Origin of the sequence: Peribacillus sp. Aquil_B1, from assembly GCF_022603275.1 — a bacterium.
Lineage (GTDB): Bacteria > Bacillota > Bacilli > Bacillales > DSM-1321 > Peribacillus.
Genome location: NZ_JAKXEE010000001.1, coordinates 1,496,462 through 1,554,132, shown reverse-complemented (window position 1 = coordinate 1,554,132; position 57,671 = coordinate 1,496,462). Strand labels below are relative to the sequence as shown.

The window sequence follows — 57,671 nt, the reverse complement described above, 5'->3', positions numbered from 1 at the left end:
AAAGTCAATTTCATTTCCACTTCACGGTTGAAAAATGGCATTGTTCCATATAATTCGACTTCATCCGTTAAATACACTTCGTAGTGAATGGATCCCGTCAATCCCTCTTTATCCAGATACTGGTTGATTAATCTTGTCAAATCTTCCCGATTCGTATGAATTTGAAATTGGATATCTTCTTCATGGCTTACTTTGGGTATCAAATCTTTATCTTTAGTCGGCAGATTAACTAAAATCGTTACAAACAAGATGACCAGGATGTTTAGGGCTAATAGGGAAATAAACAAAGTCTTCCATTTGACATTTGTCATTCTTGGTCATCATCTCCTTTGGCACTCGCTTCCAATGTGTCCTTTCCGATAGTGGTAATATCCATATCATTATAGATTCTTGTCGCGATTAATTCATATCCGCGATCATTTGGGTGAAAATAATCCTCGGCATACAGCAAATCTTCTTCGGAATTCTCAAAAATATCTGCTATTTCAATAAAATAGGCTGAATCATATTCTTCAATGATCTCTTTTCCGCTTTCATTCCAATCATTCATGATCATATCAAGTTCATAAAAATCTCCGAACCATTTGGAAAATGGATTATAGACGCCTACAAGGTAAATTTGCGCAGAATCATTTTCGGAACGAACCTTATCAAGTATCTGCCTTAATCTTTTTTCATACCCTATTTTTGCCGAATCAAACTGATTCAGTTCCAAGTTGGAGAAGTTCTGTTTAAAGACCTTCATGATATCATTTCCACCGATTGTGACGACAATCGAGTCAGCTTGCTTTATGTCTTCTTTAATCCTAGTCTTATCCAGTCTTTTCAATAGTTGGTCGGTCCTATTTCCACGTATGCCATGATTAATCATCTCAACTGAAGTAATCGATGGTTCTTTTTCCAGCTTATTTTGTAAATATGGCAGATACCCGCCATTATCTTTACTATCACCGACCCCTTGAGTCAAGGAGTCGCCAATCGATACGATTTTCACAGGGTCCGGAAAAAAGCTGGCAGGAATGGTTTCCTTTTTGCTCAGCTCAACTATGCTTTTCTGCTGAACAGATGGCTGATTTGAGGCTGTTTCACTTTGACTGCAGCCTGAAATCCAAACTAGGCATATGAAAAGACAGGTGATTTTGTACCTCATGACCCTCACCTTCCTACCCATATATTATATCATGCAGAAAACGAAAGATTGCAAACAATATACCTTCATTGCACTTCCAGAATTGAGCATTCCTTACTATACAATATGAAAAATGCAGTGAATTAAAGCTAGTCCTATAAAAATTAGCATGTTACTTAGCATGTAAAATCATTCTTCACTACCGCTGTTTCTTCAAAAACTTATTGCTCATTTTCAGTATCGTTAAAGCTCTATTGAAATCCTTATAAAGGATGGATGAAAACAGAAAGAACAGGTCATTTAACCTGTTCAATAATTCTGTAAAATTTTAATATGCTTAATGATTTCATCAAAGGGAATATCCTGCAGGCCTGTATAATCCATGATGATTTTTCCTTCTTGATCAATCAGAAAAAAGCTGGTACCATGAATCACCTGATCTTCCGCTTCTGGTTTTTTGACGATCGTTTTAAAGTTATCCAATGCAAACTGCTCGATTTCTTCCTGTCCATAACCGGTCAGAAAGTGCCAGTTGCCGTAATCCACATTAAATTGGTCACCAAACTTTTTCAAAACATCAGGTTTGTCAATTTCCGGGTCCACGGAAAATGAAACGAACTCTACATCCTTAATACCTTCATCCTTCAATTGCTGCTGCAGCTTCGTCATATTCGAAGTCATGGGGAGACAGACCGTCTCACAGCTTGTGAATATAAAATCCGCTACCCAAACCTTTCCTTTAAGATCGCTTTTTGAGAAAGGTTTACCCTCCTGATCGATGTAACTGAAATCTTCAAGGTCCCAATTTTTAGCATCAGGTACACCATTGGAACCACATGCTGTCAACAGCAATAAAATCGATGCTCCCATAGCTGCCATAAGCAATTGCAGCTTTCTCATCCCTACCCCGTCCTTTATGTATAAAATATTCTGTTACTTCATTTATTCTAACAGACCCATCGTAATGAGAACAGTAACTATTTCTACGAATTAAAGACAATTGTAAAAGTGACAAAACCGCCGCAAAACGCAGTTTCATATGGTTTATTCATATCAATCCCAATAATACATGATGGCCATTGCGCCTTCACCCGTATGGGTACTGACAACAGCAGTCGTTGCTTCTATCTTTATGTCTTGGTATCCTGTTAAGTCTGCAATGGCGTGGCGGACTTTATCCGCTATTTCAAGACCATTCGCATGTACAAAACCAATGCCCCTAATTTTTTTGCCTTGAGTATCTTCTTTGAATTTCTTGATGATGAACTTCACGACCTGTGACTGGCTCCTAGCTTTGGATACGGGATTCAGTACACCATCATCAAGAAGTGCAATCGGCTTTATGTGCAGCAATGAACCGATAAAGGCAGAAACTTTGCCAATCCTTCCACCCTTAACAAGGTTATCAAGTGTCTCTATGACAATGATTAAACTTGACTGCTTTTTAATATGTTCCAGTCGATCAATTATCTCCGCTGCGGATTTCCCTTCCTTCGCCATCTTCGCTGCCTCGATCACCTGGAACGACATCGCTTTTGAAATGAATTTCGAGTCAAGCACAGTAACCTTCGCTTCAGACATGCTTGCTGCGCTTTCCGCTGAGCGAACTGTGCCGCTCATGCCACCAGTCATATGTATGGAAATAATCTCGCTGCCGTCCTTTCCTAGTTCATCATATACCTCCACAAAGGTACCTGCGGCTGGCTGTGAGCTTTTTGGCAATTCTTTAGACTGGTTCATCCTTTTCAGGAATTCCTCTTGTTCGATTTCAACCTTATCCAAAAAAGTCTCCCCATCTATAAAAATCGATAACGGGACCATTGTTATATCATAAAATTCCAGTTCCTCTGGTGTCATATCTACTGTCGAGTCTGTTACTATCTTTACTTTATTCATCATTACACATCCCTAAGTTAACATATCTATTGTATTATACCTATTCAAGGTACGCATTCAAACCAAAGATCTTCTTTTTTCAAGTGAAGTGATACTTATCTTTTGAAATGATTACACAAAAAAAGACCGTTCCATGGAGCTAACCTGAACACATGCCGATTTATTCGTAATTTCATGGCATTCGTGTCATCTCTTTTAACGGAGAAGTTAGCTATGGAACAGTCCGCATTAAGCATTATTTAGTAAACTTCCAAAAAAAAGCTTGTTATAAACGGGCCATTTGAGTACGGATGCTAAATAATGCTTAAATGAGTAATTTTCTTTATGATCTTTATTGGCAAAAACCTTCTTTACAAATACTTCCAAACGCACGGTCAACATAAAAAAATTCGGATCACTAGGCAGTAAGACAGGTATTTCTGAAATTGTGACCTTATGTCCAAAACAATCTTTGAATTCCAAGCATTTGAACATCAATATATCAATCCTCATTTTTCACCGATTGCTTACATTATACACAATAAAACCAAAAGTATAAATATTCAAATGTGTAAAAAAACAGACAAATCAGATTGACTTTCACAAAAAAAAAGACCCATAAAGGCAAAATGCCTTTATGGACCTCTTTTTATAAACCTTCCTCGTATGTGCCTTCCCGCAAGCTTTCACGTTTCACCCTTCGTTTATAGACGACTTTAGATAAAGAAATACTGATTTCATATAATAAAAGCAGCGGAACCATCACCATAAAGTCTGACATAAAGTCAGGCGGCGTAATCGATATCGCTATGACAACCAATACAAAGTATGCATACTTCCTTAACTTTTGAAGTACATAAGGATTAATTATGCCAAGGGAGGTCAAAAACATCGTAACGACAGGAAGCTCGAATAAAACAGCAAAAGGTATTGTCATATTAAATACGAATGAAAAGTACTTATCCGCTGTAAAACTGGTTATGAACATCCCATCTCCCAATTCAATCAAAAATTGAAGAATGGTCGGGAAGATGACAAAATAACCGAAAGCAAGCCCTCCGATAAATAGCAGGAAAAGTGCCGGAATATAGGCAAGGGTCGCCCTTACTTCATTTGGCATCAAAGCGGGTTTAACGAATAACCAGATCTGCAGGGCAATTACCGGTATCGTTGCCGCAATGGCTACGACTCCTGCAAGCATAAAGTAAATCCAGATTATATCGCTCGGTCCCAATACCATCAGTTCAAAATCGAGATCTTTCACGAACCAATTATAAATCTCCTCAACATAAATAAAACTGGCGATAAAAAAGATGACAAAAGCAACAGCTGTAATGATGAGCCGTTTTCTCAATTCATCGAGATGATCGATGATATTTAAATCTTTATCTTCCAAAGTTGATCACGCCTTCATCTGAAAATCCGTATCTTGTTCCAGCATAAAGGCGCAAGACGATTCCATCTTACGCCCAGCATTCAATCATTCATGATTTTTTTGTTGCAGCTTCTTATCTTCTTCATAATCACCTTTTGTTAAATCACTCGTGGATTTTTTAAACTCACGAAGCGTTTGTCCAAAAGCACGGCCAATTTCTGGAAGTTTCTTCGGACCAAAGATAATTAATGCCAAAATTAAGATGAGAATTAGACCAGGTACTCCAATGTTCGACATGGATACATCCCCTTTGGTGTTGTAATTTGACCTACCCCGATTATAATACCATTTCCAACCAATTGAAAGGGAACTGGCAATTCGTCATAGAATGGTAACAATTATCGACAGTATGCCCTTATACGACTGGGCAGGCAGAATAAAATGTAAAAACATAGGTATTATTCTATCCTAATTTAACATTTTGTCCATGATTAAATCAATAAGTGAAATAAATTACTGTCTTTATTGACCTCTACAAAAGAAAATCCTTTCTTGTTCATCCTTTGAATGAGCCCCTCATAATCATTTTTATCTTTTAGCTCAATACCAACCAGGGCCGGCCCGCTTTCTTTATTATTTTTCTTCGTATATTCAAAACGGCTTATATCGTCATTCGGTCCTAACACCTCATCAAGGAATTCCCTTAAAGCTCCAGCACGTTGCGGAAAATTCACGATGAAGTAATAAAGCAGGCCTTCATATAATAAGGATTTCTCCTTAATTTCCTGCATACGCCCAATGTCGTTATTCCCTCCGCTGACCATGCAAACGACCGTTTTGCCTTTGATTTGTTCTTTGTATAAATCCAACGCGGCCACAGATATAGCCCCTGCCGGTTCAGCTACGATCGCATGCTGATTATATAAATCGAGAATCGTCGTACAGATTTGGCCTGGAGGGACGACAATGATATCTTCCAGGTTTTCTTTACAAAGCTGATATGTCAACTGTCCCACACACTTGACAGCTGCTCCGTCAACGAATGTATCTATGTTTTCAAGTTCAGAAACTTTTCCTTCCTTGAAGGAGTATTCCATCGAAGCAGCACCTTGCGGCTCCACTCCAATGCATTTCGTTTTTGGGGAAACCGATTTAAAATAACTTGATACTCCAGCCATTAATCCGCCTCCGCCCATAGCGGCAAATACATAGTCGATTCCATCTTCACAATCATTCAGGATTTCTACTGCGGTTGTTCCCTGCCCGGCGATTACCTTTTCATCGTCAAATGGGTGGATAAAGGAACGACCTTCTTTTTCACAGCATTCCATCGCCATGGCAAATGCATCATCGAATGTATCCCCGATAAGGATGATTTCCACATTATCCCTGCCGAATAGCTGAACTTGATCGACTTTTTGCCTTGGAGTGGTAGCAGGCATATAAATTTTCCCGTGGATACCCAATTGGCTGCAGGAAAAAGCTACTCCCTGTGCGTGGTTTCCTGCACTGGCACAAACCACTCCATTCTTCGTCTCTTCAGCGGTCAGGCTTTTCATTTTATAGTAAGCCCCTCTTAATTTAAAAGAACGTACGTGTTGTAAGTCCTCACGTTTTAAATAAACATTACAATCATATTTTTCAGAGAGTCTCTGATTTTTTTGTAAAGGAGTATGCAAAACGATTTCTTTCAGTTCTCTATAGGCAATTAGAATATCTTCCAATTGAATCCCCCTATTCTTAGATGCAGTCTGATTCATAACAATCCCTCATTTCCTTCCTAATGAATTCAATCATTATAGCACTTTACTGTTATTAATGTAATTGATTTTTCTAAAAATTCTTTCTTTTGTTTGTTTCATACCAAAAAAAACCGATTATGGTCATTTCCCCATAATCGGTTTAGCACTTTATTTTTTTTGCAGAATAATAAAATCATGTGCATATCGATTTTTTTCATCGATGCTGCCTGGGTTTGAAGAGATTTTATCCCATTCATTTTCATTAATCATGGGAAAGAAAGTATCACCTTCAAAGGTTTCATGGATTTCCGTTATATACAAGCGGTCGGTAAAAGGAAGGATTTCCTTGAAGATTTCAGCTCCGCCAATCACGAAGACTTCCTCATCTCGGTTATCTGCAAACGTTTTGATTTCTGCTATATCATGTAAAACTACGCAGCCTTCCGCTTTAAAATCCTGATTGCGGGTAACGATGACATTTTCGCGGCCAGGCAGGACCCTGCCGATCGATTCAAATGTTTTTCGGCCCATGACAATCGGGTGGCCCATCGTCACTTTTTTAAAATACTGCAAATCTGCCGGTAAATGCCACGGCAGTTTATTGTTATTACCTATCACACGATTTTGATCCATAGCCACTATCAATGATATCATATACTAACCTCACCTTTTATATGGGGATGGGCTTCGTAATTTTCCAAAACGAAGTCCTCGAAGCTAAAGTCAAAGATATTTTTCACATCCGGATTGATTTTCATGATTGGCAATGGTTTGGGATCACGAGTCAACTGCAGTTCCACTTGTTCAAGGTGGTTAGAGTAGATGTGGACATCCCCGAAAGTATGTACAAATTCGCCAACTTCCAAATCACACACTTGGGCGATCATCATCGTTAATAGCGCATATGAAGCTATATTAAAAGGAACACCTAAAAAGACGTCCGCCGAACGTTGGTATAGCTGGCAAGAAAGCTTACCATCAGCGACATAGAATTGAAAGAAAGCATGGCAAGGCGGCAAGGCCATTTCGTCCAGTTCCCCAACATTCCAAGCACTGACTATCAGCCTTCTTGAATTTGGATTCGTTTTGATTTGTTCGATCAATTCACTGATTTGGTCGATTTGCCTTCCATCAGCCGTTCCCCAAGAACGCCATTGATGACCATAAATCGGACCTAATTCTCCTTTTTCATCAGCCCATTCATTCCAGATGCGCACGCTATTTTCCTGAAGGTAGCCAACGTTCGTATCACCCTTCAAAAACCACAATAGTTCATGGATAATCGCTTTTAAACTAACCTTTTTCGTTGTAAGTACAGGGAATCCATCTTTTAAATTGAATCTCATTTGATATCCAAAGGTACTGATCGTTCCTGTTCCCGTTCGATCACCCTTTTGCGTTCCATTTTCGAGTACATGCTTACATAAATCTAAGTATTGCTTCATGATAAACCACCTTTTCTACTTTCATTCTCCTTATTTTAACGTATTATTGCCCAATGTTTAATCTAATTGTTTAATAAAATTATAAGTCTTGGGTGCTTTTTGTCTAAGCAATTGATTTTGTCCATCGTTCACATAAAACATGGCAAACGTTTCTGCAAAGTATTCCTCTGGGTAATTGGAAAAATACGTAATCCCAGGAAACAGCCCATCGACTTCCTTACCCCAAATCTTCAAATAATCCATGTCTTCACGGATTCCATCAAACACTATATTATCTATTGAATGCCCCAGCTCATGCAGTTCCAAATTAACGGAGCCATGCCCGTTGCCCTTGTCACTTGCCCCGATTTTAACCAATACCGTATGTGATCCGCCCATACCAGGCACATCATCCCAAGTTGTTTCTTTATTCAAATAACCACGCGGGGTTTTCCCCTTTAATTTAGCCGCGGATTGATTTTCTGTTAAATCACCATCGAATAGTTTGATCCTCACACCACTTTCAGCAGTTTTCACCAAAAGGGAATGAGGCAGTTTATTAATGGTACCCGCAATTTTAAGTGCTTCCCTTTCATCGTACTCCTCTTCTGGAAATAAAAATATTCGTTGCAAATCTTTATTGCCTTTAAAAAGTTCAGCTTGTCTTAAAAGATTATCTTTGGGTAAATTCCGCCATTTCACCCCTTCATCCTTCGCCAATGAATAGGAGAGCATGGAGAATAAAAAGACGAATAATGCAAGTATGGATAACCATTTCTTCCTTTTCACACGCTTCCCCCCTTCTTCATTATGTTAAGAAATATATGTTATTTAAAAACTCTAAACCTTTCATACTATTATATTAGTATAGCATATTAACCTAATGTAAAAGCTCTATGTTTTTTTGGTAATTTCGGTTGCACTTTCATCATGATAAGAACCATTGATCTGCACTTTTCATATATCAACAATATATAATCGTAAAAGGTGTAAGGTGATCGCATGGAAATCAATAATAAAAAAGCCATCGTGAATGAGCACCGTGAACTTGCTGAAGAAGTGCTTGATATTTACAGTTTAAGAGTGTTCATCATTCTCGACCTTTTTCTTTTCTCCATCTTATTTGGCATACTGCTGCATCCGCTACTGTCTTCACTTTGGCTTAGCTTTTTATTGCCATTGCTTTTCTTCACAACATTTACAGCCCTTCTTCTAATACTTGATATTTTCCAAAATAAAAGCTGACATCATTTTTGATGTCAGCTTTAGACTGTAGGCACGCGCTATCCGCGCGGGGTCTCCCCTTGACTCGCTTTCCCCGCAGGAGTCTTGTACACCCGCTCCAATCAACTCTGTTTTAACTTTTAAATAAAACCCTAGATTTATAAAACTTGAGGTAATGACGATGCTTTCTGGACATGATTCTATTCAGCAAAATCAACTTGAAATGATTTTCAAACGGGGTTCGGAATTTTTTAATTCCGAACCCCGTTTGCCTACTAACTAAAGCACAGTTCCTTAAACTGTGCTCTACCTCATTAGCTTTATTCATTTATTGCACTAAAGCTCACCGTTAATTATATAAATAAACATCCATTAATTTTTCGAACGAACGGGTTTCAGTAAAAAATGTAGTTGAAATAGTAAAAATCTTTCCCTACTGATGATGAAAATTATTTTTTAATATAATGAAGCATAGCAAGTTGACCTAATTTTTCTACTTTGGTTAATGTGAATTTTACAGTAATATCCTCTCGGATATAAAGAGAGATCCCTCTCCCTAAAATAATGGGTGCAATGGCTAGCTGAAATTCATCAATTAAATGTTCTTTAAAAAATTCACGAGCTAGTTTTCTTCCACCAATTAACCATATATCTTTACCAGGCTTATGTTTTATATTTTTAATGAAAGTTTTGACATCTTCATCAATAAATGTAGCATGTTCATCTGAGCCACTAACAGATTTAGAAAATACATAATTTTTATATTCACTATAACGATAATTCATATCAAATCCACGAATGACATTATAAGTTCCTTTTCCCATTATAACAGTGTCAATTCTTTTCAGTAGTGATTTGTAGCCAGAATCTCCTTCTACTTCTGTTGATTCTAACCACTCTAATGTACCATCAGCATTTGCAATATAGCCATCAATTGAAGTACCAATGTATAAAATAATGCTACGCTGATTTTTCATCAACAACAGATCCCCCCCGGAACATAAGCTTTATATTTCTTTCATATACACCTAGTAATTCCATTGATACTTCCTCCAGGTAAAATAAGATTCTTAACGAGATTAATTCTTCACTACATTTGATATCCCTTTTTCACCTAGTCGTTAGTTGTAGAAGATTAAGGAATTCAAACGATAACACAAGGAGCTTTTTTATGGAAAGAACGAGAAATGGTAATAATCGTAATTGGCAAGTCGAATTAAGAACAAATAATCGTAAAAGGGCTTCGGATGATACCATTTAGAAACTTTTGGCGACAAAAAAGCTGCCATCATTTCAGATGACAGCTTTATTAAATAGTGCTCAACCATGTTCCTTGAGCTTTTTCCCTTTCTTCAAATGGAATACGATCGTGGTGCCGAAAATCAACAAAATAAAGGAAAAAAAGATCGCAGGCGGGATTTCTATCCTTGCAACGGCCAATAACATTTTTATAGCAATGAATCCGATAAGAACATATGCAGCAGTTTCCAATTCAGGAACCTTATCTATCAATTTTAGAAATAATCCCGCCACTCCCCGCATCATTAAGACACCAATCATACCACCTGTCAAAAGCACCCAGACTTTTTCACTCACCCCGAATGCGGCCAAGACACTATCGACGGAAAATGCTATATCCATCAATTCCACTGCCGCAACCGTTCCCCATAAGGTACCAAACATACGGATCAGTATACTGTTTTTACTCATTCCCTGAATATCTTCATCAGCTTGTTTTTTTCTTTTATCTCTAAAGTATTTAAATGAGAGCCAACCAAGATAGGCGGCTCCAATCACCTTCACCCACCAAAGCTTAATGAGGAAAACACCGATTCCAATCGCTATAAATCTAAAAGCGTAAGCACCTAATAAACCGTAAAAAAGTGCTTTTTTCCGTTGTTTTTCCGGAAGGTGCCTGACCATTACAGCTAATACCAAAGCGTTGTCCGCTGATAGCAACCCTTCCATTAATACGAGCGTTCCAATCAATCCCCAGCTCACCGGGTCGGACAAAACCTCCACCCACATATGCCAGTCAAAAAACTGTGCATACGTTTGCATGATGTTATTTAACAACTCTGACATGATAAAGACTCCTCTGCTACTATAACAGCAAAATTAGAAAACCTTTTAAAATAACATTGTTCCCCGTTATGATAAAAACTCTACTTTTATTTCAACACAAAATAAATACGTTGCATGACAACGTATCATTTCGATGCTATTAGAAATTCATTTCATTTTCATCATACTCTTACACTTACATAAAATCAACGAAACCGACCGCTAGGAGATCCTTTGTTTACTCGTCCACTCTGGCGGCGTATTTTTATCCCAATATATTTTCCCTATATTATAATGGGTGGCAAATGAATCATGATGGGTATGATAATGAAAATCGAACCAATAGCCTTCCAGTGGAGGGTTTTCCTGCCTGACATGGAATCTGATGATATCCTTCCCGCTGATTGAATCATAAATATGAAATATTTTCTCGGCCCTGCCTGCACTCGGCTGCTCAGTGATGGTTAATTGCTGTAATTTTTCATCTGGAAATTGTGCAGCCATTTCTGTGATGGCTTCTTCCATTTTTGGTAATATGGCCATTTTGAACTCATCGCCAATTTTAGGATTGATCTTTTCGCCAAATTTCATAAATGCGTTTTCCTCTGCCTTATTCAGGATGACCGATAAAAATTCTTCCCGGTTGAATTCTTCCTCAAGTTCAGTTGAATTCTGCGAAGGAAGATAGGCTAATCCCTCTTCTTCCACTAATCCCTTTTTAGTATCCTTTAACGAATCGGCTTCCGCTAGCCACGCCAGATCTGAAGGAGTGACAAGACCAAACGTCAAAACGGATACTAAAATAACGAGACTTTTCCTGAACCAAACTGCTGCTTTCAACTCACACTCCCCCTCCTTTTTTGTATTGTCTTTATATTTAGTATACTTTTATTTTTTGGTAATTACGAATATATAGTTACCCATGTTTTAAAAATCAAAAAAAAGGATAAATACCTATATAAACTTTATGAACCAGAACTTTATTAGTAAATATCAACAATTTTACATTTTAATGAAGGATTTTGACGATTATTGGAGAAATTAATTAGATTCAAGTCTTTTTAAGGAGGGGTCTTATATGGCTTCGACTGCCATGGTAGCTTTATGTCTTGTAACATTAGCATTTTTCGTATATTTATCATTTGCTGATTAAGAATAAATGAATACCTACGAAAAATCTCCTTGTCATTTTTCTACAATGACAAGGTTTTCTTTTCACTCAAACATAAGCCTAACCTTTTGGCAGATAAAAGGACTGAATAATGGAGGAATTATTTTGGAAAACAACAAGGAAATTATTAAAGATAAGGATTACAAGAGGGAAACAGATAAAGGGAACGCCGGAATGGTCGTTACAGCTCATCCCATAGCCACTTCCATTGGGGAAAAAATATTACGTGAAGGTGGAAATGCTGTCGATGCAGCGGTCGCCATCCAATTTGCCCTGAATATTGTGGAACCCATGATGACCGGTATCGGCGGAAGTGGTTTCCTTATGGTATATAACGCTAAAGATAAGGAAACGAAAATTTACGATGGCCATGTAAGAGCACCTAAAGCCGCACATCGAGACATGTTTCTTGATGAAAAAGGGAAAGTCATCCCTTTTAAAGAAAGATCGATCAAAGCCACAGCGGTAGGCATCCCCGGAATACTGAAAGCTATGGATGAAGCACTCGCTGAAAATGGCAGTAAGCCATTAGCGGACCTCATCGAGCCATCCATTGAATTTGCAGAAAAAGGAGTTCCCGTCAATTGGGTTCTTTGCGACGCTCTTAAAAATTTTGAATATCGATTGGGTGATGAAGCCCGTAAGTTCTTCATGCCAAATGGAAAAGCGTATCAAGATGGCGATTTGCTCATAAAGGAAAAACTGGCGAACACCTATCGGATATTACAACGTCAAGGAATTTCCGCTTTTTATGAAGGTGAAATCGGAGAAGGCATCATTTCCTGTATACAGGAGCTTGGAGGGTTCATGGAGCTTTCTGATTTAAAGGACTATAAAGCTACAATCGATGTACCAATGTATGGTACTTATAAGGATTATCTAATTGCATCATCAAATGCCCCAAGTGCTGGCGGATTCACGGTCATCCAAATTCTGAAAATATTGGAGAGCTTCCATATAGAACAATATGACGTCCGTTCTTGGGAAAAATATTATTTAATTGCAGAAGCGATGCGTCTGGCATTTACAGACAAAAAGGCATTTCTCGCTGATCCCGAATTTGCCGAATTGCCATTGACGGGTCTCATGCATGATGAGTATATAGCTAAACGCCGTTCCTTCATTAATTTCAAAACAAGAAATAATGCCATTGACTTCGGAAACCCTTGGATTTATGATTCCGTGAAGCAAAGGGAAGTCATTTCTCAGCCTAATGAAGAGGATATCAGTGAAACGACACACTTCACCGTCCGTGACAGATGGGGGAATATCGCAGCATGCACGTCTACAGTGGAACATCCATTCGGATCAGGCATCATGGTTTCCGACTATGGTTTCATGCTGAATAACGAACTGACTGATTTCGATTCCATTCCAGGCGGCATGAATGAAGTGCAGCCCAATAAACGCCCAGTCAGCTGTAAAAGTCCGACCATCATCTTTAAAGACGGCGAGCCAATATTGACGCTGGGTTCACCTGGAGGACCAACCATCATCAGTTCAGTCGTGCAAACGATCATCAATGTACTCGATATGAAAATGGATTTGAAAGCAGCCATCGAAGAACCTAGAATTTTCACTCCAATGGGCCCTCATATTGAATGGGAACCAGGAATGGATATGACCAGCAAAGGCCAATTGGAAGCAATGGGCTTCGCCTTTAATGAAGTTCCCCACTCCATAGGGAATGTCCAAGCGATTCAGATCAACCCTGATGGCTCTAATTATGGTGCTGCCGATTCAAGTCGAGAAGGCTGTGCCATTGGCCTGGAAGAAACAGATTATAAATCTTGATCACTGAATGGAAATGAAGCCAAAATGAAATTTGGATGTTTTTCTCTTTATTACCTCAAATCCAAATTCCTCAAAGCGGGAGCTGCGAAAATGGTCTTTCAACACGACCCTCTTTCGCGCAACCCGCTTGGCTTCTTTCATTATTTCCCCAGATAAATCCTTACCTTCCGCAAAATGAGTCAGTCCCCTGATCCCGTTCGATTCCTGAATCGTTTCTTCAAACATGGGATCGAAATATACGACATCAAAATGATTATCCGGCAATGTTTTCAACATTTCGTAATGATCACCTTGCAATACCTCTATTCTTCTCATCGCAGAAATCATCGTTTCTTCTGCATCCTCCCATGTCTTCATCCCATGGTCCACGAGCAAGGCCAAATATTGATTTCCCTCCAATGCGACAACCTGTCCCTGTTCACCCACTTTGAAACTTGCGACAATCGCATCAGAGCCCAAACCCAAGGTACAATCAAGCACAGAGTTCCCTTCATTTATATTTCCGGCAAGGAGAAAGGGATCACTCTCTCCGCGCATCATTCTTTTAATACGGATCATCGCTAGGTTCGGGTGGAAGAAGAACGGTTCTTTTTCCTGGTATCGATATAACTCCATCCGCTTTTTACCGAAAACAAGGCAATCATCATTCTGTTCCGCTTGGATATCTCTCACCGAACGTTTTCTTCGGGCTATAAAAGGGATATGTAATTCTTCAGCTAACCTTTTTGCTAATAGCATCGTTTCTTTATCGGCTCTTCCTACTGTTGTGACAAACATGGATTCTACCCCTTCATACTCTCTTAAATTTGAAAAGAATGCCCTGTTTCCAGGACATTCCGCTTTATCACTTATTTTACTTGACTGAACGCTGCCAATAAATTTTCCATGATAGCTTCCATTGGCTGTCCTTCTATATCATGGCGTGGAATGAAATGTACGACCTCTTTGCCCTTTAAAAGAGCCATTGATGGCGATGAAGGTTCAATTCCATCGAAGTATTCCCGCATTTTAGCTGTCGCTTCCTTATCTTGGCCAGCAAATACAGTTATCAAATGATCTGGCTTATTGTCTGCTTGCAGTACGGCTTGAGTAGCAGCTGGACGGGCTAACCCGGCAGCACAGCCGCAAACGGAATTCACGACCACAAGTGTTGTACCTTCTACCGATTCCATAAAGTTTTCAACCGCTTCAGCGGATACCAACTCATCAAAACCTGCTTGCACCAGTTCCGCTCGCATTGGTTTCACCATTTGTTTCATATATTCATCATATGCCATCGACATAAAAAAACCCCCTTGATTACATTTCTTCAATTAGAATAATCATACTATATTGTTATGTGCATATGCAAAAATGACGCTTAAGCTTTGTAAAATTGATTGTTTCTCACAAAGAAACATGGTGACAGAATCCACTTTCATTCTGTCACCATGTTTTAGTCTTCCTTTTAACTTAAACTTTCATCACTCCGCCTGAGCTGGCATTCGTTACAAGTTTGGAATAACGTGCTAAATAGCCTGTCCTGACTTTGGACTCGAAGCCTTTCCAATTCGCTTTGCGTTTTTCGAATTCTTCATCGGATATTTCCAATTGGATTTTACGATTATTCAAATCCAGTTCGATGATATCACCATCTTCAACAAAGGCAATCGGGCCTCCCTCAGCCGCTTCAGGGGATATATGACCAATGCTGATGCCTCTAGATGCGCCTGAAAAGCGGCCATCAGTGATCAAACCGACTTTCGCTCCAAGTCCCCTCCCGACGATTTGGGAAGTTGGTGCCAACATTTCCGGCATACCCGGCCCACCTTTAGGTCCTTCATAACGAATGACCACTACATCCCCTTCTTTAACCTTTCCGGTAATGATTCCGGAAAGTGCATCTTCCTGGGAATCGAAACAAATAGCAGGACCCCTGTGGTAGCCACCAACCGATGCGTCGACGGCGCCCACTTTCACGATGGAACCTTGAGGAGCAAGATTACCGAACAATACCGCAAGCCCGCCACGCTCAGAATGCGGATTATCCAATGGATGGATTACATCCTTGTCCAATATTTCACAACCGGCAACATTTTCGCGGAGCGTTTTACCTGAGACAGAAAGGCAATCTCCATTAAAGGCATCTGGTTTTTTGAGTAACTCATTAATGACGGCACTTACACCACCGGCATTATGTACATCTTCAATATGATAATCGGATGCCGGTGCGATTTTCGCTAGATGCGGTACGCGGTTAGCTATTTCATTTATGCGTTCCATCGGATATTCAAAACCTGCTTCATGTGCCAATGCAAGTGTATGAAGAACGGTGTTGGTCGAACCGCCCATCGCCATATCCAAGGCAAATGCGTTATCAATTGCTTCAATCGTTACGATATCACGAGGCTTGATATCCTGTTTGATTATCTCCATCAACTGTTTAGCGGATTTCTTTACGAATTCCTTACGTTCTTCGGCTACTGCCAAAATCGTTCCATTTCCCGGAAGCGCAAGTCCCAATCCTTCAGCCAGGCAGTTCATGGAGTTTGCTGTGAACATTCCTGAACAAGAACCGCAAGTAGGGCATGCAACTTGCTCGATTTCCTGCAAATCCTCTTCATTGATATTACCTGCTTGATAAGCACCCACCCCTTCAAAAACGGATGTTAATGAAAGAGATTTACCATTTTTATCTTTACCTGCTTTCATGGGTCCGCCGCTTACGAATATTGTTGGAATATTAACACGAAGTGCTCCCATCATCATTCCCGGCGTTATCTTGTCACAGTTTGGAATGCAGACCATACCGTCAAACCAATGTGCTGATACAACAGTCTCCACGGAATCGGCGATGATTTCACGACTTGGCAAAGAATAGCGCATACCAATATGACCCATCGCAATTCCATCGTCTACCCCGATCGTATTAAATTCGAAAGGAACACCGCCCGCTTCGCGAATCGCTTCCTTCACTATTTTTCCAAATTCCTGAAGGTGGACATGACCTGGAACGATATCGATGTATGAATTACAAACCGCGATGAACGGTTTACCGAAATCTTCTTCTTTAACCCCTGCTGCCCGCAGCAAACTTCTATGTGGAGCTCGATCGACTCCTTTTGTAATCATGTCACTTCTCATATTTGATGTAGACATTTGTTGTACCCCCAATTTCCACTAAATGTTTAATGATTCAATATAATATAATTTTTAGTATACTCTAAAAATTCTAACATATTTACATACAAATGCAACCATTCAATTCTAAATATCTGCAAAAATCATTTTACTAAAATAATAGAGATCAATTTATATAATTGAAACTAATGTTTTGGGATTAGACCAGAGGGGAACTTATGTCAAACGACTGGAAACGACCCTCAAAATTAAAAAGGCATGCGGATTAAATCATCCGCATGCCCTTTGCCTGGGTTATTCCAAATCACTTGTCATTCGCTTGTCTTGATTCTGTCATTTGCTTCCAAACCGAACCTTTTGCTTCTTCCCCATTTTCTATACGGTCAATGGCCATCTTGACTTGAAGGGCCACTTCGAATTCAGGATCCTGTTCCGCTTGCTTAAGATAAGGGAGGGTCGTTTCATTTCCCACTTCGTATAAGAACATCGCCGCCCTCCATCTAACCAATTTATTTTTATCCGAAAGTGATTGAGACATTTCTCCCATCGCTTCTTCAAAGCCTAGATCGGATAAACAATCACCAGCCGTTCGTCTTACGGCCGCACTTTTATCTTTCAATGCTTTATATAGGCTCGGGAGCACTTTTCTATCCTCGATCATACCCAAGTATACGACCGCGAGCCTTCGAATGGAGACCTTACTGTCGGAGAGTGCCATGTCCAATACTGGTATATCATCAACCGTTGGATCTTCCATTTGTTCTAAAGCCTGATAACGCTTTTCCCAGCTTTCGTCATTCAGCATTTCTGCAGTCAGTTTAATTTTGGGTCGTTTCAAGAATGCTTCCTTCGTATCCACCATTTCATTTGCAGCGTCTACTAGCCGATTAATTCGTTCTTCCGGATAAGCTGCAATCAGCTCATCCGATACTTCCTTCACGATATCTTCCATATCACCATATCTTACGCCATAATCCTTCCATTTTCGAAGCAGGACTACATTGTCATCTTCTTTTTGGGCAGCGGCAATGCCCTTTATGAAATAATCCGGTAGGGCAAAACGTTTTTCATGTTGGCTATCGCTTGCTTTAATTTGCATCGGAATGCCCTTGAATTGCTGTATGGCAACAGTTACTTCTCCGTAATGTTCATTTAGCGTTGTTTGTTGATTTTGTTCTTCGGTTTTTTCCCCGAAAACCTGACGGATTTGGACCAAAATATCTTTCCAATCAAATTTCGCATTCCGCTCAACGGCTAAGAAGTCCGCAACATGATATACCCCTTTCACTCCCTCGATCGTAAATAAATCTTTGATCAGCTGGGGTGCCTGGTCAGCTTGATCTTTCTTATAATTATTGCTTTTACCAGCTAATAGCTCTTCAGTTAAATTGATTTTCATCGTATTCGGACTTGGTGTAGGTTCTATCGACTTAATTTTCAATGCATTTCTCTCCTTTTACAAGACGTTTCCATGTACTAGATATTATCACATCGGCAACAGATTCTCATGCAATTGAGATTGGCAAAAAAAAGACCGATCCAAGTTCGCTCGCTTGGACCAGTCTCCCCACTCATTCTTCTTCCAATTTTTCCGCTAAATACGTCCATCTTTCCATCAAATGCTCTAATTTATCCGTTAGTTCCTTTTCTTCTTCAAGCAGCAGGCGGACTTTTTCAAAATCGCTTCCCGCCGCTGACATTTCTGATGTTATGTCTTTCAGGCGCAGCTCGGCCCGTTCCATGTTCCCTTCGATTCCTTCCCATTCCTTACTTTCCGCATAGGTCAGTTTTTTCTTTTTCTTTTCGGTCCGGTTCATCTGAGGTTCCGGTGCTTTTACCGGCACGGCCTCTTCCGTCTTTTCTTCCAAGAACTCCGAATAATTGCCATAATAGAAATCAATATCACCTTTATTCTTGAAAACAAGAAGCTGATGGCACGTCTTATCCAGGAAATACCTATCATGTGATACGGTAATGACTACACCTGAAAACGTTTCTAAATAATCCTCCAGAACGGTCAAGGTTTGCGTGTCCAAATCATTCGTCGGTTCATCCAAAAGCAGGACATTAGGTGCCGACATCAATATGTTAAGGAGATATAAACGCCTTTTCTCCCCTCCTGACAGCTTGCGGATTGGCGTTCCATGCGATCCCATTGGAAACAAGAACCTTTCAAGCATTTGCGCAGCCGATATGAAACTGCCATCTTTAAGGGCGATGGAATCCGCCGTTTCACGAATATACTCTATCATGCGCAAATTCTCATCCATATCGACGCTTTCTTGCGTATAGTAGCCAATTTTCACGGTTTGCCCTTTTTCCAGGTTACCTTCATCTATGGATTCCCGTCCGGCCAGGATATTTAACAAGGTTGACTTTCCACTGCCATTATTACCGACGATTCCAATCCGATCACCCGGCTTGAAGAGGAAGGAGAAATGGCTGATGATGGTTCGATCACCGAAGGATTTAGAAACATCCTGCATCTCAAGCACCTTTTTCCCAAGACGGGCACCGCTTAATTCCATTTCCAGGTTCTCGGTTTTCTGCTTATCCTTTACGCCTGATTCCAATGTTTCGAAGCGTTGGATCCTGGCCTTTTGTTTCGTTGTACGGGCTTTGGCTCCTTTGCGGATCCAGGCCAGTTCCTTTTTGAATAGACTTTCCTTTTTCGTTCTTTCAGCTGACTCGTTCTCTTCACGTATGGCCTTTGACTCTAAATAATCCGCATAGTTTCCTTTGTATTCGAAAAGCTGTGTTTGGGCAATTTCCCAAATCTTATTGGATACACGATCAAGGAAATATCGATCATGGGTTACAAATAAAACGGACTTTTGATATTTCCCCAAATATTCTTCAAGCCAAGTGATGCTTTCAAAATCGAGATGGTTGGTAGGCTCATCCAAAATCAGTAAATCAGGGGTCTCAATCAAGGTTTTTGCCAAGGCCGCACGTTTTTTTTGGCCACCTGACAGTTCCCCCAATTTCCTTGAGTGATCAGGAAGTCCAAGCTTGGTCAGAATCGTTCTGGCATTGGCACTTGTATCCCAGGCGCCAAGCGTGTCCATATCCTGCTGCTGTTTTAACAAACGGTCCTGTACTGCGCCATTCTGCGGATCTACCTGGAGTTGAACGAGTGTTTTTTCATATTCTTTAATCAATGAAAATACAGGAGTTGAACTTTCATACATATATTCCATGATCGTCAATTTCTCATCAAAATGAGGGTCTTGGGATAGATAGGATATCGTGTAATCATTCGGGTGATCCTTCGTTCCTAAATCACTGTCTTCCAATCCTGCGATAATATTCAATAATGTCGATTTACCGGTGCCGTTTATACCGACAATCCCGATTTTCTCCCCTTCGGTAATGGAAAAAGAGACATCTTTAAAAAGCAGCTTTTCCCCTTGGGTTTTCATTACATGTTCCATGCTAAAAACTTTCATAATCGTACATCCCATTCCTTATTAAATTCCTTTAAAAATCCAATCATATATTCATGCCTTTCGCTTGCAATCTTCTTGGCTGTACAAGTATTGAGCATATCTTGCAAACGCAATAATTTTTCATGAAAATGATGAATGGATGAGCTTTTGCCATTCCTGTATTCCTTCTTGGTCATGTTTTTCCTTATGGGCAATGAAGGATCATACATAGGCTGTCCCTTTTTTCCGCCAAATGCAAATGTCCTGGCTATGCCGATGGCACCAATTGCATCCAAGCGGTCCGCATCCTGAACAATTTCAGCCTCAATCGAGGGAAGCTTCAACTGCCCTGCACTATATGAAATTGTATGGATGATCTGTTTGATGGCATCCACACTATCATTATCCAACTTTATTTCCTCAAACCAAGCATCAAGCTTTTTCCAGCCTCCATCGGCTTCCTGGTTTAGTTTATCATCCGGGATATCATGAAGCAGAGCAGCCAATTCAATGATGAACTCATTTCCTTTTCGTTCTTCTTTTGCAATATGTAAAGCCAGCTTACGAACACGATCGATATGGAACCAATCATGGCCGCTGGCATCAGAAATCAATTGGTCATATACATACTTCTCCGTTAATTCAATCATCGTTTGTTTCATTTCACCACTCCATGTCCTATCTATTTTACCATGGTTCTCAATAATGGTGTGCTTTAATCTTCATTGAACCAACTGATCCCAATCGTCTGTTCACCTGTATGCACACCGATGGCACTGCCCAGTGGGGATACATGGGTCAACACATGAGGGAATTCTTCGGAAATCATCTTTTTCCATCTTTGCGCCTGCTCCGACACTGCACCATATAATATGGTGCATTCTTTTACTTTTCCCGCTTCGACTGATCTGCGAAAATCAGTGAAGATCTGTTTTTCCGCTTTTTTAAGGTTCCGGGGTTTAGATTTAGTATGAAGCACACCGTTTTCGATTGAAATGATGGGTTTAAAGCTCAATAGGCTTCCTAGAATATACTGCGCGTTTGTTAGTCTGCCGCTGCGATGCAGCTGATCTAAAGAACCTATTAGTACATAGGTTTCATGGTTATCCGCATACATTCTCGTTTTGACGAAAGCCTCATTGATTGTATCGCCATTATCCATATGATGCATAAGCCGTTTCAAGATTAATAGCATTGGAAAGGAAATAAGTAAAGTGTCAAAAACGTCAACGGGGATTGTAACCATTTGTGCAGCTTGCCTGCTGGCGGAAACGGTGCCGCTCAATTCGCTTGAAAGGTGTACGGCTATGATTCGATCATAGCGCTCTTCAAGCTCCTTATATAACTCCTGGAATCTGCCGACCGAGGGCTGTGACGTAGTGGCGGTGATTTTATCCTCACTCATCCGCCGGTATAATTCCTCAGGTAATAGATCGACGCCATCTTCATATTCCTTCCCATCGATGATGACGACCATCGGAACGACGTATACATGTTCATTCAATGATAATTCTTCATCTAAAGTTCCCGTACTGTCTGTTACCCAAGCAATTCGTTCCATGTTTTCCCCCCTCATTTGTGTCTTCTATTATATTCAACATCCCAACCATCTGTCCCCTCTAAAAACGGATGCATCCATTAAATTTCTTACCTCAAAAAAAGAGCCCAACTGAAGCTTCCGTTGGACTCGATATCATTCCTCATATTAATTTTTTTATATCCTCTTCCATTTCCAGAGGTTTTGTTTTAGGTGCATACCTGCTGATGATATTTCCATTTCGGTCAATCAAGAACTTTGTAAAATTCCATTTTATTGATTTGGATCCCATCACTCCTGGAGCATTTTCAGTCAAATAGCTGAATAAGGGATGGGCTTCCTTTCCTTTTACATTCACTTTTGCAAACATCGGGAATGTTACACCATGATTCAATTTGCAGTATGAATCGATTTCCAGATCATCACCAGGCTCCTGATTCAAAAACTGATTACATGGAAAACCAAGTACGACAACCCCATCCTCTTTATATTGCACATACAGGCTTTGCAAATCATCATACTGTGGCGAAAAACCGCATTTGCTTGCTGTATTCACTATGATCATCACTTTCCCTCTATATTCCTCAAGCGAGATGGTTTCGCCATTAATTTTTTTGACTTCAAATTCGTAAATGGACATATATGATCTCTCCCTTTAGTATGATGATTCATTTTACCGTATTTAAAGGTACGTTTACCAACTTTTATCCTTTGCCATCATCCAGGAATCTTCACGGCTTGGATGGATTGAATCAAATACTCTACCATGTCTTCCAAATCATCCATTTGCTCTTCTTTTACAAGCCTCCCAAATGATACTTTATATATAGATGAAGTAACGGGTTGCATTTTTTTACTGACCGTATCGCTGGTCGTCACCGTTATGATTCTTTGATCTCCCCAAATTTTTTCCAGGTCGTTCAACAATTGTTCAGCATTCACTTCATCAAGCTTTTTGGGAAATGAAATGAAAATATTGACCGTGCAGCCCGTATGCGTATCATCTATATCTGCATCGAGTAACTCCGAACTTAGGTTCTTGAGTGAAGCGTGTAACTCGATGGCACCGCTAATCGAAATAGGCGCCATTGTTTTTTTCATTTCCATCTCAACCTTATATGATCTGGACATGGTTGAGAGATTCACTATATCATCACGGTTTATGACCAATATATCTCCAATGAAGTCACGATCGTAAACCGCTCCTTCCAATACCACTTTCATGTTCTCAAATGCTGTAGGATCAAACAATCTCCAAACACCTCTCCGACTTATAAGTTTATGTATTCATGATCTTCCCATTTTACCATTCCCGGGCCATTTCCTTCGGGATTTTCAAGAAATTATTAAAATAGCTTTTCTATTCAATAATTTTCTATATAATTAAAATATTATGATTTTTGAAGAAGGAGGCTAATCATGCCAATCAGAATTCCGGAACAACTGCCAGCAAAGGAAATTTTAGAACAGGAAAATATCTTCGTTATGGATGAGGAAAGAGCTACCAATCAGGAAATCCGTCCATTGAATATATTAATTTTAAACTTAATGCCAGAGAAAGAAAAAACGGAGGCCCAATTACTGCGCTTTCTTGGCAATACTCCCATTCAAGTAAATATTTCATTCCTGCGCTTGAGCACACATGAATCAAAAAACACAAGTAAATTTCATTTAGATCAATTTTACAAATCATTTAATGAAATTCGCACGAAGAAATTTGACGGCTTGATCATTACAGGTGCTCCAGTAGAAAAGCTGGAATTTTCAGACGTTAATTATTGGGAAGAACTGCAGAATATCATGAATTGGTCAAGCGAAAATGTCACATCCACCCTACATATCTGTTGGGGGGCACAAGCTGCCCTGTACCATCATTATGGAATAGGCAAACACGAACTTCCAGAGAAATGCTTCGGCGTATACACCCATGAGGTCCTTGAACCGAATGAAAATCTAGTCCGTGGATTCGATGATTATTTTATGGCCCCTCATTCACGCCATACGGATATTGATTATCAAAAATTAGTTAACCATCCTGAATTGAAGGTTCTCGCGCAGTCCGATCAAGCTGGTGTATTGATCGCTGCTTCAGTTGATGGAAAAAGGATCATGGTTACGGGCCATTTCGAGTATGATGCCGATACCCTAGGTGAAGAATACAGGCGCGATAGGGAGCGTGGGATCAATACGCAGCTCCCTGAAAATTACTTTCCAGATGACGATCCGACCAGGATACCACTTCACCGCTGGAAAAGCCATTGCAGCTTGATGTTCTCGAATTGGCTGAACTATTATGTCTACCAATCAACTCCATATGAGTGGGATTGAAAGGGTAAGAAAAAAGAAGCTTACACTTTTAAATGAATCGTTTTCTTGGGCAGCCACTTCCGATTATCATGGGAAACAACCTGAGTTTCTGACTCAGGTTGTTCGTCTCATGATTCTTTATTAGCAAAGTATACCTCTTCAAAAGGTTGGACGACCACAAATCCTTGACCCTCGAATTTCATTTGGACGGATTCACCGCTTCCCCTTCCAAAAAACGATTTCAATGAAACATCCGTTACGAATTCAGGCTGCAATTCCCCTGACCAAGCTACCGTGGCATTCGGGTCCGTATAGACCGGATTCCCAGGTTCCACCATTAAAGTAAGCGGCTCATAATGAGAAGTGAATGCGACCATGCCTTTCCCCTCGAGCCTTACGTTGAACAATCCCCCTGCCAATAAACCGGCAATGCGCCGCATCATTTTTATATCCCATGAAATGCCCGGCTCAAATGCAAGTAAGTCATTTCCGTTAACACAGATCGATTCACCATTTAACTGTAAAATAGAAATCTTCTTCCCTTGATCCGCGACGTATAGCTTGCCGCTTCCGGTCGCTTTCATTAAGGATGCACCCTCACCAGTTAAGGCTTTTTTAAAGAGTTTACCAAGACCATGCTCCAAGATGCCTTCCCGCTCGAATTTTATATGACCGCGATAAGAAACCATCGTCCCCATTTTTGCCCAGATTTGCTTTTCCAAATTAATCTCCAGGATTCGTTCCGTTTCAAGTTCGAATAATCCTTGCCCTTTTTCCTGCTGCTTCGTCTTTTCAACGAATTGATCGATTTGATACTTCTCCATCACTGACTCACCTCTTTTTGCATGAGGAACAGCCACATGAACGAGACAGCTTGCTTTAATTCCTTTGAAAAATGTCCCAGCTTTGTGTAGTCCACCCCTCTCTTGGCAACGCCGGTATCCGCCACTGCCTTCCATCCCGTTTCTAAAGCCATTTTTTCAAATTCCCAAGGCTGCATTGTATTCATGATGACTTGGTCTCCTAATAGCCGTTGAAAACTGAATTTTTTTCGTGGTTCAGCTGTTGGACCAAGTATTCCAAAACAGGCATAACCGCCAGGCTTTATGACCCGTTGGATTTCCTTCATCACCGTTAATGGCTCACCCGTATATTCCAATGAATTAATGACCATTGCTCCATCCATTTCTTCATCTTTGAATGGAAGATTATAAAAATCTCCTTGCAGGAAAGAAAGTCCTGGTTGTTGAACGGTTTTTCCCTTAGCAAATTCAATCATTACATTGGATAAATCAACTCCGGTTACTTCATATCCCGCTTCGGACAATTTTAAGGATCCAACTCCATCTCCACAGCCTATGTCAGCCACCTTCACTCCCAAAGGTACAAATTCAGAAAAGAAAGGTATAATATTTTTCCGGCTCCCCGTTTCCCACATTTCTTGCGAATTCTTCACCCACATTGGTGCAAAAACATCCCATTCCTTTTTCGACTCTTTATGCCATGTATGTATATTCATCAGAAATTCACCCTCCTATTTAACCCCTAATTAAATGAGTTCCTGTAAAATATTTACCCGAATCAAAATACCGGGGCTTCCCTATAGCTATTCTGCTCTTAATTCAAAAATCCTCTTTTAAAACGTCTCCCGCTAAGTGATCTTCAAATACAAAAAAAAACTGCCAGAGGCAGCTTATTTTGAATTTTCTTCATTTCTTTTTTGTATCTTTCGTAAATCCCCGACACGATCAGGAGCTTCTTCAAAGAATTCAACCAGGTCGCCAATCCTATCGATGGCATTCCAACTAAGGTGGTGTTCAATCCCCTCTACATCATGATAAATATTTTCTTCCTTGACCCCAATCAACCTCAGCATCTGTTCTAAAAGTTCATGACGGTATACGAGCCTTTTACCAACTTTTTTCCCATTTGCAGTTAAAACGAGACCCCGGTACTTTTCATATATCAAATATTTTTCCTGATCCAGTTTTTGTACCATTTTTGTAACAGAAGATGGGTGGACGGAAAGATTTTCGGCAATATCGGAAACTCTTGCATATCCTTTTTCTTCAATAAGTAAATAAATTTGTTCTATGTAATCCTCCATGCTCGGTGTAGGCATTCGGAATCCTCCCATTCAAACGCATATCTAAAAATTTTACTATATAAACGACCCCGAAACAAGAAGATATAAGTCTCAGGGCGCCTTTAATGATGTTTCTTCTCAAGTTTGCTTGACGTTTTGTTCTGTTGGGAATGTAAAACTGATTTTCTTTTCAGAATCGGACCACGATAAAATGGCATCAAAGGTTTTTTCGCCTTTTTTAAAACCGCTTATCAAATCCGTTTCACCGCTCGCCAACAGCTTTTTTATATTTGCTTGACTGATTTTCTTATTAAGGATTTTTTTGGAGATCGTGAAGTTACACTTTGTTTTTTGATAATTTACACATCCATAGAATTCCCCTTTATCGACTATCTTAGAACCGCATAGTTTACAGCTGCCCACAGATGCCGAGCTTCTTTTTTTAGGGCCGCTCCGTTGAATCGACTCGGTGTCCAGCCCTTGAAAATCCCAGCTTTCCGATGATTCCACGGCATCACTGATGATTTTTGCTGACATCTTTTTAACTGCTTCCATAAAGCCGCCAGCTGAAGCTTTTCCTTCACCGATTTCCCTTAAACGCTGTTCCCATTTGGCTGTCATTTCAGGTGAAGCCAGAATCTTCTCCCCGATGGCAGTAATCAGTACTTTCCCTTTATCTGTCGCAAAAACCTGATTTTTTTTGACATTGATGTATTTACGGTCTTTGAGCATGGTAATGATGCCAGCCCGAGTTGCTTCGGTCCCGAGACCCTCGGTTTTCATCAGCACTTTTTCTAATTCTTCATTATCCAGATGCTTTCCGGCCGTTTTCATCAAAGTGATCAGCTGACCTTCTGTATAACGCTTAGGAGGCTGGGTTTTTCCTTCTTTCACCTTTATATTGGCGACCTTTCCAGTATCCCCTTTGGAAACGGACGGCAAAATGATATCATCATCATCCTTGTCATTTTGGAAAATCACTTTGCGCCATCCCTCTTGAATTTGCTGCTTGCCTTTAGAAATGAATTCCGCACGCTTATCGACAAGCGTTTTAATGGTGGTGTAATCGAAAATGGCTTTCTCATAATGGGCCGCAATCAACCGGCGTACCACCAAGTCGTATATATTCCGTTCTTCGGCGGAAAGCCGCTTCGGATCGGTTACCTGCTCCGTCGGGATAATTGCATAGTGATCAGTCACTTTTTTTTCATTTACAAACCTTTTATTATTCATGATGTTCGGTTGCGGCAAAGGAAACAGGGATTCATATTCTGAAAATCCGCTTAGTTTTTGCAAGATATCGGGAAATGTTTCGGCTTCTCCTTCCGTTACATAATTGGAATCCGAACGTGGATAAGAAACGATTCCTTTTTGATATAAACTTTGTACGATATCAAGCGTCTGTTTCGGTGAGTATTTATAAATCTTGTTCACTGTCGCTTGCAATGACGATAGATTAAATAACAATGGCGGCTGAAATTCTTTTCTTTCAGTATCCATTTCAGCTATTTCAGCTTCCTTACCCTTGCAAAAGGCGGCAATTTTATCAGCCATTTCTTTTGTCTTTATTCTCGGATCATTGTTCTGCTGCCATTTTCCCTGATATTTCTTTCCATCCATCTTGAAGTCAGCGAACACTTCCCAGAATGGCTCAGACTTGAATTGCTCAATTTCCATTTCCCGCTTCACTATCAAAGCAAGAGTCGGAGTCTGAACCCTTCCAGCTGAAAACACATCCGAAACGCCCCTTTGTTTCAATAAAATACTATACGCTCTCGACGCATTCATTCCCACAACCCAGTCCGCGCAAGCTCTCGTATACGCTTCATAATAGAGCGGCCTGGTTTTTTCCTCACTCTTAAGATTTTGGAATCCCTCATAAATCGCTTTAGGGGTCAAAGAGGAAATCCATAAACGTTTCATCGGTTTATTGACATTGCATAGATTAACGATATTGCGTACAATCAATTCTCCTTCACGACCGGCATCACCTGCATGAATGATTTCATCGACTTCCGGTTTCCTAAGCAAGGTCTTCACAACATTGAATTGCTTTGCCTTTTGTCGGGTCACTTCATATTGAAATTTCTCAGGAATCATCGGCAACGTTTCCATCGACCATTTTTTCCATTTTGAATGATAGGTTTCCGGTGAAACAAGTTGACATAAATGCCCGACGGCCCAAGTTACATAAGCTCCATCGGGAAAAACTTCATTCGGCATGATTTCTATATAGCCTTGCTGTTTCTTCGTTTTAAATTGAGCCGCTAGCGTTGAACCTTGATCTGGTTTCTCCGCAATGATTAGCTTCATGATCATCTTCACCTAATCCGTTACAAAATATCTTTCCCCTATCATTATACCTTAATTATCACAATCGGCTAGATATGACTTTGTTTTTACTGAACGGATAGTAGAAAGCATGAATAAAAGAATGAGCAGCATAAAGATATTTGATTGGTAATCTAAAAGGTGCTAGTTTTAAACTTTTAGCTGAAGACAATAGTGCATCTTTAGAAAAATTATTCTTGGATTCCCCTTTTTCACATATTAAAATGGCCGAAAAATCAAATTGATTTTCGGCCATTCTTATTCCTTTCTTTGGAGGGAACTTTCCAGCTTTGTTCATTATATGTATTGTGCTAAAGCACCTGTTAAAAAAAGAATCAACTGTAGCTTTGAAATAAAGATTGATCAAAAGGTCCTCCTGAACCCTCATATTCGTAAATAAATACAATCCATTTTGAAAAGAGATTGATCAAAATGGGTTCTTTCCAGTGATTTAGTATACAATTTTTATAAAATAGTTGATTATTTTTATAGTGATCATTATAGAACTAAGGCATCTGTTACTTTAAGTACAATACTTCACAATCTCATCGTACTATGAAACAACCTCAAATTTCAGGGTGTTTCGTTTTACTATGATATATTCACCTGTTGATTTATTCATTACTTGAGACACTTCCTTCGTATGCGTTATCTCAAACCAATCATTTTGTATATCCACCAGTAATTTTACTTCCACATCTCTTTCCCCATATTTTAAACCACTATAAGATAATTTTTTCATCGTAATCATCCCTTTCTTCATGAATAATATTCGTCTATGAGACATAAGACATATTCTTCTTATTATATTATCCTGCACCGTTAGTTCTATAATAAATAAGGCTCGCTGCACCGATACCCGTTCTTTCACTATCGCCCCCATTAGTTGAAGAAGGACGATCACCATTTATGTGGAAATCGTCCTTTTTTATTTCCTGCTTAACAGTATCGTTGTACTGTGCAGCTGGAAAGTGGTTCTTCTTAAAGATAAGCGCCCTACAGACCAAAAAGAGATAGTGGGTTAATCCTTTACAGCTTCCTTGCATATTTCACTAACTAGCTGCCATAACGCGTTGTTTTCTTTATTTTTCGGTCCAAGCCTATTACAATTTTCATATTGAGGCTTTGAATTCCTTTATTTTTTGCATTAAACCCTAATAAATTTTTCAGAGGTTACTAATTACTATGTCGTTTGTTAACTTCAATTGTAATGAACTCCGGCAAATAGCTGGAAGTACATCCTTTTGCCACTATTTCATCTTTGTAAAGACCCGTTTTCTCACCAAGTTTAATACAACGAGCACGATTCTTTTCATCATAAACGCCTATCCAGCCTGCGGTGAAATTCATAGCCCATTGAACTTCCGGTTCTTCCTGCGTAATATTAGCTTCTAATGCAGATAGCAAGTATGCGGTGTTATCAGGCGGTGTTTGTCCAGTCCATCTCAATCGCCCTTGATAATACCAGAAAGCTCGCCTTTGAAGAGCAGAAGGACTATTTTCCCATGACTCCATCAATGCAATTTTCTTCTTGTCTTTGGTTAGCTGATTAGCCATTAACCAATCCATTAAGTTATTTCGCTCATCAAAAGAGTGAGTCTGCATATCATTATCAAGCATATTTAGCACATCTTGTGAAAGAAGTTTTTTGTCCATAATTAAGATTGCCAATAGTCTGGGCAAAAACTCTTCGGTTGACCAAAGTTCCATAGCTAGTTCGTGATCTTTTTTAATGTCCTTCGCGATTTTTCGTAAGTCGCCTAGCTTAGTTTTACTATTGATCTGAGATAGAATGTTTTCTGCTTTACCTTCTATTTCTGTACCTTTATTTTCATTCATTTTATACACCTCCTTTATTAAAGCACTGTTTCATAATGTCCTTGACGGGATATATCAAGAACTTAATTTCGTTATAAGTCTTATTGCAGTTGTGTGCCTCCAAAGTTAATATTGTAGTATATATCGTATTAAAGCTTTCTCCACCTATAATAGAAGAGAAACCATCTTTAATATAATAATAACATTTACTTCCTTTTAATTGGATACGAAAAGAGCATTCCTTTTTTAAAGAAACGCTACCCTTTAGTTTAACAAGCATTTATATCAAATCATGGTATTTAAAAATAAAAAGCCCTAAAATTGCTCTGAAGGGCTTACTCTCAATCACTGTTATTGACAATATAATATCTCTTGCCTTGTTTATTTTATAACAATTCTAGTGTTCGGTGTATGTAATGTTTCTAAAAGATTAATCAGTTTTATTTAACTTTCTCTAATAATTACCATCTATATTTAACTAACCTGCCCCGTTACTTGAATAAGAAAAAGGCTTCACTCCATAATGAAGTAAAGCACCCGTTAGTTGAAGTGTACTATTTCACAAATTTGATCCTATCACACTTCATTTATTACAGGAATGCTGCCCTATCCGTTATATAAGATCTGTCAGTAAATGTTTCTGGTTAATTTAAACCGTCTAAAAAGGGGGGGTGCTTATTGATGCATTCCTGAATAAAAGGTCGTTTGTTGATATGCTATTTCACTATCCGTTTTATTTTCAAAGCTATGGTAGACATTAGCAGCGTAACGTATTCCATCCCCATAGAAAGAGTGAAATTTTGTTTACCAACTGTTATTTCAACTTCGCCTTTAATTACTGTTATAAATTCCTCAATCCCTTCACTATGCGGTTTTGATTCATGTTTTATGCCAGGATCCAATTCAATTCATTTTAGTTTCCTTAATAGCTCATCTTTCATCACTCTTTTGCAACTTGTGAAATAGCATTTTATCAGAATTATCTTTCTTAAATAACTGAATCCGTTCCCTTCGCTACAATAAAGTCAATGAAATATCGACTTGTTATCGGTAAAATACTTTTCTCTTTAAAAGCTATACTTATAGTTCGCATTACTTGAGGTTCAATCGATTTTGTCACAATATTATATTGTAAACGTTCTAATATTAATGAAGGCAAAATTGAGAGACCTAGTCCCTGCTCAATCATGGACATGATGGCATAATCATCTTGTACACGATATTCGATTTTCGGTTCAAATAGGTGTCGGTGAAATACATTAAGAGGTTCACTAACAGCCCCTTCATCTAATAGGATATAAGGCTCCTCTAATAATTCCTGTAATAGGACTTTATCACGCATTGCCAAATGATGATTTGATGGTAAACACGCAAGCATTTCATCTTGTTGAATAGGAATCATTTCGAGTTGTGTCACTGCATCCGGATTCACAAAGCCAAAATCTACTACCCCATCTTTAATTAAGTTTTCAATATCCGTATAATCACCTAAGTTAATTTCAAATTGGACATTAGGATACAGTATTTTAAATTCCTTCATCCATTGTGGTAACCAGTGGCATGCCACACTCGAAAATGTTCCAATTCGAATAGTCCCTCGTTCTAACCCTTGCATTTCCTTTTTCTTTTCATGCAATTCTCTATTTGCATTACAAATACTTTTAATAAACGGTAAATATTGCTCTCCATCTGGTGTCAGTGTTACTCCTGTCCGTGAACGAATGATAAGCTGCGTTTCCAAGTCAGCTTCTACTGTATGAACAAGCTGGCTGACAGCTGATTGCGTATAACCAAGTTGTTTTGCTGCACTTGTAAAACTACCCGTATCAAGTACCGCAAGAAGTGCGAAATATGCATTCATGTTTAATCACCTCTATATTAGTAAATCTAATAGTTTTATTAAAAACATTCGTTTCCCTAATAACAAAAGGGATGCTACGATTATACCACTTATATAGAGAGGGAGATTAACATGACACAAAAACAAGCTAATATTCTATTAGTCTTCGTTACAATGGGTTGGGGTTCATCTTATATATTTACGAAGTTCAGCATAGGTGAAGTTCAGCCATTTATGCTTGTCGCATTTCGATTTATTATTGCATTCATTGTAATGGCTCTATTGTTTTTTCAAAAAATACGGCATGTCCATCGGCAAACGATCCAAGCGAGTGCAGTTTTAGGTATTATATTATGTGGTGTGTTTGCTACATTTGGCTTTGCAATGCAAACCACCAGTGCCTCAACAGCTGGCTTTTTAATTACGACCACCGTTATTTTCGTTCCTTTGATTATGATTGTCATTAAAAGGAAATTACCAGTACGCAAAGTTATGTTGGGCACTCTCATTACGTTCACAGGACTCACAATGCTTTCATTGAAAGATTCATTCACTTTTGAAATCGGGATACTTTACTGTTTATTAACAGCCTTCTTATATGCCATCCATATTGTAGCGAATAATTATTTTGCACGAACGGTAGATGCCTTTCAGCTTGGAATTTTTCAGCTCGGGTTTACGGGGATACTGGGGCTAATTGCATCATTACTTTTTGAGCCATTTTCATGGCCGATAGGTGCTGTTAGTTGGGCAGCCATTGTCAGTTTAGCAATCATTTGCTCTGCTTTTGGATTTGTCGTTCAATCAATAGCGCAAAACTACACTACACCAGAAAATACTGGCTTTATCTTTTCGTTAGAACCCATTACTGCCGCAATTTTTGCCTTTCTATTCCTTGGTGAAAAGATGGTCATGCAAGAATATATTGGTGCAACGATTATTTTAATCGGAATTTTTGTTGCCAATCATACTCCGAAGAAAAGGATAGTATATGGTATGAATTAAACATCTCAATAAATAAGAGATAGTTGAATACGGTTAGTAAACTAATTCTGTGTAAAATTAAGTAACCTTCAATCAGAATTTGAGATAGAAGGTTACTAATTGTGCTTCTGTTAATAAATTTCTTTTAATAACATCCCTTACGAAAAACGTTTAGCAATTGGTTTTACAAGGAGACAAAGGACATGTAGCTTTTCTTATATACATTGAATTTACCCCTTATGAAAATATAATGATCAAATATATATTCCATTTAATTACAAATAATCCCCTTCTTATTCAACTAAACTGCCCCTATAGTGCCATAAGATAAGAGCTGCCTTAAAGACAGCTCCGATCTTCAGCTAACGTACCTTGTTAGCTGAAGAACTAGGATATTTCAGTTTTTCTTTTGTAAGAAGACAGAATCCCAAAACCAATAAATAGCAGCAGCTGCAAAACTAAAACCGTAATATATTTGGGTTTTAACTAAATATGTAGGTTCAACTCTAAATAACATTACATTAAATAAAAATACTGCCACAAAAGAAAGTACCGTGTAAATTAAAAGATAAAACACATTAAATTTTCTCGGGCGTTTATTAATTATAATTTGCAATGGTACTGCAAAAAGTAAATAAGGTATAACAACATAAAAAGAATAAATAATAACAGGCAATAACTACAACCAAGAGGGTTCTCCACTAAATACAATTATAAAAACAGAAAAAGAGATACAAGACAAGAATAGACTAAAAAAATAATAAGGTATTACATCGCTAATTTCCGATACTTTTTCACTTAATTTCCAAATCTCCAATTTTGCTCAACCTTCCCGAATGTCATGTTAATTTAATCCATAATAATATCATTTCTTCAACTATTCTGCCTCTATAGTTCCGTAAGAAAAAGGTTGCCGCAGCAACCTCCTTTATTGAAGTAAAGCACCCGTTAGTTTATTAAGACAAGTTTACTTTATTCAAGAATCGCGCCCTAATGTTGAATATTGTCCCGGAACGCCATCACTGAAAGGATATTAAGATAAGTACACGAAGTAGATAATTTCCTAAAATACCCTTTTTTCAGGAGACTGTTTGTTTTTAATCCGAAGCTGGAACGACAGAGTCGCAATTTTTTGAGCTAACTCACCCGTTAGCTCAGTAGCAAAAGAATGACAACTCGTTATTTCTCCCAAAGCTCGATCAGTCGACCTTCAGGATCTTCAATCCAAACAAACTTTCCAAATTCACTAATCTCTTTTTTCTTTGCAAGAGGTACACCAATATGTTCAAGATGCTTAATAGTCTCGTTTAAATCATGTACTTGGAAATTTAACATCACTTGTTGTTCTGTTGGAAAATACCTGTCATTCTCAGTAAAGAAAGAAAAGATAGTCTCATTTCCTAATTGGGGTTTTATCACAGTCCCATTCCAATTTTCTATTTCAATCTCCAATACTTCACTATACCATTTTTTTATAACTTCAAGATTCTTGGTTCTCCAAAATATTCCTCCGAAACCTTTTATCATCGTATCTAACTCCTGTCTGTCATCAAATTTTCAGCTATCCGATTACATTAAATATTCGAGATTTACATTTTAGTTCCTTCTTCAACTATATTGCCCCTTTAGTTCATTAAGGGGTAGAGTCAGGAAAATGCGGATTTACAACGTTAAGGAAGTTTCAATATTAAAAAACCTAATTTCTCAGCATTAAATGAGAAATTAGGTTTTTTCATTAATAGAAAAAGACTTATAAGTATTTATCACTAATCACTTTCATATGGTGTAACTCGTGCCCGACAATGCCATATGCAAAGGTACCTATCGAAACTGGGCTGTTCATTACAGTTCCATTACGATCCCACGCTGCATCATCAATGGTTGAAATAAGACTTAACGTGTTGGAGCGTACCGTGTCTAAACCAGCTAGTAGCTGCTCCCAGGATAATTTGTTGAAGTTTGCCGCAGAAACGTATTGATCCTGATCCATTGCTGGGAGTGGTGCACTTTCATTTCTTGCAATGGCAAGCATTCGATACGACATCACACGTTCCACGTCGGCCAAATGCCCAATCACTTCTTTTAAAGTCCATTTCCCTGGTGCGTACGCCTTCCTTGCTGACTCCTCTGATATGCCGCTCAAGAAGGTAATGGTCTTAGTTCGTTGCTTACTAAGTATTTCTTCAATATCTCCATCTGGCACAAGACTAACATACCTATCATACTCTGGATTTTCAATAGATAATGGTCGTGGACGCACAAGAATCCTCCTCATCGGAATAGTTAATTATGGTTCTAGGCTAATATTCGACTGTCAAGAAGATATTTCCTTTATTTGATATTTAATTTCATTACCGCAAAATAATTGCAAATTAAACAACTTTATTATCTCTGTACAACTGATTTATGCAGTTAGCATAATACAGATAATAATGGATTAATTCACTTTTTATTCCACTATCCTGCCCCGTTAGTTCCATAAGAAAAAGAGCTGCCAAAGCAACCCTCTTATTGAAGTAAAGCACCCGTTATGAATACACTACGCTTCTTAGACTAATCTACCCTTTTCAATATGAAAGGAGCTGCGGAAGCAACCCCCTGTCCGTTAGTTTATACCGCACGCCCCAAAAGGAAAACGTTACGAGAATGGACATATTTTCGAAAGAAAAAATGTCCATTCTTTTGGTAATATAGAGGCAGCTGTTTATAATGAGGCTTATATAACATACGGAGATGATGAAAAAATGACAGGACCCGTTTTGATTTTGACCATTATTTTAACGATATTTAAACTAGTTGTTACCTGCCTTCCAACCGATGTCGTCAATTGGCTTTTGAATAAATTTAAGATGCATCCAACACTTAGTGACGGGAATACCGTGATCACGATGGACGGAAAACGCTTGGAAGGGGAAGAGAAGAACCAAGTGATTCAGGATGTTAACCACGCGATGGTTTTGAAGAAAAATCATATATTTCCTGGAAACGATTCCTTGTTTTTACAGCCGGAGAGCGGTGTTAAGCCATTGGTCATCGATACGAAAAAAGGAAAAAAGGATATTCGGTTATTGGTGTTCGTGTACGGTGACCATGTGGATGTCGTAAAACAGGACAAGAAGAAGCTCGTGGCATATAGCATGCGTTCCGAAAGCCTCCAAGACCGTTCGATGATGAAGGGAATGGATGTAAAAGAAGCATAAAAGGAAGAAAAATGAAAAACCACACCATGATGTGTGGTTTTTTGATTGGGAATTATTTATTTTCTGACACGACTTTTTCTTCTCTTATGAGGATGCCTTCATTTTTTGATCGCTCACCTAGATCGCGGTCTTGATAATCAGTGACCATTTTCTAGTACGACGCACACTTTAGCTGAACAAGGGAATTTTTTTTACTTGATTTTAATGTATGATAATGTAAAGAATCGTACATGTAAAAGTCCTCAAAATTGGGGGCCTTTTCATTTAATTTATTTTCTTTTTATAAATATATAATTCAATATTATTAGGAACGTTAATTACTTCTAAAACTACGCATGGCACTCCGGCGGTCGTGCAGTACCATCAGGATAATTATTCCCATCATCACTCCCAAGGCGCTACCTAACTCAGTGGTTAGTACATATGCAAGCGGGTTCTCTAGAGCAGGTTGTGCATCGGGGCGAGTGGCGGCCAAGCGGTTAAAGAGGTTATAAGAGAACAGCATTCCCGACGAGATCCATGCAGTTGCCATAGGAGGGAAGAACCTCTTCAACCCGCGGCGGGTGGTCAGTACCAACAAACCCCACGCCCCCGCGAAGGCCCATACACCGGTACTCAACGACAATAGGTGCCACCATAAATCGCGGTTATCCAACATAGCTGGGTTGATGCCAATAGTTCCACCGACCGCCCAGAATAGCTTAATAATTCCAAGCAGGATACATCCAGCCGCGACAAGCCTAGCCAAGGTGATATGCAGTCTCTGGCTGTTGCCCGGGAGTAATTCAATGTCGATTGGATCGGCAAATGCCTCTGGCCAACGCTCTTTAGCGTATCCAGCTAAGGCGAAAGGCAGGCAGATGCCGACTCCAACCAGTGAGACCATTACGAAAATCTGCTCATATACCCAAATGTTGGCAGCCCCTGCCTGCTGATCACGTATCATAGCAGCAGGACCAAGCACAGGCGCCAGCAACAGCATAGGAATAAGTAAACCAGTACCTACCCAGACGGGCAAGGCAACCAACCAGGCGGGCAGTCGCTCACCCCATGTCATGCTAAACGCCAATGCTAACAGGAAACCAACTGCAGCTAGAACCATTGTTACTGCGTTTGCAGTGCGCCAACTTGGGTCGCCCATTTGTTCGGTCGGCATGAAGAGACCAAAAGTCCAGGCGATTTTGATTAACAGATAAGGCATTACCGCTATAGCGGCACCATAACCCCAATATCTACGCTTCTTCATCAAATGTGAAATTAGCTGCTTTTTCATTACTGTCATGAGGTCACCTCGGCCGCCAGACCAGTGAGTTCGTAAATCTCTACCTCTACAATGAACAGAGCGCTTCCAATTAAACTCTCATTTTTATTTCTATTTATTACTATAAATAAACACCCCTTAAGAATTATAATTTAAACTGTTTTAGGTTTAATGAATCATAGGACTTTTCACGAAGATAATCATTTCCCCCAATACTCTCACCATCAATACCAAAAAAACTGCTCTGCCCGCTTTTATTTAAACATAATATTCCAATTACAAATCACTTATTCTAAAAATTGACACATGAGGATCGCCTTCATTGACGACCTTCTTGTGTCAATTCTTCTTGAACTATCCTGCCCCTTTAGTTCCATAAGATAAAGAGCTTTTCTAATCAGCTCCTGTTATTGAAGTAAAGCACCGGTTAGTTTTTTAAATCAAATTACTTTCACATCTATTTATCTACGTTATTACTTCTCTCATTATTTTGAAGATAAATCTTTTTAAGAGTTGAATTTATATTATTCAATGCAATTAGAATAACCCCCAACATAACAAAGGTTACAATTTCCCCAGTAAACGTAGCTACTATTCCTAAAATTACAGCATAAAGAGTGTATAACCAATTACTCATTTATCCAATATCATCCATAATCTACATAATTAACTAATTTTACCACAAAATTTTAATTTTCTTTATACAACTAACCTTCCCCTTTAGTTCTATAAGAAAAAGCTGCCTTAAAGACAGCTCCGATCTTCAGCTAACGCACCCGTTAGTTGAAGAACAATGCTTATGTATTGTGTATTATCTTTGTACTAAAGAAAAAAACAGCTTATTTAATGCCTCTAAGATTTATAGTCCACTATGTCTCCCTCGTCATAAGCTTCTTTAAATAATGGTGGCGTTTTCGCTTCAGACTGATTTTGTGATGAGGAACGAATACCATTCTCAGCTAAGATATCTAAAATTTTTTGAATATCTTCTTTGGTTGCAGGTGCTTTATTTGGCTTTAGGCTAGTCGCTATTTTACCGTTGGACTCTAATATCGCCAATTCCACATCTTCGACATTTCCTATATTTTTTTGGCGAAGTGCACTTTGCACCTCATCTGTCGTTAATCTGGCTTTTTTTAGCTCTTCTAACTTCACCTTTCCATCTTTAATTAGTATTGATGGTACTCCATTAATAAACTTTCTGGATTTTGGAAACCATATTTGTATTTTTGCTAATAATACAATTCCTATAATGAGCAAAGTTCCAGCATATACTGCTTGCCATTCCTCTTTCAATGCTAAAGGTTGGATTAGTACAGCACCAATCGATATCCTTAACACAGCTTCCGAAACTGTCGTTTCTGCAAGTGATCTCTTTCCTGCGATACGCAGAAGAATAATTGCAGTACAAAAAATTAACAATGCCTTTAATACATAAGGTAAGGTAGATATGTCTTCTAAAAAATCCATCATTTTTCTCATTCCTTTAACATTTTTTGTTATTATCTGTTGACTCTATACCAAATATGTAGATAGTTTTTGGAAAGACTAGGTAATAACAAAAATTCAGGTGTTTTTTAGAATGTAAAATAAAGGCTAAATAACTAATTCTCCACTTCAACTAAACTGCCCCTTTAGTTCCATAAGAAAAAAGCTGCCTTAAAGACAGCTCCGATAATCAGCTAACGCACTCGTTAGTTGAAGAAGGATGTACTCGAATTACGGTGTGATAGAGGGTCGTTGAGGATTACACAGTCGATAATCACATTAATTACCTTCTGCTAAGTAATAAGGTGTTTCGTAACCTTGGCAACCAATGATAGAGTATTTGTTTCCTTCAACTAAAATTTTCTCGCATCCAAATGTGTTAATTTCTCCACTACCGTACTCATCTCTAGTGGTATCCTCAGTAATTTCAAGCTGCTCTCCGTTATATGTTAAATCAGTTAGTATTGGGTCTCCTTCCTTTGTGTAAGTAACCACACGAATACTATCCTTTTTCCCTGTTTCTGTATTCTTAATAAATTCTTTTAACCTAGTTTCGTTTTTAATATCACCATTATTTCTATTCACAATATCAGTATCAGAATGAACAAATTTTTTTGAATCAGTCTCTATATTGGCACAACCAACTATAAGCAAAAACATTATGCTGACAGTTATAAAACCTAAATATCTTATCATAAACTCCCTCCTTTATTTATATGACGTTATAAATTGTTTTATGGTTTCACTTATGCAACTAACCTGCCCCGTTAGTTCCATAAAGAAAAAGCTGCCTTAAAGACAGCTCTGATATTCAGCTAACACACTTGTTAGTTGAATATTTCTCTATTCTTTACAACATACTCTTTCGTAAAAGAAAAATGAATCGGGCGACTTTTTGGGGTTCGATTTCCCAAAAGGGTGCCCTAAAGCTTCTGTCCCACTAGCTTTATTCAGCCCTAACTACGCTTTCGAAATTACTTTTGTGGGATCCGTCACAAAAAGGTTTATTATCGGAAAGTCCACATCTGCATAGGGAAAAGGCTTCTTTTGTTTCAATTTTATTCCCTTCACCATCGACTAGCTCTACATTCCCTGATACACGTAATGAACCATTATCATTAACTTTAATAGTAGCTATAATAAATCACCTCTTTTTTAAAACATTTTTGCCATGGGGGAATAACTTTAAACGATAAATAAGTTCTACTTCCTCAATATTATTTGATTGACATCATGAAATTACCAAAAGAAGAAGTGTTATACCAATAAAAACACACCACATTTTATCGCCCTCCCCCTTATTTTTAGAGGATATTACTTGAAGGACTGATGGGGATGAATAAAAAATTAGTAAAATGTAAGTCTCCGTTGATAGAATAATTGAACATACGCAGAAGGGTTCGAGAATCTTTAAAAGATCTCGAACCCTTCTGTTTTAATATGTGAGTGTCCAGTCTAGTTTACGGGATGTGTGAAAAAAAAACGAGTGAAAATATAATTTCTGGTAAACAAAGTTTAAGAGATTTTTACGAATAAAAAAAGTGAAGAAGGAAAACCCTTTAGAGTGGCTAATATGAGTTAGCAACAAACCTACATTGACATGTCATTGCGCTTGTTTTTATGAGAGATATATTTTTTCGGTATCGCAACATTATACGGCACATTGCTATGTCCGTAGCTACGATGAATCATCATATACAGTAAACCAATACCTACAACTATGACTCCTGAAACGAGCACGATATAGTTATCATACCAAGGTGCATCTGGCGTTCTTGGCCAACACATGTTGATCATTGCGATGATTCCGTAGACAAGCGCACCAATATTGACGGGCAGTCCCCACTTGCCCAATTGATACTTACCACTTGGCTTCCATCCTTTTAGTCTAGCTCGAAGTGCAGCAAAGACAACCATTTGGAATCCAAGATAAATGCCAAATGCCGCAAAACTGATTACCTTTGTGAGCGCATCTGTAGACACTTTTGATCCAAGCACAATGAGGGCTGGGACAATTGCGGCAAGAAGCAGCGCATAAGGTGGAATGTGACGAGCAGCCGAAAATTTCTTTAACAATCGGCTTCCTACAATCATGTCATCACGGCCATACGAATAGGCAAGTCTGCTTGCTGCCGCTTGTAAACTCATTACACATGAAAGGAAAGAAATCAACACAATACCCAGTACAATCTTCGCGCCAACAGCACCAAATGCATCGTTTAGTAAGGTATCAACAGGCGTTACGTCCTTACCAGCGATAACTGCTGGGATATCAGCAACTGATAGTACTAAAGCAAGGCAAACAAAAGTTGCTGCAGCACCGCCAATGTAAATGGTCCGACGCATTGCCTTTGGGATAAGAACACCTGGATTCGGTACTTCTTCAGCAACATCACCACAGGCTTCGAACCCATAATATTGAAAAATTCCAATTAATCCAGCTGCTGCAAATGCATACATGTAGCTATGACTACCTTGAGCACCAAAAGAATCAAAGAGCACATCAAGACCGTGCACCCTTTGTGTGATAAGCAACCAAAATCCAACTACAAGCGCACCGATAAGTTCAGCAGCAAAACCAATAACTGCTGCAGCTGCGAGAACCTTTGTGCCAAGAAAATTGATGATAGTCGATAGTGCAAGAAGGACTACTGCACAAAGAATCGCGGAGTCCACCGATACTTCAAAACCCAAAACTTGTGCTAGATAAGGTCCAGCTCCGTACGCGACACTGGCAATCGTCACAAGCAAGGCCATTAAGTAAACCCAGCCAGTCATCCACGCCCACTTGCGCCCCCATAGTCTTCGTGCCCAAGGATAAACTCCTCCTGCAACAGGGTATTGCGCAACAATCTCACTGAAGACAAGTGCGACTAGTAATTGTCCGAGTCCAACGATGAAAAAACTCCAAATCATAGGTGGGCCACCTTGCGCAAGTGCGTATGCAAATAGTGAGTACACACCTACTACAGGTGAAAGATAAGTGAACCCTAGCGAAAAGTTTGCCCACGGACTCATGTCGCGGCGAAATTCAGATTCATATCCAAGCGATGCCAGTTGTGCAGCATCACTATCATAATGTTCTGACGCAGAACCTCCAATTTTTTTAATCAGATTTTCTTGCATATTTGAGCCTCCTTAAAATGGTATATATATTCTTATACGCAATTGTTGTGCCAATATAAAAAATAATATAAATATTCAGTTAATTACACTTTGATAGAGGTGAATTTTACAATTAAATTTCAATTTTGATATTTTGTATTCAACTCTGAAATAATTTTAAGCTGGGAGATAGGGATTTTATGCCAAATAGCTTCCATCTGTTATTACTTTTTAATCATTAATGCATAATTTATTCATAACTTCATAGGAACGTGAAATTGTTGGGCAGAACCCTAGCTTTTTAGTAAGTAGTTCAGATAACGTGGAGAAAAAGCCAAATAACAAAGTAAATAACATACGAATTGGCAAGTTAAATAGCAGATTAAATAACAATATAATTAGCATAAAAAAACACTTGAGTACCCAAGTGTTTTTGGTCTTTAATGTGTAATTCTTGTTCAACTAACGCACCCGTTAGTTTAAGTACACTCTTTCACAATCTTAACAATAAATAAAAAAAGCCGTCCTAAAAGACAGCTACTCATATATATTAGTTTGAAACAGTTGGTACAAGTTTTAAAAATTTACGATAACAGAAAATAGTTAAAGTTAATGGTACTAAACTCCATAGATAAAAATATGTTCCATACTGATTCCATCTTGTGGTTGTTGTAATACCGTCAGCGATTTTTATCCCTAAAAAATTCAACTGCATATTCCCGTCTATTCTACTAGTTGATAAACCGTAACCTTCTCCTGCCATCATTATAAATAATAAGCCTAAACACCCTGCAAGCCCTAAAAACAGCCATCCTACTTTGTTTTTGTTCAAGTTACCCCCTCCTAAAAATTGTTTGTAACAAAGAACATTCTACAAATATTGGTAAAATCCTTGTTGAACTAACCTGCCCCTTTAGTGCCATAAGAAAAGAGCTGCCTTAAAGACAGCTCCAATCTTCAGCTAACGCACCCGTTAGTTTAAGTACATTTATTCACAATCACAAAGTCTAAATAAGTGTTTATAATTTTAGAAACCTCATTGATTTGCAGGTAGGACATTGGGCTGTTGAAATATCGGTTTCATCATTCACCCAATCATAATTACAATTAGAACAGTGTAGAACTATATGCTTTTTTTTGTATTCTTTTGATTCTTTTATATATAACTCATAATCTTGAGGGAACATATCTGCTAATGTACGAAATACAAAATTACTATCGCACTTACGTCCGTTCCAATATTCTTTACCACCTTTATATTCAATCATATTTTACACTTCCTCCTACTATTAGTTCCATAAAGAAAAGGCTACCTTAAAGACAGGTCCGATCTTATGCTAACGCACCTGATTGTTGAATAGTAAGATCTATTCAAATAATGGAACTTTTGGGTCTATCCCATAACAATGAACAAGCATAGAGTGTAATTGCCCTCTGTGATGATAAACGTGAGCTACAATCTCTAACTACCATTCATAACGTGAGTATGTAACACCCCAATAAGAAGTAATTTCCTCTTGAAGTTCGACTTCTGTAAAATTCATAAATTTATCTTCTAAAAATTGATGATTTTTTATCAAGGCTTCTTTCATCTCATATAGGCTTTTATATGAAACACTTGAATAAAACTTATTCATCTTGTCTTGGGATTCCCCGTCCGATATAAGCGAATCAGCTTCACAAATAATAGCAATGTGTTCTAATAGCTCTCCTATGGAATGCTTATTAGGTGTAGGTCTTTTTTGTAAGTCATTTTCTTCTAACTTTTCTATCATCTCAGCAATTGTCGTTATAGCTACTTTAATTTGATTTAATGCACTCTTACAATACGTATTCATCTCAACCTCCTTTACTTTAAATAAATAATAATATAAGTTCGCATTTAATTTTAGCTTTATCCTCTATTCAACTATCCTGACCCTTTAGTTCCATAAAGAAAAAGCTGCCTTAAAGACAGCTCAGACCTTTAGCAAACGCACATGTTAGTTGAAGTAATTTTTAATTTCTTTCTTATTTGTCACAACTAATATCTTATTATGGTATATCCCAAATTTATTATAGAAATTTGGTTTCCCTAATTCTTCAAAGTATCTATTCCACTTAAACATTTTAAAAAATATATTTAATGTGGGTTTATAGTTTGACCTTTCTAATCCAATCTTTTGTAAGATAAATCTTTTTATTATTCGATAGGTTCTCACTGAATAATTTGTATCTAAGAAAATAATTAACCCCGCATTACGAAAACTATTAGACACCCATTCTTCATTATGAACCCCCTCTACAATCCATGTTTCAGAATGAATAATAGTATTAAAATGTTCTTCTCTTTCTTCTTCAGTTCTTCTAATATCTCCAGATTCATACCTTTTCCAAATAACATTATCCAATTCATAAAGTGGGATATTTAACTTAGAGGACAACTCTCTTGCTAAGGTTGTTTTTCCACTACCAACTGAACCTATAATATGTATTTTATTTGGAATATTTTTTTTCAATAAGACCACCACCGTCATTAGAGTTCTCTATATATCAAATTTATTCTAGTTATTTATTGGAATGTCCTCTTCCAACTTCCACTATCGTTCATTAAGGGGTACCACCAGCATGACGCGGATTTACAACGTTAAGGGCATCTAGATATAAAAATAGCCGGTTTTCACCACGATAAGGGTGTAACCGGCATTATTGCTAGTATTTGTTTAATGGTCGCAAAGTTTAAGATGGGTAACCTCTTTCTACACTTTCTTTATAATGAAAAGGTTACCCAAATCCAGTTATATACGAACAAATCTTAACAATTCATCGAACGAATGTTAAACAACAAGTAGGACTGAAGTCATCCCTTGCCGGCAAACTGGATCTGATAGATTTTCTTGGGACGCCCTCGCAGCTTTTCCTGCTTTTTGTAAAGAATACGGGCCACCCCTTTTTCCTCCAGACGATTAAGAATGCGATTGGCACTTCTTACCGTGACATCAAGATGGTAAGCAAGCTCCTCCGCTGTCAGTTCGTTGCTTTCTGTCTTCGAAATGACCGCCATGATTTTTTGGAGCTGAAGGGTAGAGATTTCCACGTCTTTGCTGATGCGTTGGATGGACTTGTTGACTCCGTTCAGGTACTCCAAACAATTTCCTTCTCCCAATGGCCCGATGATTTTATCCGTGTCTGTCACCACATAAGTACCCGGGGACCGGCTAGTTACGGACAAGTTGTTGGCTGACTGCGCGTTCGAACGCGCCTTGTACATGGTATTGTCTACCCCCCAACCAATGTGGACTGAAAAGGGCAACACTTTGCCAAGATAGGACATAAGCAAGCATTGCGAAAGGTTGTGCGTAAGTGTCTTGAGTTCCTTGTAAGAACTGATGAGCTCAAAGCTTCCACTGGATTTTTGGATGAGAAACGGGACTTTTTGCTCTGTGCTGAATTCCAGTAGCGATTTGTGCAAAAGCATTTGCTGAAACTCCCACTCGTTGATGTTTTGCTTCCCCGTGTCCGGATTTCCAATTGTAATGTGGCCAATGGCAATTTGGCTCTCCGCCAGTTTAATCAATGAAAGCTCGCTGATGATTTGCTCGAATTGCTGCACAACTGAATCAGGCGACGGGAACAGGAAAATATGGGGGACTTCATGGCGGACCAAATCTTCAACAATATTACTCAACCGGGTTAATGACAAATCGATTTTTCCCTCTTGCCACAACTGGATGTGTTCATTCAGTACCTCTTCATAGACCTGGTCAGTCACTTGTGAGAAAGAGACCATGAGAGGCATGTCTTTTTCATTCAGCACCTGCTTCAATCCAAGAAAGTTGTTTTGACTCGCTATAAAGTCAATATAGATCCTAGAAAAATCAAGGTTCCGGTTGGACAGGCTGATTTGCAACAACTTTTCGTAGAATTCCTGCTTGCTGATTTGAAAGGTATAGGTAGGAATAGGGAATTTCTCCCACTTTTCCATCAAATAATAGTAGGCCAGCTCAGTCAGCACAAATCCATCCACATGCTGCTGGTTTTGTAGGTATAGATCGATCGTTTCATGCAAGCGTTGATACGGCAGCATTACAATTTCGCAGCTCTCCTGGACCCGATCCGGTACTGTTTTCAACTCTTTCAGGGAATGCTGGGCAATCATGACACCCAAACGTATCATACCCGATCCCTCCTTTCGTTCACTAGTAACATTATAAGAGATTCGGAGCCACTTGGAAATGTTTTAAAAAAACTTGAAATGTTCAGATTATTAACTTATACTCAATTTTAGACAATTCGTCTTAAAAGTGTCTAAAAATAAATATAAACACAAAAATATATACACATATCCTTCTATACCTAAATGTGTTTATGTTTTTCGGACCGGATAATTGTTGGCTTGCTCAAATATAAAAGCGCTTTCAAAAAAAGGGGGGGGAGTTCAAAGATGGATCCACTTGCTGCAAACCGTAAACAGAAAACCTTGATAATGGTTCTTCTCTGTCTTGGCTGGATGGTCAATACCTTCGACAGGATAGCCATCAACGTAGCCGTCATTCCTATCTCCAAGGAGTTCGGTTTAACGGAAACACAGGTAGGTCTTGTGATTAGCAGTTTTTTTCTAAGTTATGCAATTATGCAGCCAATCGGAGGCAGTCTGGCAGACAGGTTTGGCTCACGGAAAGTGATCTTGTTTTCCTTAATTGCCTGGTCCATTTTTACCATTCTAACTGGAATGGCCTGGTCGTTTCTTTCTCTGATTGTTCTCCGTTTCTTGTTCGGAATTGGGGAGGGTAGCTATCCTTCTGCAAGCCAAGTCTCACTCGCGGAAACCTTTCCGCAAAAAGAGCGCGGACGTGCCAAATCGGGACTTCTAGCTGCAGGGAAGCTAGCGGGCGTGCTAGGGACACTAGCTATCGCTAGCCTAATTAGTATCTTTGACTGGCAGTTCATGTTCATCTTCCTTGGTGTTGTCGGTTTGCTACTTGCCTTTTTTTACTGGAAGTATTTCTATCCTGCAGGAACACAAGGCATTCAAAAAAATGCACCTAGCGAAAAAATGTCGTTAAAACAGGCCCTTAAAATTCCTTTGTTATGGCAGCTTACTGTGATTTACTTCGGAATTTCAATAGTGAGTTGGGGAACTGCGGCGTGGATGCCATCTTATATGGTTAAAGTGCGGGACCTTGACCTGGTATCGATGGGTGCAGTGGCTACCATTCCGGCCATCATGGGTCTCATCACAATGCTTTTTACTGGTTGGTTGCTGGACAAGTACATGGTGGGAAGAGAAAAATACTTAATTGTTTTGGGAGCACTGATCGGGATGATATCCCTGTATTTTTTTATCAACGCCCCTTCTATCCCTTATGTAGTAATGTATGGCGCATTCGCAAGTATCGGTATTGCGATAGCCTTGACCACCACGTTAACGATGCCGCTAAAGTATATAGCCTCTTCTTCCATAGGCACGGCTACTGGGATGGTATATTTGGGTGGGCAATTAGCTGGCGTTATTGCTCCTACCGTCATGGGATTCATGATTCAACAGTTTAACGGTTCCTATGATGCCGGATTCTGGTTTTTAATTTCCGCGCTTTTCATTGCTCTTATTGTCGGGATGACTGTGCGAACCCATTCTGACGAAACGAGTGACCAAGCTACAGAGATAAACTCCAGAGCTGAGTAGCATGGTTCGCATCTAATTAAAAGAAAAGAGAGGATGTTCTTCATGTTTAATCGTCAAAAAATTGCAGATATTATTGAACAAAAAAGAAAGACATTTATCCATGTGAGCGACTGTATATGGGACTACGCCGAAACTCGATTTGAAGAGTTCCGTTCGGCAGATTTGCTTTGCAAAACACTGGAAGAAGAAGGATTTAGTGTAGAACGAGGAGTCGGCGGCATGGAGACCGCTTTTATCGGGAGCTATGGAAGCGGCGGACCTGTTGTGGCTATTCTTGGGGAATACGATGCACTATCCGGACTGAGCCAGGACCGTGGAATCGCATCTCATAATCCAATCAAGCAGGGCGGCAACGGCCATGGCTGCGGTCACAACCTCCTGGGTACCGGCTCGTTGGCGGCTGCAGTAGCTGTTCGCCACTTTATAGAAGAAAATCAAATCAAAGGAACGATTCGCTATTACGGCTGTCCGGCTGAAGAAGGGGGCTCAGGAAAAACTATTATGGTCCGAGAGGGTTTGTTCGATGATGTGGACACGGCTATCTCCTGGCATCCGTATTCCTTTAACGCAGTTGCATCGGTAACAAACGTGGCCAACTATCAGGTGTACTTTAAATTCAAAGGAAAAGCGGCCCATGCAGCAGGCTCTCCTCATCTCGGCCGCAGTGCATTGGATGCCTTAGAGTTAATGAATATCGGGGCTAATTTTCTCCGTGAACATATTATTCCTGAAGCTCGCCTCCACTATGCTATTACTAATTCGGGCGGGCTGGCTCCCAATGTTGTGCAGGCAGAAGCGGAAGTACTCTATATGGTGCGGGCTCCAGAACTGGAGCAGGTAGATGAGATTTATCACCGCGTATGCAAGATTGCCCGTGGTGCCGCCATGATGACAGAAACAGAAGTTGACATCATTTTTGATAAAGGGTGCTCCAACTTGATTCCTAATCGAACATTAGCAGCTGTTATGTACGATAATTATCGCAAGGTTGGAGTCCCAGAATTTAGCGAAGAAGAAAAAGCATTTGCCCGTCAAATTCGCACCACCATGCCAGAACCCGATAAGAAAAGTATTTTGCGCACGCTTTCTCAGCTACCAGTAGACAAAAACTTAATTCAAAAGATAAAGGAACAAGAGCTTTCCACTGTGTTAATGCCCTATATAAACAAAACCTTTCGTATGACCGGTTCGACCGATGTTGGAGATGTCAGCTGGATTGTACCTACTGTGCAATGCGCAGTCAACTGCTTTGCGATGGGGACACAGCTTCATTCCTGGCAGGCTGTGGCGCAGGGGGGAACATCGATCGGCCACAAAGGTATGCTGCATGCCGGCAAAGTAATGGCTGCTACCGCAGTCGATATACTGCTCCAACCAGAAGTCATTGACCAGGCAAAAGCTGAACTGAAGGAAAATTTAGATGGAGCTAACTATGTCTGCCCAATTCCGACGGAAATCAAACCTTCATTAAGTCGATAACTTTCAAAAAGGAAAAGCCCTACAGTTATTTTACAACAACTGTAAGGGCTTGATTTTTTCCTATTTAGTAAGATTTAACAATCTGGACGGGAGTGGCTATTTTTGCATTCAGATCCCTTGTAAATCTGAGTTTTGCTGACGGTACCCCTTATAGAACTAGTTCTATAAGCATTAGAAGCCCGTAAAGCCACCAAATACATTATTTGTGAGAAAAGATGTAATCTTGGTCATCCAATCAAAAAATAAGACAATCCCCATAATAATTGTTAAATTACCACCAAATTTAGTTATTTTGTGGTTATACTTTTTTATCCATCCTGATTTCCCTATAAAAAATGACATTGTTAAGAACGGTATGGAAAACCCAAGAATATAAGCAATCATATATACTAAACCCTGTCCAGTCGATAAACCAAGGGTTACAATAGCACCTAATATTGGTCCAATACAAGGAGTCCAACCAGCAGCATATCCTATCCCAATTAAAATAGAACCTATATAACCAGATGGGCGACTTTTAAAAGTTATTTTCCTGTCCATCATTAAGAATTTTGGTTGAAAAAACCCAACAATCATTAAACCAAAAATAATTATCAAAATAGCCCCTACTTGTCTTATTAAATCAATATATTCATAAAATAGATCGTAAATAAAAGAAGTTGATAACCCTAATATTACAAAAATAATAGAAAACCCAACCAAAAAGAAAAGTGTATGAAGCATTGGTTTGCGGTTTAATTTGTTATTATTGTCTTTTAATTCACTAACTGATAATCCTGTAATATAAGATAAAAACGCAGGGTATAAGGGTAAACAGCAAGGAGATATAAAAGATAGTATCCCTGCACCAAAAGATAAAAAAATATTTAAGTCTCCCATTCTTCTTTCCTCCAGTTTTGATTTTCACTTTTATATAACTTTACCATATTTGCCCATACCCTTGTTCAACTATCCTGCCCCGATAGTTGCATAAGAAAAAGCTGTCTTTAAGACAGCTCCGATCTTCAGCTAACGCACCCGTTAGTTTAAGTAGATTTCTTCACAAATTCATTAAATCGTTTTTTATCGGCCAGTTTTCAACAAATTTAATTTACTTCTTTTTTATATTTACTGCTAAACCTTCTATACCATTTTTAGTAAGAGTTTTATTCACTATTTTTTCCAGATTTTGTTTTGTACTATCGAAATCTTCTTTTGAAGTTCTAATCCCCAAATTAACTGAGTGGGTTTCTGTGGATATTCCATAAGCTACAACAACGTCAACCTTCTGCTTGTCTAGTTCCTTAAAAATCAATGATTCAATTTCCTTTTCTTTCTTATTTGTTGAAAATATTTCTGGATCTTTAGGAGTATTAGAACAAGCAGTTAAAAACATAAACACTAGACATACCAAAATTAAGTTCTTATTAATGATTTTTTCCTCCTCTTTTATTTGGCATAATAATCCCTTGAATTTAACATTACCGTAATTATTTTCTTTGCTCAATGGACAAATGGAACTTTTTGGGGTAGCACTAAACTGCCCCTTTAGTTCCATAAGAAAAGAGCTGCCTTAAAGACAGCTCAGATCTGCAACTAACGCACCCGTTAGCCATCCATGAATCGCAAAAATCGGCGATTCACCACAAAGAATGAAAATGGTTAGGAAGTGTCAATACTAATACTGCCTTAATCCAGTCAACCCTAATCCATAGACAAATTAATTAACGCTCTCCTCTTTTTTAAACGATTGAGCAGGGTCTTCTTAAGTATTGTCATTTTTCCATTTTTAAAGAAACTTATTTTCATGGTAGTTCTATAAGAAAAGCGATTCTTATTAAAGAATCGCGCCCTTTAATTGAACAAGAAGGGACTATATTTTATTGAAATTATCGTCAACAAACCTCTTCATTTTATCTGTACAAGAACGCTAAGTTTCCAGGTTAGTAATTTTGCCGAAAAGTAATGCATCATAATACTTATCCTCTATAAAATAGTGGTCTTTTAATCGTCCTTCTAACTCATACCTGTTCTTTTCAAGTATCCGTGCAGAGCCAATATTGGCATGCACTACCATAGCATGGAGCTTATGAAGATTAAGTGATTTAAATGCAAAATCACTTATCAATGCAACAATCTCTGTTCCATACCCCTTATCCCAATGATGTTTATGCAACACATAACCAATTTCAGCTTGGTTTGCTTCTTGGTCAAAATTGAAAATTATGGCTGTTCCTATAATTGCTTGAGTTAATTTTTCAACAATGGAGGAATATAAATGAGTTCCTGCCGACTCACGTTTTAACATTATTTCAATGAACTGACGAGTTTCCTCCAAAGTACTCATCAAATTCCAGCCAATAAATCGTGAAACCTCTTGATCTGACGCATAATGATGTATCTTTTGAACATCCTCTATCCTTAGTGCTTTGAAGTAGATTTTTTCACCCTCTAATGAATGAAATAAAACAGCCTACTTCTCCATTTTAACCTCCTCTAACTACGCTTTGTTAATGAACCTCCGATGGTAGCGAAAATGTCCCCAATTAAGATTAAATATCATCGCACTCATCTTAGTATATCCTTTCAAATAATTGTCCATATATATGTTTCAACTGTTTCCTCGGCAATCTGTCACTTAATGGAATAACATGACTGACGTTTTTAATCAACTTTATTATGTTTTAAACAACTTTAATGTCACTTAACAGTATTCCTTATGGAACTATCCTGCCCCTTTAGTTCCGTAATAAAAAGGTGAACGCAGCAACCTCCATTATTAAGTAAAGCTCGGTTCAAAGGTACAAACTCCATTACATTAACTTGTGATCCAAACAATGAGGAAAGAATTTAAAGACACATTCCACATTCCATCCTGCACTATTTCTTTCTGCAATCACAAGCTCTCTATCAAAGGCTACTATTATTTTTCTCATGACTAAAACCTCCGTAATCATGTCAAATTAGATTGGATTTTTTATAAATTCATGAATTCATTTCCATGCCACCGGATACCGGGACATAAGTTCCTGTCATAAAGGCACTTTGATCACTTGCGAAAAATAAGGCAGCACGAGCAATATCCTCAGGGTTTGCAATTCTTCCTAATGGAGTAAACATGGCTGCTTTTTCTTTTTCTTCTGCGGGAGTATGTTTAGTAGCATCTGTTTCGACCATACCAGGTGATATTGTATTAGCTGTAATATTATATGGTCCTAATTCTTGAGCCAGATACCGTACAAAGGAATTAATTGCTGCTTTCGCTGTTCCATGTGCAATAAAGCCATGCATAGGCTGGTGGCTTAAACCACTTGAAATGAAAACTAACTTCCCGTATTTCTGTTCTTTCATAATCGGTAATACTGATTTTGTTGAAACGAAAGCTGCTTTCACTTCCTCTTCAATTTTGGGTCTGAATTCATCCCATTCCATGTCAAAGAAGGGTTTCATAGCAAAGTGAATGGCTGCGTTGTTTACCAGAATATCCACTTTTCCGAAATGTGAAATAGTTTGATTGACTAGAGAATTCATTTCTTCTTGATTTCTAACATCTGCTTGAACAGCAATGGATTTTCCACCATTTTCGCGGATGAATTCTACTATTTCATCTGCCGCACCCAGATTATTGGCATAGTTTACAACTACCTTAGCCCCATACTGAGCAAATAATTTGGCTGTAGCAGCTCCAATCCCTCGACTTGCTCCTGTTATTATTGCTACTTTTCCATTTAGCATCTCTATCTACTCCTTCATTTAGCTTTTGTAATTAAAATAATTGACGCTCCAACTACATATGACACAAGTAAAAAATACATGCTATAGCATATATAATGCGAAAAATTGGCTTTGTTCCTTATAAATAGCATAGCATCCATAAGGAACAAGTATTAGTAGCGTGTATCATATAATTTGTTTAATAACGATTTTAATTGCTGGATCTCTTCTTCGCTTAAATTACTCGTAACGAAATAATGAGCATCTTCAACCACAGGCAGGATAGTTTTTTTTATATCGTCACCTTTTTCAGTTAAGAAAAGGTAATGTGAACGCCTGTCTTGGTTATTAAAAGACTTCATTACAACCCCTTTTTTTTCCATTGACTGTATCATTCTTACGACAGTAGTTTGATCTTTATCAATGGCTTCTGCCAACTCTTTTTGAGTAGTGCCTTTTTGGCTGCAAAGAACACTAATAATGCCCCATTGTTCTGGGGTAACTCCATAAGGTTTTAACCTCTTGGTAAAATAATTGGTCATTTTTACATCCGTACGATGAATAAGATACCCTATTAAATCATGTAAATCCATATATTCACCTCTATTAATTAAGATATAAGATAAAGGTAAAGGTAGGCATATTACTAAATCTTCCACTGTGGATTTATGGATATCATTAAATATATGCTATAGCATATATATTGAACCCAACTATTTTAATTGTCAACTTAAATACCTGTTAGTTTTCAGATTCAATATCAATCCCATACATTATAGAAGGAATGACTAATTTGATAAATTCTTCTGGAGGTACCTTACTACTCCTTCTCCATTCTACAGATGCCCCGTAGATTCCCCAACTTAACATGACAGCAGTAATTTTTAGAGATTCATCCTCTTCAGTTCTATTTTGTTTTAACAACATTTTGTAAAAAATGATTTCGAGCTGTTCCCTAATAATACGGGCAATGGTATCTTTGTATCCTCTATGGCAACGATTGGATAATGACTTTTGAAAATTTGTTATAGCTTTAAAAATACTAGCGAAAGCTTCTTCATTCAGTGCGTCATTTTGGTAAATATCATAATCCAAATTAACTAATAATACTTCTGATAATGCCTTCTCTAATAAGTCGTATATGTCTTCAAAATGATAATAAAAGGTTGCACGATTAATCATGGCCTCTGACGTTATATCCTTTATCGTAATATCCTTAAATTCCTTTCCTTCTGAAAGTTTAATGAAGGAATCCATAATTAATTTGCGGGTACGTAGAACTCGAGGGTCCGTCTTTGATTGTGTCATTTTGCTGTCACTCCTATTTTTTCAACAATTTCTTAAATGTGTTGTATAAACGACAAATCCACAGAACTATTGGTGTTGATGCTTATCATTATTACTTAAAATTCAATTGTAAAGCAAATATTATATTGCCTCTTTGAAAAGTCAACCAGTACTAAGTCACTTTACGGATTTTGAAAATATGACCTTTTGGCCTGCACCATTTCATGAACAATTAGAAAATAATTTCAAGAAATGATCAAAATCGTGGGAAAAGAACAGAACATTACTTCTTTTCCTCGCTTATCCTTTATGTATGTAATCATAATATTGAATAGAGATGAGGGAAATGAATTGAAGAACAATAATAATATGATTTGTGATTTAGAAACAGGTGTATGCGGAGTAGCTGACAGTGAGGAAATGGAGGTTATTGACTTTAATCAACCAAAGAAGTCAATTAATCTTTATTATGTGACCGATCCTATCTGTTCTCATTGCTGGGCAATTGAACCGGTTCTTCGTCGTTTTGTCGTGCAGTATGGTAATTATTTTAACTTCCATACGGTTATGGGAGGCTTACTGGAAAAATGGCATGACGGACCAATCGATCCTGCAAACGGAATTTATAAACCAGCTGACGTTGCTGGTCACTGGAGAGAAGTTGGTGAATATTCAAGAATGCCAATAGATGGGACTTTAATGATTGATAACCCAGTCCAATCCTCCTACCCACCTTCTCGTGTATTTAAAGTAATTCAAAAAAATCATAATGATGCAATTGCATTTGAATATTTGCGCCGCGCAAGAGAAGCACTTTTCGCATTTAATCAAAATATTTCAGATAAATCCGTTATGATTGAAATTGTAAATAAACTTGGACTTGATGGAGAAGCCATTGTAAATGAGGCTGAGCGACTCATCGGACAACAATTATTGAATAAAGATTTTGGTCTAGCTAGAAGCTTGGGTGCCAGAGGTTTTCCTACTATTTTCATAATCAATGAGGAAAATAAAGGAGTAAAAATTGTCGGTGGTCGTCCCTTTGAATACTATGTTGACGGATTAAAACAAGTTCTAAATACAGAAGAACTGCAACCAAAACTGCAACCTTCCCTTTCTACCTTGCTTGAAAAAGAAAAACTTCTATTTTCTAAGGAAATTGAAGTAATGTACGATGTTGAAAAATCAGATGTTAACTCTTTTATTGATAAAGAGCTTTCACCAGATCGTTATCAAGTGAAGGAAATTCTAGGGGAATCCTATTTAACAACTACTAAATAAAAAAAAGCACCGCCCAGTATCACCCGTAAAGAAGGTGATACTGGGCATTTTATCTTCCCCTGCCATCATAAATAATAATCCTAAACACCCTGCAAGCCCTATAAACAACCATCCTACTTTGTTTTTGTTCAATTTACTCCCTCCTAAAATTGTTAGTACCAAAAAACATTCTACAAATACTGGTAAACTATTTATTGAACTAACCTGCCCCGAGTTCATAAAGAAAAAGCTGCCTTAAAGACAGCTCTGATTTTCCCGTTAGTTCCATAAAGAATGTTCCGAACCACCATATAAATGCTATATCAAAAATACTACGAACCACATACACGCAATACCGAAATTCATTAAAATCCGCCTCTGATTTTCCTTTTTTAAAAAACTTTCAAATGCATCTATTATTGAACCAATTCCTAATAAAAGATATATATTTTTTATGAAATTAAAATCATTAATTATAGATAAAATTAAAATTAAGCCCATTGCTATTATCATTAAATATCTAATCAGTATAAATGGTTTAGTACTTTCTCTTTTTTCAAAAAACAATCCCATTACATATTTCAACTTATTTGACACTAAATTTCCCCCATAAACCACAAAAAATGAATTTAATAAACTATACCATAAAACATACGGTTCTTCTTCGAGCCTAGTTCCATAAGAAAAAGCTGCCTTAAAGACAGCTCCGATCTTCAGCTAACGCACCGTTTGGTTCATTAAGTTTTATTGTAATAATGCAGTAAGGATTAATGCAAAAGATGAAAAGTTTAATTTTTCTCATCCTTTCAATTAAATCAATAATACTATTGTAAATTCGCTTGATCAATAATCTTATACTGTCCTGACCTGATAATTCCATAAGAAAAACAGCTGACAATTTCAATAATATGAGATTTTTTAGAAAAACTTGGAATTTAAGTTGTTGTATATTAAGATAGTATATGATGAATATTTTCCATATATAGGAGGAGACATATGAAAAAGAAAATTCTACATACGGTACTTTCGATTGCAGTAGGAGCAGGGATACTATCCGTTGGTGGTGTTCCTGCCCAAGCTAAGAGTCAAAATCAGGAGATGAATGACACATACACAATAGCTTTTAAAAGTGGATTACCAGAGAATTATCAAGAGGTAATACGGAAAGCTGGTGGTAAAGTAATTAAAGTTCTTCCCGAAGTTGGAGGAATAGAAGCTCAATCTGATGAGCCTTCTTTTCTTAAAAACCTAAAAAGTAATTCTTCAATAGAAGCTGCAAACAGAGAAATTCCCTTAACCTTAAACAAAACAGCAGTCAGCCCTTATAACTATGAGTCTAGTATCATCAGCCAGCAAAATTCAGAGAGTTATTGGGACTCCCAATGGGATATACAAAGGGTGACCAACGGCGGGAAATCATATGATTTAGAAACAGGCGGATATAAAAATAAAGATGGCAGTATTACTCATAAAGCAGTGGTGGGAGTGATTGATACTGGAATTGATGAGTCTCATCCTGACTTAAAGAATAATATAATAGGTGGACGTAATCTTGTTCCTGCTGGAATGGATGAATCTGAAACAGGTGATCCTACTGATATAAAAGATCGAAATGGGCACGGTACTCACGTTGCCGGGATCATTGGAGCAAATGGTAAAGTAAACGGAGTAGGACCAGATTTAGGTATCCGATCCTATCGCGTATTATACTCAGAACAAGCCCTTGGGTTACCAACTTGGATTATAGATGGAATTATTGCAGCAACAAATGACAAGGTAGATGTTATTAATATGTCTCTTCGGTTCTATAATAATACCAAAATGACAATTGAGGGAGAAAGTTATAAATCAGTCGCTGAAACGTTACTTTGGAAGAGAGCCATTCAATATGCAGTAAAGAATGGAGTAACTGTAGTAGCCGGCAGTGGTAATGAAAGTTTAAATTTAGATGACAAGAAGGAAGTAAACGAATTTTTAAATAAAA

62 protein-coding genes (2 of these 62 running past the window's edge) are annotated in these 57,671 nt (G+C 38.4%); 9 read left to right on the top strand and 53 right to left on the bottom strand.

The window, feature by feature from the left end:
- From MPH60_RS07830 to MPH60_RS07780, 11 genes are all read right to left on the bottom strand, one after another.
- Window positions 1-311, bottom strand: the 5' portion of a protein-coding gene (locus MPH60_RS07830) for a YpmS family protein (RefSeq protein ID WP_101225282.1). The gene continues 274 nt to the left of window position 1, outside the view; only the first 311 of its 585 coding nucleotides appear in the window; the start codon lies at window positions 309-311; its stop codon lies beyond the left edge, outside the window.
- Window positions 308-1,150: an SGNH/GDSL hydrolase family protein gene (locus tag MPH60_RS07825; RefSeq protein WP_241590368.1), complete on the bottom strand. Its 843-nt coding sequence runs from the start codon at window positions 1,148-1,150 to the stop codon at window positions 308-310. The genes MPH60_RS07830 and MPH60_RS07825 overlap by 4 nt, the downstream gene beginning before the upstream one ends.
- Before the next feature lie 288 nt (window positions 1,151-1,438).
- A complete protein-coding gene (locus MPH60_RS07820; protein WP_048686762.1) occupies window positions 1,439-2,029 on the bottom strand; it encodes an SCO family protein in 591 nt (196 codons plus the stop codon).
- 153 nt (window positions 2,030-2,182) lie between these two features.
- A complete protein-coding gene (locus MPH60_RS07815) occupies window positions 2,183-3,025 on the bottom strand; it encodes a DegV family protein (protein WP_241590367.1) in 843 nt (280 codons plus the stop codon).
- A gap of 228 nt (window positions 3,026-3,253) precedes the next feature.
- Window positions 3,254-3,499 carry a DUF2535 family protein gene (locus MPH60_RS07810; RefSeq protein WP_223255914.1) on the bottom strand — a complete coding sequence of 82 codons (246 nt, stop codon included), beginning with the start codon at window positions 3,497-3,499 and terminating at the stop codon, window positions 3,254-3,256.
- A gap of 154 nt (window positions 3,500-3,653) precedes the next feature.
- Window positions 3,654-4,400: a twin-arginine translocase subunit TatC gene (tatC, locus tag MPH60_RS07805; RefSeq protein WP_241590366.1), complete on the bottom strand. Its 747-nt coding sequence runs from the start codon at window positions 4,398-4,400 to the stop codon at window positions 3,654-3,656.
- An 84-nt stretch (window positions 4,401-4,484) separates the two neighbouring features.
- Window positions 4,485-4,676: a twin-arginine translocase TatA/TatE family subunit gene (gene tatA, locus MPH60_RS07800; RefSeq protein WP_034307557.1), complete on the bottom strand. Its 192-nt coding sequence runs from the start codon at window positions 4,674-4,676 to the stop codon at window positions 4,485-4,487.
- 194 nt (window positions 4,677-4,870) lie between these two features.
- Window positions 4,871-6,139, bottom strand: a complete 1,269-nt coding sequence (gene ilvA / locus MPH60_RS07795; RefSeq protein WP_241590365.1) for a threonine ammonia-lyase IlvA — start codon at window positions 6,137-6,139, stop codon at window positions 4,871-4,873.
- A gap of 150 nt (window positions 6,140-6,289) precedes the next feature.
- The gene (locus tag MPH60_RS07790; RefSeq protein WP_241590364.1) at window positions 6,290-6,775 is read right to left on the bottom strand and encodes a dihydrofolate reductase; all 486 of its coding nucleotides are present in this window, start codon (window positions 6,773-6,775) and stop codon (window positions 6,290-6,292) included.
- Window positions 6,772-7,566, bottom strand: a complete 795-nt coding sequence (locus tag MPH60_RS07785) for a thymidylate synthase (RefSeq protein ID WP_048686772.1) — start codon at window positions 7,564-7,566, stop codon at window positions 6,772-6,774. The genes MPH60_RS07790 and MPH60_RS07785 overlap by 4 nt, the downstream gene beginning before the upstream one ends.
- Before the next feature lie 57 nt (window positions 7,567-7,623).
- Window positions 7,624-8,334: an anthrax toxin lethal factor-related metalloendopeptidase gene (locus tag MPH60_RS07780; RefSeq protein ID WP_241590363.1), complete on the bottom strand. Its 711-nt coding sequence runs from the start codon at window positions 8,332-8,334 to the stop codon at window positions 7,624-7,626.
- Between the two features lie 213 nt (window positions 8,335-8,547).
- Here MPH60_RS07780 and MPH60_RS07775 point away from each other — a divergent pair, with 213 nt between their 5' ends.
- Window positions 8,548-8,790: a hypothetical protein gene (locus MPH60_RS07775; protein WP_241590362.1), complete on the top strand. Its 243-nt coding sequence runs from the start codon at window positions 8,548-8,550 to the stop codon at window positions 8,788-8,790.
- A gap of 428 nt (window positions 8,791-9,218) precedes the next feature.
- On the opposite strand, the gene MPH60_RS07770 is transcribed toward MPH60_RS07775, so the two are convergent.
- From MPH60_RS07770 to MPH60_RS07760, 3 genes are all read right to left on the bottom strand, one after another.
- On the bottom strand, window positions 9,219-9,746 hold the full coding sequence (locus tag MPH60_RS07770) for a dihydrofolate reductase family protein (RefSeq protein WP_241590404.1): 528 nt from the start codon (window positions 9,744-9,746) through the stop codon (window positions 9,219-9,221).
- A gap of 343 nt (window positions 9,747-10,089) precedes the next feature.
- Complete coding sequence (locus tag MPH60_RS07765) at window positions 10,090-10,854, bottom strand: TerC family protein (protein ID WP_241590361.1); 765 nt, start codon at window positions 10,852-10,854, stop codon at window positions 10,090-10,092.
- A gap of 201 nt (window positions 10,855-11,055) precedes the next feature.
- Window positions 11,056-11,673: a YpjP family protein gene (locus MPH60_RS07760; protein WP_241590360.1), complete on the bottom strand. Its 618-nt coding sequence runs from the start codon at window positions 11,671-11,673 to the stop codon at window positions 11,056-11,058.
- A 436-nt stretch (window positions 11,674-12,109) separates the two neighbouring features.
- Here MPH60_RS07760 and ggt point away from each other — a divergent pair, with 436 nt between their 5' ends.
- Complete coding sequence (gene ggt / locus MPH60_RS07755; RefSeq protein WP_241590359.1) at window positions 12,110-13,798, top strand: gamma-glutamyltransferase; 1,689 nt, start codon at window positions 12,110-12,112, stop codon at window positions 13,796-13,798.
- Here the strand turns inward: ggt and MPH60_RS07750 are convergent, their stop codons facing one another.
- The 9 genes from MPH60_RS07750 to MPH60_RS07710 all read right to left on the bottom strand — a co-directional run bounded on the left by MPH60_RS07750 (window position 13,799) and on the right by MPH60_RS07710 (window position 23,134).
- Entirely contained in the window at window positions 13,799-14,575 is a 777-nt protein-coding gene (locus tag MPH60_RS07750; RefSeq protein WP_241590358.1) for a class I SAM-dependent methyltransferase, read from the bottom strand. It lies immediately after the preceding gene.
- A 71-nt stretch (window positions 14,576-14,646) separates the two neighbouring features.
- Window positions 14,647-15,081: a BrxA/BrxB family bacilliredoxin gene (locus MPH60_RS07745; RefSeq protein ID WP_241590357.1), complete on the bottom strand. Its 435-nt coding sequence runs from the start codon at window positions 15,079-15,081 to the stop codon at window positions 14,647-14,649.
- A 169-nt stretch (window positions 15,082-15,250) separates the two neighbouring features.
- Complete coding sequence (gene ilvD, locus MPH60_RS07740; protein WP_241590403.1) at window positions 15,251-16,921, bottom strand: dihydroxy-acid dehydratase; 1,671 nt, start codon at window positions 16,919-16,921, stop codon at window positions 15,251-15,253.
- A gap of 301 nt (window positions 16,922-17,222) precedes the next feature.
- A complete protein-coding gene (locus tag MPH60_RS07735; protein ID WP_241590356.1) occupies window positions 17,223-18,359 on the bottom strand; it encodes a conserved virulence factor C family protein in 1,137 nt (378 codons plus the stop codon).
- Between the two features lie 130 nt (window positions 18,360-18,489).
- Window positions 18,490-20,367, bottom strand: a complete 1,878-nt coding sequence (locus MPH60_RS07730; RefSeq protein WP_241590355.1) for an ABC-F family ATP-binding cassette domain-containing protein — start codon at window positions 20,365-20,367, stop codon at window positions 18,490-18,492.
- Window positions 20,364-21,008: an HD domain-containing protein gene (locus MPH60_RS07725; RefSeq protein WP_241590354.1), complete on the bottom strand. Its 645-nt coding sequence runs from the start codon at window positions 21,006-21,008 to the stop codon at window positions 20,364-20,366. Before MPH60_RS07725 ends, MPH60_RS07730 begins: the two co-directional genes overlap by 4 nt.
- Window positions 21,009-21,061: 53 nt before the next feature.
- Window positions 21,062-21,907 carry a DegV family protein gene (locus MPH60_RS07720; protein WP_241590353.1) on the bottom strand — a complete coding sequence of 282 codons (846 nt, stop codon included), beginning with the start codon at window positions 21,905-21,907 and terminating at the stop codon, window positions 21,062-21,064.
- Between the two features lie 139 nt (window positions 21,908-22,046).
- On the bottom strand, window positions 22,047-22,523 hold the full coding sequence (locus MPH60_RS07715) for a glutathione peroxidase (RefSeq protein ID WP_241590352.1): 477 nt from the start codon (window positions 22,521-22,523) through the stop codon (window positions 22,047-22,049).
- A 77-nt stretch (window positions 22,524-22,600) separates the two neighbouring features.
- Window positions 22,601-23,134, bottom strand: coding sequence for a hypothetical protein (locus MPH60_RS07710; RefSeq protein ID WP_241590351.1), 534 nt, complete (start codon window positions 23,132-23,134; stop codon window positions 22,601-22,603).
- 168 nt (window positions 23,135-23,302) lie between these two features.
- Between MPH60_RS07710 and metA the strand changes: the two genes are divergently transcribed.
- Window positions 23,303-24,211 carry a homoserine O-acetyltransferase MetA gene (gene metA, locus MPH60_RS07705; RefSeq protein WP_241590350.1) on the top strand — a complete coding sequence of 303 codons (909 nt, stop codon included), beginning with the start codon at window positions 23,303-23,305 and terminating at the stop codon, window positions 24,209-24,211.
- A gap of 107 nt (window positions 24,212-24,318) precedes the next feature.
- Here metA and MPH60_RS07700 read toward each other — a convergent pair whose 3' ends face one another.
- The 8 genes from MPH60_RS07700 to MPH60_RS07665 all read right to left on the bottom strand — a co-directional run bounded on the left by MPH60_RS07700 (window position 24,319) and on the right by MPH60_RS07665 (window position 32,286).
- On the bottom strand, window positions 24,319-25,014 hold the full coding sequence (locus MPH60_RS07700; protein ID WP_241590349.1) for an AIM24 family protein: 696 nt from the start codon (window positions 25,012-25,014) through the stop codon (window positions 24,319-24,321).
- Window positions 25,014-25,709 (bottom strand): class I SAM-dependent methyltransferase, encoded by a 696-nt coding sequence (locus MPH60_RS07695; RefSeq protein ID WP_241590348.1) that lies wholly within the window; start codon window positions 25,707-25,709, stop codon window positions 25,014-25,016. Before MPH60_RS07695 ends, MPH60_RS07700 begins: the two co-directional genes overlap by 1 nt.
- A gap of 174 nt (window positions 25,710-25,883) precedes the next feature.
- Window positions 25,884-26,312 carry a transcriptional regulator MntR gene (mntR, locus tag MPH60_RS07690; RefSeq protein ID WP_241590347.1) on the bottom strand — a complete coding sequence of 143 codons (429 nt, stop codon included), beginning with the start codon at window positions 26,310-26,312 and terminating at the stop codon, window positions 25,884-25,886.
- A 102-nt stretch (window positions 26,313-26,414) separates the two neighbouring features.
- Entirely contained in the window at window positions 26,415-28,589 is a 2,175-nt protein-coding gene (locus tag MPH60_RS07685; protein ID WP_241590346.1) for a DNA topoisomerase III, read from the bottom strand.
- Between the two features lie 58 nt (window positions 28,590-28,647).
- Window positions 28,648-28,974 carry a hypothetical protein gene (locus tag MPH60_RS07680; protein ID WP_241590345.1) on the bottom strand — a complete coding sequence of 109 codons (327 nt, stop codon included), beginning with the start codon at window positions 28,972-28,974 and terminating at the stop codon, window positions 28,648-28,650.
- A gap of 186 nt (window positions 28,975-29,160) precedes the next feature.
- Window positions 29,161-29,349: a hypothetical protein gene (locus MPH60_RS07675; protein ID WP_241590344.1), complete on the bottom strand. Its 189-nt coding sequence runs from the start codon at window positions 29,347-29,349 to the stop codon at window positions 29,161-29,163.
- Between the two features lie 434 nt (window positions 29,350-29,783).
- Window positions 29,784-30,446, bottom strand: a complete 663-nt coding sequence (locus tag MPH60_RS07670) for a DNA alkylation repair protein (protein WP_241615812.1) — start codon at window positions 30,444-30,446, stop codon at window positions 29,784-29,786.
- Between the two features lie 967 nt (window positions 30,447-31,413).
- The gene (locus tag MPH60_RS07665; RefSeq protein ID WP_241590342.1) at window positions 31,414-32,286 is read right to left on the bottom strand and encodes a LysR family transcriptional regulator; all 873 of its coding nucleotides are present in this window, start codon (window positions 32,284-32,286) and stop codon (window positions 31,414-31,416) included.
- 111 nt (window positions 32,287-32,397) lie between these two features.
- Here MPH60_RS07665 and MPH60_RS07660 point away from each other — a divergent pair, with 111 nt between their 5' ends.
- A complete protein-coding gene (locus MPH60_RS07660) occupies window positions 32,398-33,270 on the top strand; it encodes a DMT family transporter (RefSeq protein ID WP_241590341.1) in 873 nt (290 codons plus the stop codon).
- 376 nt (window positions 33,271-33,646) lie between these two features.
- Here the strand turns inward: MPH60_RS07660 and MPH60_RS27950 are convergent, their stop codons facing one another.
- The 3 genes from MPH60_RS27950 to MPH60_RS07650 form a co-directional block, all read right to left on the bottom strand.
- Window positions 33,647-33,925 (bottom strand): UPF0715 family protein, encoded by a 279-nt coding sequence (locus MPH60_RS27950; protein ID WP_405389577.1) that lies wholly within the window; start codon window positions 33,923-33,925, stop codon window positions 33,647-33,649.
- Window positions 33,926-34,428: 503 nt separating this feature from the next.
- Window positions 34,429-34,776 (bottom strand): VOC family protein, encoded by a 348-nt coding sequence (locus MPH60_RS07655; RefSeq protein WP_241590340.1) that lies wholly within the window; start codon window positions 34,774-34,776, stop codon window positions 34,429-34,431.
- A 223-nt stretch (window positions 34,777-34,999) separates the two neighbouring features.
- Complete coding sequence (locus MPH60_RS07650; RefSeq protein ID WP_241590339.1) at window positions 35,000-35,509, bottom strand: DinB family protein; 510 nt, start codon at window positions 35,507-35,509, stop codon at window positions 35,000-35,002.
- Window positions 35,510-35,993: 484 nt separating this feature from the next.
- On the opposite strand from MPH60_RS07650, the gene MPH60_RS07645 reads away from it, so the two are divergent.
- Window positions 35,994-36,449 carry a YfmQ family protein gene (locus MPH60_RS07645; RefSeq protein ID WP_241590338.1) on the top strand — a complete coding sequence of 152 codons (456 nt, stop codon included), beginning with the start codon at window positions 35,994-35,996 and terminating at the stop codon, window positions 36,447-36,449.
- 313 nt (window positions 36,450-36,762) lie between these two features.
- Here MPH60_RS07645 and MPH60_RS07640 read toward each other — a convergent pair whose 3' ends face one another.
- The 10 genes from MPH60_RS07640 to MPH60_RS07590 all read right to left on the bottom strand — a co-directional run bounded on the left by MPH60_RS07640 (window position 36,763) and on the right by MPH60_RS07590 (window position 46,459).
- Window positions 36,763-37,731 (bottom strand): hypothetical protein, encoded by a 969-nt coding sequence (locus MPH60_RS07640; RefSeq protein ID WP_241590337.1) that lies wholly within the window; start codon window positions 37,729-37,731, stop codon window positions 36,763-36,765.
- A gap of 831 nt (window positions 37,732-38,562) precedes the next feature.
- Window positions 38,563-39,183: a DUF421 domain-containing protein gene (locus MPH60_RS07630; RefSeq protein WP_241590335.1), complete on the bottom strand. Its 621-nt coding sequence runs from the start codon at window positions 39,181-39,183 to the stop codon at window positions 38,563-38,565.
- Between the two features lie 294 nt (window positions 39,184-39,477).
- Window positions 39,478-39,894, bottom strand: a complete 417-nt coding sequence (locus MPH60_RS07625; RefSeq protein ID WP_241590334.1) for a DUF4362 domain-containing protein — start codon at window positions 39,892-39,894, stop codon at window positions 39,478-39,480.
- Window positions 39,895-40,144: 250 nt separating this feature from the next.
- Window positions 40,145-40,339, bottom strand: a complete 195-nt coding sequence (locus MPH60_RS07620) for a CDGSH iron-sulfur domain-containing protein (RefSeq protein WP_081109037.1) — start codon at window positions 40,337-40,339, stop codon at window positions 40,145-40,147.
- Between the two features lie 449 nt (window positions 40,340-40,788).
- Window positions 40,789-42,324, bottom strand: a complete 1,536-nt coding sequence (locus MPH60_RS07615; RefSeq protein ID WP_241590333.1) for an APC family permease — start codon at window positions 42,322-42,324, stop codon at window positions 40,789-40,791.
- A 529-nt stretch (window positions 42,325-42,853) separates the two neighbouring features.
- Window positions 42,854-43,135, bottom strand: coding sequence for a hypothetical protein (locus MPH60_RS07610; RefSeq protein WP_241590332.1), 282 nt, complete (start codon window positions 43,133-43,135; stop codon window positions 42,854-42,856).
- A gap of 187 nt (window positions 43,136-43,322) precedes the next feature.
- Window positions 43,323-43,571: a hypothetical protein gene (locus tag MPH60_RS07605; RefSeq protein WP_241590331.1), complete on the bottom strand. Its 249-nt coding sequence runs from the start codon at window positions 43,569-43,571 to the stop codon at window positions 43,323-43,325.
- Between the two features lie 198 nt (window positions 43,572-43,769).
- Window positions 43,770-44,141, bottom strand: a complete 372-nt coding sequence (locus MPH60_RS07600; RefSeq protein WP_336275393.1) for a DinB family protein — start codon at window positions 44,139-44,141, stop codon at window positions 43,770-43,772.
- 144 nt (window positions 44,142-44,285) lie between these two features.
- Window positions 44,286-44,801, bottom strand: coding sequence for an AAA family ATPase (locus MPH60_RS07595; protein ID WP_241590330.1), 516 nt, complete (start codon window positions 44,799-44,801; stop codon window positions 44,286-44,288).
- 341 nt (window positions 44,802-45,142) lie between these two features.
- Window positions 45,143-46,459, bottom strand: a complete 1,317-nt coding sequence (locus MPH60_RS07590; RefSeq protein WP_241590329.1) for an HTH domain-containing protein — start codon at window positions 46,457-46,459, stop codon at window positions 45,143-45,145.
- Between the two features lie 267 nt (window positions 46,460-46,726).
- Here MPH60_RS07590 and MPH60_RS07585 point away from each other — a divergent pair, with 267 nt between their 5' ends.
- The gene (locus MPH60_RS07585; protein ID WP_241590328.1) at window positions 46,727-47,968 is read left to right on the top strand and encodes an MFS transporter; all 1,242 of its coding nucleotides are present in this window, start codon (window positions 46,727-46,729) and stop codon (window positions 47,966-47,968) included.
- Window positions 47,969-48,010: 42 nt separating this feature from the next.
- Window positions 48,011-49,447, top strand: a complete 1,437-nt coding sequence (locus MPH60_RS07580) for a M20 family metallopeptidase (RefSeq protein ID WP_241590327.1) — start codon at window positions 48,011-48,013, stop codon at window positions 49,445-49,447.
- 171 nt (window positions 49,448-49,618) lie between these two features.
- Here the strand turns inward: MPH60_RS07580 and MPH60_RS07575 are convergent, their stop codons facing one another.
- From MPH60_RS07575 to MPH60_RS07550, 7 genes are all read right to left on the bottom strand, one after another.
- A complete protein-coding gene (locus MPH60_RS07575; protein ID WP_241590326.1) occupies window positions 49,619-50,326 on the bottom strand; it encodes a cytochrome c biogenesis CcdA family protein in 708 nt (235 codons plus the stop codon).
- Between the two features lie 211 nt (window positions 50,327-50,537).
- Window positions 50,538-50,984, bottom strand: coding sequence for a hypothetical protein (locus MPH60_RS07570; RefSeq protein WP_241590325.1), 447 nt, complete (start codon window positions 50,982-50,984; stop codon window positions 50,538-50,540).
- Between the two features lie 372 nt (window positions 50,985-51,356).
- On the bottom strand, window positions 51,357-51,866 hold the full coding sequence (locus MPH60_RS07565) for a GNAT family N-acetyltransferase (protein WP_336275394.1): 510 nt from the start codon (window positions 51,864-51,866) through the stop codon (window positions 51,357-51,359).
- A 373-nt stretch (window positions 51,867-52,239) separates the two neighbouring features.
- Entirely contained in the window at window positions 52,240-52,362 is a 123-nt protein-coding gene (locus MPH60_RS27720) for a hypothetical protein (RefSeq protein WP_272492809.1), read from the bottom strand.
- A 49-nt stretch (window positions 52,363-52,411) separates the two neighbouring features.
- The gene (locus MPH60_RS07560) at window positions 52,412-53,161 is read right to left on the bottom strand and encodes an SDR family NAD(P)-dependent oxidoreductase (RefSeq protein WP_241590324.1); all 750 of its coding nucleotides are present in this window, start codon (window positions 53,159-53,161) and stop codon (window positions 52,412-52,414) included.
- A gap of 152 nt (window positions 53,162-53,313) precedes the next feature.
- A complete protein-coding gene (locus MPH60_RS07555) occupies window positions 53,314-53,733 on the bottom strand; it encodes a MarR family winged helix-turn-helix transcriptional regulator (RefSeq protein WP_241590323.1) in 420 nt (139 codons plus the stop codon).
- 148 nt (window positions 53,734-53,881) lie between these two features.
- Entirely contained in the window at window positions 53,882-54,448 is a 567-nt protein-coding gene (locus MPH60_RS07550) for a TetR family transcriptional regulator (protein WP_241590322.1), read from the bottom strand.
- A gap of 348 nt (window positions 54,449-54,796) precedes the next feature.
- On the opposite strand from MPH60_RS07550, the gene MPH60_RS07545 reads away from it, so the two are divergent.
- On the top strand, window positions 54,797-55,708 hold the full coding sequence (locus tag MPH60_RS07545) for a DsbA family protein (protein WP_241590401.1): 912 nt from the start codon (window positions 54,797-54,799) through the stop codon (window positions 55,706-55,708).
- Here the strand turns inward: MPH60_RS07545 and MPH60_RS07540 are convergent.
- Window positions 55,691-55,840 (bottom strand): hypothetical protein, encoded by a 150-nt coding sequence (locus MPH60_RS07540; RefSeq protein ID WP_241590321.1) that lies wholly within the window; start codon window positions 55,838-55,840, stop codon window positions 55,691-55,693. The two genes, MPH60_RS07545 and MPH60_RS07540, sit on opposite strands and share 18 nt — an antisense overlap.
- 165 nt (window positions 55,841-56,005) lie before the next feature.
- Window positions 56,006-56,284: a hypothetical protein gene (locus MPH60_RS07535; protein WP_241590320.1), complete on the bottom strand. Its 279-nt coding sequence runs from the start codon at window positions 56,282-56,284 to the stop codon at window positions 56,006-56,008.
- A gap of 399 nt (window positions 56,285-56,683) precedes the next feature.
- Between MPH60_RS07535 and MPH60_RS07530 the strand changes: the two genes are divergently transcribed.
- A protein-coding gene (locus tag MPH60_RS07530) for a S8 family serine peptidase (protein WP_241590319.1) crosses the window boundary here: on the top strand, window positions 56,684-57,671 show its 5' portion. Its footprint extends 470 nt past the window's final position; 988 of the gene's 1,458 nt are visible here — the first part of the coding sequence; it begins with the start codon at window positions 56,684-56,686; the stop codon falls past the right edge of the window.

Bases quoted from the DNA above. Each gene is read 5' to 3' on its own strand.
- MPH60_RS07630 (WP_241590335.1), bottom strand. From the start codon at position 39,183: ATGATGGATTTTTTAGAAGACATATCTACCTTACCTTATGTATTAAAG.
- MPH60_RS07570 (WP_241590325.1), bottom strand. From the start codon at position 50,984: ATGGAACTAAAGGGGCAGTTTAGTGCTACCCCAAAAAGTTCCATTTGT.
- MPH60_RS07745 (WP_241590357.1), bottom strand. From the start codon at position 15,081: ATGTCGATGGCATATGATGAATATATGAAACAAATGGTGAAACCAATG.
- MPH60_RS07770 (WP_241590404.1), bottom strand. From the start codon at position 9,746: ATGAAAAATCAGCGTAGCATTATTTTATACATTGGTACTTCAATTGAT.
- ilvD (WP_241590403.1), bottom strand. From the start codon at position 16,921: ATGAGAAGTGACATGATTACAAAAGGAGTCGATCGAGCTCCACATAGA.
- MPH60_RS07675 (WP_241590344.1), bottom strand. From the start codon at position 29,349: ATGAAAAAATTATCTTATAGTGGTTTAAAATATGGGGAAAGAGATGTG.
- MPH60_RS07715 (WP_241590352.1), bottom strand. From the start codon at position 22,523: ATGTCCATTTACGAATTTGAAGTCAAAAAAATTAATGGCGAAACCATC.
- metA (WP_241590350.1), top strand. From the start codon at position 23,303: ATGCCAATCAGAATTCCGGAACAACTGCCAGCAAAGGAAATTTTAGAA.
- MPH60_RS07820 (WP_048686762.1), bottom strand. From the start codon at position 2,029: ATGAGAAAGCTGCAATTGCTTATGGCAGCTATGGGAGCATCGATTTTA.
- MPH60_RS07790 (WP_241590364.1), bottom strand. From the start codon at position 6,775: ATGATATCATTGATAGTGGCTATGGATCAAAATCGTGTGATAGGTAAT.
- mntR (WP_241590347.1), bottom strand. From the start codon at position 26,312: ATGCCTACACCGAGCATGGAGGATTACATAGAACAAATTTATTTACTT.
- MPH60_RS07645 (WP_241590338.1), top strand. From the start codon at position 35,994: ATGACAGGACCCGTTTTGATTTTGACCATTATTTTAACGATATTTAAA.
- tatA (WP_034307557.1), bottom strand. From the start codon at position 4,676: ATGTCGAACATTGGAGTACCTGGTCTAATTCTCATCTTAATTTTGGCA.
- MPH60_RS07545 (WP_241590401.1), top strand. From the start codon at position 54,797: ATGATTTGTGATTTAGAAACAGGTGTATGCGGAGTAGCTGACAGTGAG.
- MPH60_RS07695 (WP_241590348.1), bottom strand. From the start codon at position 25,709: ATGAATATACATACATGGCATAAAGAGTCGAAAAAGGAATGGGATGTT.
- MPH60_RS07580 (WP_241590327.1), top strand. From the start codon at position 48,011: ATGTTTAATCGTCAAAAAATTGCAGATATTATTGAACAAAAAAGAAAG.
- MPH60_RS07825 (WP_241590368.1), bottom strand. From the start codon at position 1,150: ATGAGGTACAAAATCACCTGTCTTTTCATATGCCTAGTTTGGATTTCA.
- MPH60_RS07750 (WP_241590358.1), bottom strand. From the start codon at position 14,575: ATGTTTGTCACAACAGTAGGAAGAGCCGATAAAGAAACGATGCTATTA.
- MPH60_RS07765 (WP_241590361.1), bottom strand. From the start codon at position 10,854: ATGTCAGAGTTGTTAAATAACATCATGCAAACGTATGCACAGTTTTTT.
- MPH60_RS07555 (WP_241590323.1), bottom strand. From the start codon at position 53,733: ATGGATTTACATGATTTAATAGGGTATCTTATTCATCGTACGGATGTA.
- MPH60_RS07785 (WP_048686772.1), bottom strand. From the start codon at position 7,566: ATGAAGCAATACTTAGATTTATGTAAGCATGTACTCGAAAATGGAACG.
- MPH60_RS07700 (WP_241590349.1), bottom strand. From the start codon at position 25,014: ATGGAGAAGTATCAAATCGATCAATTCGTTGAAAAGACGAAGCAGCAG.
- ilvA (WP_241590365.1), bottom strand. From the start codon at position 6,139: ATGAATCAGACTGCATCTAAGAATAGGGGGATTCAATTGGAAGATATT.
- MPH60_RS07720 (WP_241590353.1), bottom strand. From the start codon at position 21,907: ATGGAACGAATTGCTTGGGTAACAGACAGTACGGGAACTTTAGATGAA.
- MPH60_RS07815 (WP_241590367.1), bottom strand. From the start codon at position 3,025: ATGAATAAAGTAAAGATAGTAACAGACTCGACAGTAGATATGACACCA.
- MPH60_RS07810 (WP_223255914.1), bottom strand. From the start codon at position 3,499: ATGTTCAAATGCTTGGAATTCAAAGATTGTTTTGGACATAAGGTCACA.
- MPH60_RS07775 (WP_241590362.1), top strand. From the start codon at position 8,548: ATGGAAATCAATAATAAAAAAGCCATCGTGAATGAGCACCGTGAACTT.
- MPH60_RS07665 (WP_241590342.1), bottom strand. From the start codon at position 32,286: ATGAATGCATATTTCGCACTTCTTGCGGTACTTGATACGGGTAGTTTT.
- MPH60_RS07550 (WP_241590322.1), bottom strand. From the start codon at position 54,448: ATGACACAATCAAAGACGGACCCTCGAGTTCTACGTACCCGCAAATTA.
- MPH60_RS07585 (WP_241590328.1), top strand. From the start codon at position 46,727: ATGGATCCACTTGCTGCAAACCGTAAACAGAAAACCTTGATAATGGTT.
- MPH60_RS07640 (WP_241590337.1), bottom strand. From the start codon at position 37,731: ATGACAGTAATGAAAAAGCAGCTAATTTCACATTTGATGAAGAAGCGT.
- MPH60_RS07560 (WP_241590324.1), bottom strand. From the start codon at position 53,161: ATGCTAAATGGAAAAGTAGCAATAATAACAGGAGCAAGTCGAGGGATT.
- MPH60_RS27720 (WP_272492809.1), bottom strand. From the start codon at position 52,362: ATGAGAAAAATAATAGTAGCCTTTGATAGAGAGCTTGTGATTGCAGAA.
- MPH60_RS07605 (WP_241590331.1), bottom strand. From the start codon at position 43,571: ATGATTGAATATAAAGGTGGTAAAGAATATTGGAACGGACGTAAGTGC.
- MPH60_RS07725 (WP_241590354.1), bottom strand. From the start codon at position 21,008: ATGAAACAAACGATGATTGAATTAACGGAGAAGTATGTATATGACCAA.
- MPH60_RS07660 (WP_241590341.1), top strand. From the start codon at position 32,398: ATGACACAAAAACAAGCTAATATTCTATTAGTCTTCGTTACAATGGGT.
- MPH60_RS07655 (WP_241590340.1), bottom strand. From the start codon at position 34,776: ATGATAAAAGGTTTCGGAGGAATATTTTGGAGAACCAAGAATCTTGAA.
- MPH60_RS07615 (WP_241590333.1), bottom strand. From the start codon at position 42,324: ATGCAAGAAAATCTGATTAAAAAAATTGGAGGTTCTGCGTCAGAACAT.
- MPH60_RS07600 (WP_336275393.1), bottom strand. From the start codon at position 44,141: ATGAATACGTATTGTAAGAGTGCATTAAATCAAATTAAAGTAGCTATA.
- MPH60_RS07575 (WP_241590326.1), bottom strand. From the start codon at position 50,326: ATGGGAGACTTAAATATTTTTTTATCTTTTGGTGCAGGGATACTATCT.
- MPH60_RS07670 (WP_241615812.1), bottom strand. From the start codon at position 30,446: ATGAATGAAAATAAAGGTACAGAAATAGAAGGTAAAGCAGAAAACATT.
- MPH60_RS07730 (WP_241590355.1), bottom strand. From the start codon at position 20,367: ATGAAAGTTTTTAGCATGGAACATGTAATGAAAACCCAAGGGGAAAAG.
- MPH60_RS07685 (WP_241590346.1), bottom strand. From the start codon at position 28,589: ATGAAGCTAATCATTGCGGAGAAACCAGATCAAGGTTCAACGCTAGCG.
- MPH60_RS07625 (WP_241590334.1), bottom strand. From the start codon at position 39,894: ATGATAAGATATTTAGGTTTTATAACTGTCAGCATAATGTTTTTGCTT.
- MPH60_RS07590 (WP_241590329.1), bottom strand. From the start codon at position 46,459: ATGATACGTTTGGGTGTCATGATTGCCCAGCATTCCCTGAAAGAGTTG.